Here is a 57,671-nt window from a genome sequence, read left to right as displayed (position 1 = left end):
GCTGCCGGCTGGCAGTACAACGAGCAAGGCCAGCCCGTTTCTGTTCGCGATGGTCAACCGACCCTCCAGTTGGATGACCTGGTGACAGTGCTGCGGACCTTCGCACGCGGAAACGCGGACTTTGGCTGCTCCATCAACACTCGCGATGAAGGGGTGAAAGCCCTCAAGGAATTCGTCGAGAAATCGCAGGCCAAAGGACCCATCAACAAGGGAGGCGTCGGCGCCTGGGTCAATCAGATCCAGCAGAAACTGGGACGTCAGGACGTCTTGGTTTGGGGTGTCCCCGCTGAAAGTCGTGTGGCTCGCGTGATCGTGGAAGCGGACTACCGGATGAAGCTGATTGGCATCAACAAGTTGCCAGCCGGTAAGGAGATTCCCGGTTACTTCGATCTGCTGCCTGTGGCCGAACAGAAGGCTCAACCCAACATGGACGCCCTGCGATGGTGGCTCACCATTCAGTGCGATGCTGTGATGCACAGCGAAGATCGTAACACATTCGAAATTCAGGGCTCGTCGGTCCTGTGCCTTTCGGAAAACCAGTTGGTGACCGCCGAAGGGAAGCATGTCCCCACCGGCAAGTCCGAACCAACGAATCGTCTGTTCGCCCAGAACTTCACGTCCCACTATGCGACGCTGGCAAAGAAAGACCTGGTCTTTGCAGACGCTCAGAACATCTTCAACATGGCGTTGTGCTCGGCCCTGATTCAGTCTGAAGACCTGCGAGGCAAAACCGGCTGGAACATGGGAGTCTTCGCTCCCAATGGCGGCTACGCACCAGCCAGCTATCCTGCCCCGACGGAAGTGGAATCGGTTGTCAACCACCGGGTTTACCGAGGCCGCGATATCGTGGTCCAGGCAGCTGGTGGGGTCCGATGCGACGTGATGGCCCTTGCGAAAGACCCTGTTCGTAACAAGCTCGCTCCGCAACTGGAAGAAACCGCCAAAGTGCAGCAGGTCCAGTCGGTCGCTGCCGGACGCTGGTGGTGGGACGCGACGAAATAAGCCCTCCGGCCCATGCGAGGTGGTCTCCGACAAGAGCGGTCTTGATCGAATTGCCACTCTCAGGCAACAATCATCGCCTCGATTGGGCTTGATGAATTCAACAGTCATGTCGAACGGCTCTTCGGGGCCGTTCGATTTTTTATTGGGGTAGAAACAACCGCCATGCAAGTCGTGATCACTGCAGTGGGGCCGGATAACCGAGGACTGGCCGACCCGATTGTTCATCTTGTCTCGGCGGCGGGGGCCAACATCTACGAAATCCAGATGTACGATCACGATTCCGAACGACTGTTCGCAATGCTGCTCCGCATTGACTGGCCTCTGGGGCCCGAGAGCGTTGCTGAACTTCGCGAAAAGATGGACGAAATCGGCCGCCTGAAAGGCCTGTCGATTCGAACCTGGTCGCGGGATGAGCATCAGTCCCGTTCGCGACTTCCTCGACTGGCCATTTGCACGACCTACCGCCCGGAACCCGCCCTCGCACTCCTTCGTTCGATGCGCGACAAGCGTCTGCTCGCTACCCCGGCCGTGATGATCGGCAACCGTGACAGTTGTCGAGGGGTCGCCGAACAATTCGGTGTTGAGTGGCACCAGATCGGTGATGCGAAGGGAGAACCCGACAATCAACGGATGGTGGAACTTTTCGACCAGTACGAGGTCGACTACATCATCCTGGCCCGCTACATGCGCGTCCTGCCGGCGAGCACCTGCTGGCGGTTTGCCGGGCGCATCATCAACCTTCACCACGGCCTGCTCCCCCCCTTCCCCGGCTTTCGCCCCTATGAAGATGCCTTCCAGCATCGCATGCTGACCTACGGAGCAACGATTCATTTCATTGTGCCCGAACTGGATGCGGGAAATCAGATTATTCATCAGAGTACATTCACCGTCTTTCCCGGAACGCCTCTGGAACAGATTAAACGCCAGGGGGAAACCGATCACGAACCGAGTTGCCTGGTGGAAGGAGTTCGCCGAGTGGTCGACCGGGAAGTCGAACTTCATTTCCATCGCGTGGTCCGGCACGTGTCTCACAGTTGATTCATGTCCACTGATCCGACAGAATTCGTTCTTTAAACGGGAAGGGATGCCGTATGATTGAAGTAAAGAAGGCGCTTGCAATTCGCTTGATGGATGCCACCGATCTGGATCGGGGATTCCTCGATGCATTACGAGCCCTGAAGCCAATCGAGTTGACGGATCAACAAGCGATCGATGTCTACCGTGACCGCCTGAAGTCCAGGATCCGGACTTATGTGGCACTGATCGATGGAAACATCGCCGGAACCGCCTCCGTCTTCATCGAACCCAAGTTCATCCATTCAGGCGGAGTGGTCGGTCACATCGAAGATGTCGCCGTCCATCCGAATTACCAGAAGCACGGCGTCGGCCGAGCTCTCGTGGAACACCTGCTCGAAGTCTGCCGGGACTTCAAGTGCTACAAGGTGATCCTGGATTGCGCCGAAGGGGTGATTCCTTTCTACGAACGCCTCGGCTTCCATCGTTGGGAACGAGCCATGCGAATCGACTTGTGATCCCGTCGAATCGCCAAATCGAAATCCGCTAAACATATCTCCGAAGCGGCGATGTTCCGTCACCGCAGCGCACCCACTCCAACTTCTTTCCGGCTGGCTGACTGTTCGCCCGGTAACAAATGGCCAGAGACCGACCATTACAAGGCCCGCCTGTTCGCGTGCAAAACAACGCGAGCCCGGCTGGAGCCGTCGGGTAGGAGGTCGCAAATTGTGCTCGGGAATCACCGCAGCACTGGGGTCCGCGTCTCGGGTTTTGTGTCATCGAATCAAATCTCCTATTGGCCCCCCTATCAGTCCTCCCAGTGTTGCTGTCGGTGGCCACGAAGTCCCTCTCTTGCCCCTCCCCTTCATCTGTTCCAAATTTGTCGTATCCAATTCGATAATGCGCGCTGCACATTGTTGAGCACCTTGAGCACCTAATCGTCGAAACCCCTGTTTTACAAGTGTTTGAATTAGATGCTCAAGATGCTCAACACATGAGCATCTTGAGCATCTAATCATCGATCATAATCTCCCCAAGATCGTCGAATGAATCCAAGCATCTGGAAACGCTCGTCCCCCCGAAGCGACTCCCACTGCGACCTCCAGTACATGCACTACCGCAACGGACGCCAGCTTCATTCCCACAACTCTGCCAGTGATGGCCTCTCAAAACCCAAGAGCGCTGAAGCAGGAGAAGCCTCTCTTCAAGTAGCCCTGGCGGTCCCTCGCCAGGAAAGCCGAATCGCCAATCCCCTAGCCAATCACGCTGATCCAACTCCACGCGAAACCCGTAGCCCCCCTCCCCCGGATTCATCCTCAGCAGCCCGTTCATGTCGAGACCTCGATAGCAGGCACTCCCTTCCAACAGTCTCCCCAATCGATCGCGAAAATTATCGAGGGACCCGCGCACCAAAAACCGGCGTAGCCGCCGCATCTCGCCGCTTACGTCTTAAGGAATCCACTGCAACCATCGCACCCCTCCATAGCCTCTCCGGCCCTCTGAAAAAATGCGGCGTTTCCACACCACCCTTGGCCAGCCGGGCCAGTCCCCCCGAAACGCTTTAACCTTCAATCTCCGCAGCACATGGGACTGGCCACCGGCTGGCCAAGGGCTGGCCAGTTGGCCAGTCCCCTCCAGCGTCACGGTCATTCGCTTCACTTCGAACTGGACTCTCATTCGCGACCAATCGCAAGCGGTCCCGAATTTCTCACCACCACTCCCACAATTACGAGCAGTGTGGTCATCCGACCAAATCACGGCGAGTCCAAGTATCCAGACATTTGGAAAGGGACTCTGACTCGAAGACCCAGCGAATAAGCTGTCCGTGGCGAACCAGGAATCAAGGTGGCTATGAGTCAACGAAGAACCGAGCAGCAAATCGGGAAATCAGGGTCGCGGTGGCGGCAGTGCACTCCTGAGCATCAGGGTACGGGGACCCATCAGCGCTGCAGCAGGAGAAGCCTCTCTTCAAGTAGCCCTGGCGGTCCCTCGCCAGGAAAGCCGAATCGCAACGCCGCCGACCTATCAAGTCCATCCAGGCCCAACGCGAAACCCGTAGCCCCTTCCCCCGAATTCATCATGATCAGCCCCGTCGTATCGAGACATCGATAACCGGAACTGCTTTTCCACGTGCATCGCGTTTGGGGCAGTGAATTCCTGCAAAACTTCACCCGCTATGTTTCGGTGTCGGTTTGTCCGTGTTGACGTCTCCCAGATCAACCGCGCCAGAGTGTTCCGTGGCAACGCCCCGGAACCGCTTGAGCAGAACAGTCTCCGCTGCGGGGGCAGATCCCAGGTTCATCGTATGCAAGAGGCTCCGCATCGAGCCGGGGAAGTTCGTGGCAATGCTCCAGCCGATCAGTGAGCCATGCTTGTCCTCACCGATTGCAACTTGACGATGTTTGAGACAGACCTTGACAAAACGGCATTCATGTAACAATGTAAGTTACATGAAACGCGACGGCAAACTTTCCGGTGTCCTCCACGTCCTGCTCCATATGGCAGAACAACAGGGACCCGTCACATCTGAAGATCTCGCCAGGATGATGGCGACCAATCCAGTTGTCGTCCGGCGGGTCATGGCTGGCCTGCGGCAGAGGGGATATGTGCAATCGGAAAAGGGACACGGCGGCGGGTGGACGCTGGCCTGTGATCTCACGAAGGTAACGTTGGGAGACATCTATGTCGCGCTCGGGAGCCCTACGCTCCTGGCTGTCGGCATTCGTTCCAGCTCCCCTGAATGCCTCGTAGAACAGGCTGTGAATGCCGCACTGGGACAGGCATTTAATGACGCTGAGGAATTGCTGCTGGCTCGCTTCGGAGAGGTGACGCTCGCGGAACTCAGTAAAGACATTCACGAGCGGATCGCGGCCCGTGGGATATCTCAGCCTCATGAAGGACACAGCCATGGTCCCTGAAAAAATCACTCCGCACGACGCGTTTTCCGATGCTCGACTGGTGGCACGGTACGTAGACGGTCCGCCGCGAATAGTGCCCGGGTTTGCAGATATGCAGCGAATGTCGACTTTGCTCCTGGCCGAGCGAGTACCCGACGGGGGGCGTGTTCTCGTCGTCGGGGCGGGAGGTGGATTGGAGCTGAAGACCTTTGCACAGGCTTATCCCACCTGGACGTTTGATGGCGTTGATCCGTCGTCAAAGATGATCGAACTGGCTGTGCAGACTTTGGGGACTCTTGCTTCGCGGGTTCAATTGCACGAGGGGACCATTGATGCCGCACCGGCTGGACCATTCGACGCGGCGACCTGTCTACTGACCATGCACTTCTTGAGTCTCCCTGAGCGTCTGCGAACGGCAGTTGAGGTTCGTCGCCGACTGAAGCCGGGTTCCCCTTTCGTGGTGGTTCACATGAGTATTCCCGCAGAGCAAGACGAGAGAACGAGCTGGATGTCACGGTACGCTGCATTCGCCATCTCTTCCGGGATAGACGCCCACGACGCCCAGAAGTCGAGTCAGGCCATCAAGGCGCATTTGAATATCCTCTCTCCGCAGCAGGACGAAAGCATCTTGCGCGAGGCGGGGTTCTCCCGAATCAGCTTGTTCTACGTGGGATTTACGTTTCGTGGCTGGGTCGCCTACGCCTGATCATTTCCAGCGCGCCCATCTTCGTCGAATGGACTGACTTCACCCGTTCTGAGCAGCATCAAAGTTTGATGTCCTCGGGAAAAAAGGAGTCGCAGGAACGGCTCGAAAGAGTCAACCCAACACAAACTCAGCCAACCTCATGCAACATGGAAAATCAGTATGCAGTCACGTATGAGAAACCCAATGCTGGTGATTCCCGATGTCATGCCAGCCGTGATGAGTATGGCGCAGGCCTTAAATACGCCCTGCGTGTCGCAGACGATAGTCAATCTCGTCAGTCTGCGGGCGAGTCAGGTCAACGGAAGCAGTGTGTGCGTCGACCTGTTTACTCGAAATGCCAGGAATGCCGTGGAAACAGATGGGCGATTGTTCTCGCTGGCAGCGTGGTGGGATGCAGCATGCTTCGATGATGCAGAACGAGCCGCAATCGCGCTATGCGAAGAGGTCACCCGGATGAGCGATCGCTCTAAACCCGTGTCGGACGAAACCTGGAACGAAGCGGCTCAGCACTTCAGCGAAGAAGCCCTTGCCGTGCTGATCCTGACGATTGGAATGGTCAATTCTGGGAATCGAGTCAACGCCGCGACGAGGCAGAACGTGAATGAATGTGAATGTCCCCCGACGAAGTAATGATTCGCATGTCAAAGAGAACGTGGCCATGAAACGATTTGCTCTCCTTTCATTTCTGCTCTCGATCACATACGGCCTGTGCGGGTGTGGCAGTCCAGAGAATAACTCGGTGCCGCAAGTTAACAACGACATGAGCTTGGATCAGGCAACCCTCCAGAAAGAACGGCCCCGCCATGGCGATCACAAACATGCGTTCCAAGATCCCGCCGAGTGTGCGAAGAAGTGGAATGCCTCGGACCGAGACGAGTGGCAACACCCTGAGGCAATCATTGCGGCACTTGAACTGAAGCCTGGAGCAATGGTCGCGGAGATCGGTGCGGGAACAGGATATATGGTGAGCCACTTAAGTAAGTCTGTGGGCGAGTCTGGAACGGTCATCGCTATCGATGCATCGAGCGCAATGATTGCGTTTTTGGAGAAGCACAGCGCCGAGATGCCGCCCGCCAAGGTCGTGGCGCGAAAAGTCCCCAGGGGTGACCCCGAGTTAGCAGGTGCCTGTCTGGATGGAGTCCTCATGCTGGACACGTGGCACCACGTCGAAGATCGAGAATCTTATGCAGAAAAGGTCTATGAGGGATTAAAGCCCGGTGGGCGGTTCGTCGTGGTGGACTTTGAAGTCGATGCGGCAGCGGGGCCGCCAAAGTCGATGCGGCTCACTCCGGAACAAGTGGGCTCACAGCTGAAAGCGGCTGGGTTTCGGACGGAGATCTTGCCGAATTCGATGCCGCGGCACTATCTGGTCGTCGGACACAGAGATTAGACCTCACCGTTCGCCAATGGTCTTCGACTGGCGACTGGAAGGCTAAGTTCGTGTGCGGGAATAGTGTGCCCATCACCTTCCCCCGGACAGTATTACAGGAGTTGAACATTCGTGGCCGAGATCTTCGGCGCAGGATCGTCACTCGGATCGGAAGCTTGCTTTTTTCGCATCTGGCCACGCTGGCACGGCAGATAAGCTGATCAGGTAACAAACAAAAAATGCCATTCTGTCACCTCACTGTCAGAGAGTGGCCATTCGCCAGTGCTGTCCAAACGGGGACGGTGCATCATTGGCTGGTATGACGTAGGCATTAATTCGACCTGGTACACGCGTTCGGCGTCTGAACAGACGAAAGATGCCCTTCTGCCTGAAGGGCAGCAACAGGTCAGCCCGGGGCAAAGCGCCGCGGCGAACGCCGCAGTGCGACGCCCCGGGTTCATTGCTAATTGCTGCAAGCCCTGTCAGGGCGACACAATCCTTCGCGGCGCAGACGCATGGAGGCTCGAAAGGAACTCAATAAGCACAGGGTTTGAGTGAAGTTGATTCCTCGCAGAATCCTTTGCAGCACGATTTACTTTGAGCCTACCGGAGACAACCGCCTCCCGTCGAGGAACGGGCCGGACAAAACTTCTATGCATCGGGATGGGGACCGTGCATTGGTGAATGAAGGTCATCGCTTCAAAGTCGGGATCAAGACGCTGACAATGCCACAGGCAGTTCAAAATGCTCGAATAGCCTGTCAGTTATGTCGAAACAACAAGTTACGTTGCGTCATCGGTACGGTGTATACACCTTCATGGTTTTCGCTGTCTGACTAAGATAGTCTTCCCCAATTGGGAACATGCATAGATGCCTCTGCAATTGCCAGAGCATTGTTCTGCGGCTGCGCATAGCGAACCACAAAATTTCGGTTCAGGACTGAATAATGAGAATGATCGACCTGAGTTTGTCGTTGGAGGATTCTGTCAGCGAGCCGCTGAGGGTGACGATCGAGTATCAGACTCACTCGTCAACGGCAGCGGTGATGGCCAGTTTCTTTAGTGCCACTCCGGACGACCTGCCCGACCGACTCGGTTGGGCGAATGAGGTCATTACCGCCTGTTCCCACAATGGCACTCGTGTGGATGCGCCGTATCATTATTTTCCGACAAGCGGCGGGGAACGAGCCAGGACAATCGACGAACTGCCGCTGGAATGGTTCTTCGCCGACGGAGTCGTACTCGACTTTTCGAGGAAGCCCAAGGGCTCACTCATCGAACCGCATGAACTTGAACACGAGCTGCAGCGGATTGGATATCAACTCAAGCCATTCGATATTGTGCTGATTCGGACGGACGCGGATCGCTTTTGGGGAACGGCCGACTACTTTCAAGCCGGGGCCGGGATGTCAGCTGCTTCGACAAGATGGCTGATCGAAGCGGGAATCAAGGTAATGGGAATCGATGCCTGGGGCTGGGATCAGCCTTTCTGGGCCATGAGAGAACGCTTTCTCGCAACCCAAGATCCGGCCGTCATCTGGGAAGCTCATCGCGTCGGTCGAGACCTTGAGTACTGCCAGATCGAAAAGCTTGCCAATCTGGCGTCCCTGCCAAACCCCTATGGCTTCAAAGTCAGTTGTCTACCCGTGAAGCTGAAGGGAGGAAGCGCCGGCTGGAGCCGCGTCGTCGCGATCCTCGAATGAGGTATAAGCACGGTTGAACCAAACCGGGACAATGCATTTCTGGCTGGAACGGCGTTGGCGTTCATCGCTCCTGGTCCCCTCGTTCGGGTTCATGAGCACTGTAAGTCCTCCCTGACTGGCTGAAGGGAAGCAGTTGGTCAGCCCAGGGAAAAACGCCGGGGGGAACGCTGCACGTCTCGCGTTACCAAGTGTGTTTGTCTGGGGGTGCAATCCCGTTTTGCGGTCGAGTACGGAGAAGTGATTATTTGCTGAGTGATCTCTGAGTCTGTGTTATTCTTCCCTGCTGTTGTCCAATCGAGGATTGGATGGATTCGGCACCGAGATCGCAATGGAGGGCGGTCGAATGGGAGGGATTTCCTTGGACGGTCGGGATGGTGAGTTTATTAAATCCGTTTCGGAGATGCTCTTCCGATTCAGTGGCGAGGTGTTTCCGAAGCTGGGGGAGTGGGAACGTCGTCTGAAAGGAGACCCGCTGAGTCTGGAAGCCCTTGAGTTGGAAGTCCAGCGGGAGTTCGCGCGGGGTGCGGGGATGGTCGTGGCGGGCTTGGCATCAGTCGTGATGCAGACACCGGAATTTGCCGCTGCCGCCGAGCAGACGCGACAAGACTATTCGATTCCGCTATCCAAGGGGCGTGATCGAAAGATGTCGGTTCGGCTTCTGGGGGGCGTGGTCATGTGGATCACGTCGCTTTACTGTGAAGCGAGTCGTCGTCGCGGGAATGGTCTGCAGAAGGAAGAATCAGTCTCGGGCCTACAGATTGAACAGGTGCAATTCGGGCTGGGAAAGAAAGTCTCTCCCGGGCTGGAGAGTACGGTCTCTCGGCAGTCGGCTCTGTGTCCCTCGTTTGAACTGGCTTGTGAGGAACTGGAGCGTCAGGGACTGTCGCTCAATCTCAAAACGGTGCGGCGGATTTCTCAGCAGTGCGGTGAGAAACTGCTGAAGCTACGAACGGCAGAATTGGCCTCCTGGCGTGCTGGAACTTTGGCATCGACAAACGAACTGTCGGGGAAGCGTGTGTCGATCCAGATCGACGGCGGCCGGACGAAACTCCGTGGAAAACTGCGAGCGGCAACGCCTCATGCAGAACAACTCAACGAAGACGGTTTGATTATCAGTGATGCGCCGGGACGCTCTAAGCGCCTCGCAAAACGGACGTTCGATGGCGAATGGCGCGAACCCAAGTTGATGACGATCTTCATTCATGATGAGCAGGGGCGCCTGGAGAAGAAGTCACGCATGACAATGGATGGGACGTTTGCGGGACCTGACGCTATGGCGGAACTGGTTGCCATGCACTTGCATCGCCTGGGAGCAGCCAAGGCACTGAGCCTGACCTTTGTCAGTGATGGAGCGGTCTGGATCTGGGACCGCGTCGATCAAATCGTGGCTCAAGCGCGGATTCCGAAGGAGGTCGTGATTCATCAGGTTCTGGATACCTGCCATGCCGTGCATCATATCTCACGAGCGTTAGCCACGCTCGGCGTGACCACGGAACAGCGGATGCCCCTGTATCGGGATCTTCGCACGCGACTACGTAACGGAGAATGGGAATACGTCGTCCAGGAACTACGAGTGTTTGCTGAAGACGAACCCACCAACGCGGAACTTCAAACCGAATTGAACTACCTCCAGCGACACGGGGATGCGGGACGATTGAACTATGCCGAATTTCGTCGCTGCGGTCTCCCCCTGGGAAGCGGTGCCATTGAAAGCAGTATCCGCCGAGTCATCAACCTGCGGCTGAAAGGAAACGGCGTCTTCTGGCGAGAACATCACGCGGAAGAAATGTTGCAACTGCGCGCCTTGGTGATCAGTCGCCGTTGGGATGAACAGGTCAAACGAATGCGAGCTTGGACCAAGAAACATCACCTCGCCACCTGGCAATGGACACCCCAACTGATGTCCTGCAAAGTTGAACCCCAAACCGCGAGTCCACAAAACACCCTGTAATCAAGAGTTTCACCGAACGCAAAACGGGGTTGCACCCTTTGTCTGGTTGGCCGCTGCGTTCTACGCATATGCTGGCGGACCTATGACATTGCTTGTCATGGGTATTATGTACATTCGGACAAGGTTCGGCCGCAATTAAGATGCGCACCATTTCGTGGGATGGCCTGTCTTGCCACGTGCTCGCGACGGTGCGGGACAAAAGGGGATACTTTTGCAGTGGCACTTTTCGGAGAAGGAGACGGAGACACGGCAAATCCTCTTCAGCACGCGATTTGATGTGGCGTGTCTGGTCTGCGGGTGTCTTTTTTCTGCGGTCGTCCTCGTCCGATGAATCCGGTAATGCAGGGGAGATCGATGCGATGGAAGACACACAGGATCTGCTCTTTGACGCGTGCGTCCGCGTGCTGTAATGCCTGCGACTTTAACCCAACAGTTCGCGAACGATGGTGCCACCAGAAACGAGCGGTACGGTGCGACTGGGTGACATAAGCAACTCACGCCGAGCGTCGATTCCTAACAGGTGGTACGCCGTGCAAAGTATGTCTTTGGGGTCAATTGGGCGGTCAGTCACTTCCGCCGCGGTCGCATCCGTCGCACCAATCGTGCGGCCTCCCGGTATTCCGGCGCCGGCGAAAATCTGGCTGTAAGCCCGGGACCAATGACCCCGTCCCGGTGCTCCGGAGCTGGTGATATCAAAATGAGGTGTCCGACCATGTTCGCTCAGGCAAAGAACGAGCGTGTCATCCAGCAGTCCGCGGGTGTCGAGGTCTGTTAAAAGAGTTGAAAACGCTTTATCGAATGACGGCAACAGATAGCCTTTCATCCGTGAGTGGTGGTCATAATGCGTATCCCAACTCTCGTCGGTTTGCCCGTACTCGTCCCAGACGACGGTGACAAATTTCACATCTGCCTCGAGGAGTCGGCGTGCTGATAGACAAGCCTGGCCGAAGAGTGTCATTCCGTAGTCCTCGCGTAAAGATAGTGCCTCACGGTCGATGCGCAGGGCGTCTCTGACCTTCGAGGTCGCGAGAAAATCGAGTGCGAATTCTCGTTGCCGCGTATAGCTAGTGACCGACGAGGCCCGTTGCAGGTGGGCGCGCTGCGCTTCTAGCTGGGTGAGCAATGATCTTCTGGTGTCGAGCGTATCGAGCGTGATTCCGTCTGCATCGCCCGCTCCAAATTGGAATCTCCCTTCGGGGGTGATTGCGCGGAATGGGTCTCCCAGCGGGGCCTCACCGTGAAACTCGGTCCACAATGGATCGAAGGAAGTGCCGAGAAAGCCGCCAAACGTCCCGGAACGCTTATTCGGCCGCGCGAACAGGCTCTGACGCCACGGAAGCATGACATTTGTCGGCGTCCCCCGGATCGGCGGTCGAAGGTCCCCCTGAGCGGTCAGATAATCAACGACACTCCCCAGATAGGGCCATTGGTCGGGATGTCGCTGACGACCTTCGATCAGTTCGGTGTTCGGGTTACCGGTGAGGGTGTATGACGCCGAATGGATGTTCCAGGGATGAGACATCGATCGAACGAGTGTGCAGCGATCGAGAACTCTCGCTGACAACGGTAGATGTTCGCAGACCCGGACGCCCGATATGCACGATTCGATTGCGTCGAATTCGCCGCGAATCTCAGCCGGGGCGTCGGGTTTAGGATCGAATGTATCCAACTGGCTCCAGGCACCATAAACGTAGAGCACGAGGCAGCGTTTCGCTCTTCCAAAGCCAGGCAGATTCGCCGTGTTAGAATCCTCGTTGGCCAGACCATTTCGAGGCCACTTGGCTCCAGCAACGCCGCAGAGTCCAAGAGCCCCGGTCTGCAACAATGCTCGTCGACTCAGTCCCTTTGAACATCTTCGCGCGGACCCGAGAACTCGCAACATCGCTGGATTCCTTGAGACGGCAATTTCGACTGAGAAAGATGACCTGTCCCGCGTCCGGCTCGGATTACGGAGGATGAATGTTGAAAGGTGCCGACGCAGTTTTGATGGCAGCAACGCGATTATCATCTCGAATTTTGAGGCGAGCAATAGAAGGTCCTACTGAAAACGCCCCTCTGCGAAAGTCCTGTAGCGCCATCGGAAGCTAAAGTGTCATTGTGATCTCCATCATGGCCGTGCTGGGTGGTTGCAGTGGCCCTACGGGAATCGCGGAATGGGCGGAACTGAAGAAGGACTTCCTGCTGGGTCTGCTCGACTTGCCTTAGAAAGATGCCACGGGGGCACAGTGCGCCGGCGCAAGCCGGAGGAAGGTAGCGAATGCAAGTTTCGTACAGGGTAAGATTTAGCCAATCGCCTTGGCCCCGAGTGATGCGTTGTGTCGGGAAACCGGCAGAGCGAAGCGTTCACAGGGGAAAGTCCAGGCTGTGTATTGAGCTCCGAGATCACAACTTTGCGAAGGCCGACCCTGTTGTGTCAAGGGGAAGGCAATAGTGGTGTCGAACGCTAATGGCGAGTCCGATTCCACCAGCACGGAGTCCCAGACCACACGCATGGACGGAAACTTTCCTTACGGAAGCCGGGAGATCCCGGGTACATCCATTTCCTCGGAAACGGATCGGTCGGAAAAGGCGCGATGCCACAATGCCGACATGCACGTGCCCGGGAAGTCAGACAGTTTCGTAGTACCAAAGAAGCAGGTGCACAACGCAGGACAGCCCACTGCAGCGGAACCTGTGGAGGAAAGGAGACTGACCGAGGAGAACGCCTCTCAGCCGCTACTGGTCCGGACACAGAGCCGGGAAGCTAGGCCGCGTGGGCTGCTGGGCGTACGAGAGATGGCAGGAAAAGACAAGAAGGTGCGGTTCAACAATCTGCTGAACCACGTGACTCCTGAGTTGCTACAAGCGAGTCTCTTTGACTTGAAGAAACAAGCGGCACCGGGCATCGACGGAGAGACGTGGGTCGAGTACGCCGAAAACTTCCAAGCGAGGATCGTTGATCTTCACGCACGGATTCATCGGGGAACGTATCGTGCCAAACCATCGAAACGAGCTTGGATTCCCAAGCTTGACGGCAAGCTGCGGCCCTTAGAGATCGCAGCCCTGGAAGACAAGATCGTCCAACAGGCCGTGCGGGTGGTCTTGGAGTGTATCTACGAAGAGGACTTCCTGGGTTTCAGTTACGGCTTTCGTCCTGGACGAGGCTGTCACCGGGCTCTGGATGCACTCAGCGTAGGTATCGAACATCAGAAAGTGAACTGGATACTTGATGCGGATATCCGTGGCTACTTTGACAACATCAGCCATGAATGGCTGCTGAAGTTTCTGGAGCACCGGATTGCCGACCGCCGACTACTACGGCTGCTCAAGAAATGGCTTCGAGCTGGCGTTTCGGAGGACGGCGAATGGTCCCCAAACACAGTAGGAACGCCCCAAGGCGCGGTGATCTCACCGTTGTTCTCGAATGTGTTCCTGCATTATGTGCTGGACCTATGGGTGGTTGCGTGGCGGAAACGGCACGCGAAAGGCGAGGTGATCATCGTTCGCTATGCCGATGATTTTGATCTTGGATTCCGTGAGGAGATCGATGCAAAGCGCTGCCTCGCAGCACTCACGGACCGGTTTACCAAGTTTGGCTTGGAGCTGCATCCCGAGAAAACGCGGTTGATCGAGTTTGGCCGCTATGCGGCCGAGCGGCGCTCAAAGCGCGGTGAGGGCCCCCCTGAAAACTTCGACTTTCTCGGCTTCACGCATGTTTGCGGGACGACGCGGAAGGGCGGCTTCACCATCCGCCGCATCTCGGCGATGAAGAAAGTTCGAGCGAAGCTGCAAGACTTGAAAGACAAGCTGAAACGAATGATGCACAACGATCTGGCGACAGTCGGATCTTGGCTCTCCCGTGTCTATCAGGGGTGGTGTCATTACCACGCCGTCCCTGGCAACTGGAAACGCCTGAATCAATTCCGGACAGCCCTCCAAGACCTCTGGTACCGTGTGTTGCGACGTCGGTCACAACGTGCCTGCCGGTTGACCTGGGTCAAGTCTACGCGGCTAAGCCGACGCTGGCTTACTAAACCGAAAATCATGCACCCTTATCCTGAAGTGCGTTTCGCTCGTCTTTATCAACGGTAAGAGCCGTATGCGGTAGTGCCGCACGTACGGATCTGTGCGGGGGGCGGTCAGCAATGGCCGTCCCTACCGCGATGCATGTGTTCACCGCCGAAGCTGAGTGAGACACCACAATGGAGCGTCCTTCAAGTAAGCTCGTCTCCCTCTGGGTAGCGGGGATCGAAGGCCTCTGCGGGTTCTACGGTTTCTTCGATCACACTTGAGCCATATTTTTCGGCGAGAAATCGTTCGCGATAGAGGAAGTACGCGGCACTGCACACATTTGACGTAAAGTATGCATTAAAGCCTCCCCCGATTGCAGCGCCAGTTACAGGAATCACCTGTGCTAACTTATCTTTCGTAAGGCGAATTCCGAGGGCTTTTGAAATTTGCTGGACGACTTGCACAAACGCATGTTGGTTCAAGTGTTCCCAAGTCCTCTTACTTGCTACATCCTTAGCGATCTTGACGAGTTGAGCCATTGCCATCTGTTTGGCTGCTGCATTCGACGACGACGCCAGTCCCAAAATATTCATGGCAAAAAGTCGCTCTTGCGGTAGCGTCAAGTCGAACCCGTAGTAGGTTGCATACTCGCCAATCGCCCGAAGATTCAGCATCAAAAGTGCAACGATATCCGCAGGAATTCCGGGTAGCCCCACGGCACCGGCCCCAGCTCCCTCAACCGCGGCAAGGGCCCTGTACTTTGCATCCAGCCAACCAACAAGCTTATCGATTTCTTCCAGTTCCAATTTTAAAACGTCCCTTGCATCACGGACTTCGTGTCCTTGCTTTCGGAATTCGTTATAAATCCAATCTTTCGGAACGCTCCAGTGGGCCAGGTCGTTGCAAACGCCAACGGCTCCTTGGACTGCATGTTTGATGGCGTCACCAAGCCCGGGCGTGGACAGGAGCATATCTCCAGCTTTGCTTAGCGGCCAATTTAAGGTCGTCAGGGCTCGGCTAAACCATCCAACATCTGGATTCTTCCATTTGTGGATAGCCGTGATTGCCTGTTTGTCATAGCCCGATGAAATCATGGAACGATTTTCAATTGAAAACAGGATGGGTTGTGAATGACGAGTGTCAGCAGAGTGTATCGAGAAGAATCAGACTTCGCATGAGTTCAGCGGTTGTGAGGGACAAAGCATCTGTGGCTGCAATGGCGTAGGCATTCATCCGACCTGACGCATGCGTTCGGGGTCTGAACAGACGAAAGATGCCCTGCTGCCTGAAAGGCAGCAACAGGTCAGCCCGGGGCAAGGCGCCGCGGCGAATGCCGCAGAGCGACGCCCCGGGTTCATTGCTAATAGCCGCAAGCCCTGTCAGGGCGACACAATCCTGCGCGGCGTAGACGCATTGAGGCTCGAAAGGAACTCAATGAACACAGGGTTTGGGTGGGGCTGATTCGTCGCAGAACCCTTTGCGGCACAGTTCATTCTGAGTCCACCGGTGACAACGACCTCCCGTCGAGGAATGGGACGGACAGGACTTCTGAGTCAGGAGAAGACTTCGCGGGTTTCACGGCGAACGTAGTGCCGGTGCTGGCCGATGCGACTGCGCGTCAGCTCAATCGTCTGCGGTCGACCGGCGACATTGTAGAATAGTCTGCCGAACTTTCTGACCAGGGCCAACCAGGCGTTGGCGTTCAGATCCAGCTTGCTGAGAACCTCTTTAAGCTCAGGCGATGTCCGACCGCGCTGTTCACGCGGTAGCTGCTTCGCCGTCCAGTGGAGCAATCGAAGATAGCTTTCCTGGGTCATCGGCAGAAAGCCTTTGTCGCTGCAGCGGGCTCCCGTACAGCTTGCGACTGGCCCCGTCTTGCCATTCCGCTCGTCCAGCGGCAATGGTGCCAGAAATTGATCGGCGGTTGACAGTTGCTTTGTTCTCGCGTCGTCGGTCTTTTTGACCGAACGGCGGGATGGTTTGCTCTCTGTCGGTGAACTATCGCTGGGACTAACGGTGTTGCGGAACTCTGATTGGTTCTGCTGAGTCTGAAGCCGGCGCTGCACGGAAGTGTAGTCACTGGTCTCCAGTCGATCGGTGATGGCCGCGCGAATCGGGTTTAAATCGACATAGGCAGCACAAGCGACGAGGGCCGCTTCATCAAGAAGACGTACCGCCCGAAATCGGCTTTGCCAGAATCGGCCGATCTCGTGGTCCTCGTGGTTAGCGCGCATCGCCACAGTCTGACACAACAGCCGCATCCACCAGCCGATATCGGACAACCGCAAGCGGATAATTTCCAGCTTACGAGGATCGTTCTGGATGAAGTCCAATTCGGCCTGATTCGGCTCCAGGGGATTTCCGTGATCATCCTTCCGGAGAGGGCACAGGTGCAACCATCGTCGAGCGACCTCCGCATTATCCCAAGTCGCCACCACGTCCGGACGAGACCGCAGGATCAGATGAAAGTGGTTCGAGAGAATCGCGAAGCCGAGCAGATCGATCCCGAAGCAGGCGGCATAGCGTTTGAGCAGATCTTCAATCCACTCTTTCCGGTGGTCATAATTCTTGCCGGTCAGGGAATCAGTTCCGAGAAGAAAGCACCGGCGAACAACCCGGTTCATCACATGCACAACCGCCACCTCGTCAGGCGCAAAGACCTCTGCACGAGCTAACCGAGCCATACTGTCCCCCTCCGTTTAATGACAACTACCACGATTCGTCGTCGTAAGATCCAAGCGTACCGACCTTGTGGACGCGCTGTCAACAGGATATGCTGTGTCCCCATCTGTCCCTCCAAAGCAGGCGGCATAGCATTTCAGTAGATCTTCAATCCACCCCTTCCGGTGGTCATAGTTCTTGCCGGTGAGGGAATCAGTCCCCAAGAGAAAGCACCGCCGGACAACCCGGTTCATCACATGCACAATCGCCACCTCATCCGGCGAAAAGACTTCTGCACGCGCTAACCGAGCCATCCCCTCATCCTCCATCCCCGAAACTCACATCGCGAAATGCTAGTTCGCGAGTTCAAAATACCGAACTTGTGGATGCGCTGTCAATCAGAGATGCTGTGTCCCTGTCATTTCCCTTATAATATTACCTCTCGCTATAGAGAAAGGTGGTGGACACGATATAATGGAACTGATTTCTGGGAAGCTTGGCGAGTAAATGAAGGGCAAATAGTCACTGAATTTGCGGAAGAAGGGTTGGTTGAAGACGACACTTACCAATGGCCAAATGACGACGATTGTACAATTGGCGTAATACAAGTCGATGGCACGTACGGATACGTCGAAGGAGCGATCCCTTCTCCTCCTATGATTTTCAGAAACCCAGAAACTTATGCTGGTGATACTTATTCGAGTAAAACTAATCCTGGTGTTGATATGGGTCACACACGGCACCATGATATTGTCGTTGGATGGGATTGCTGCGACTGAACTATAAAGGGTTGTGGGCAGCATGACTATAAATCGTCGTACACGTTTCGGTGGACTCTTGGTTACCGGCACAGCCCTAGGCGCTGTGTGTCTCTTGATTTCGATAAAAGTGTGGTGCACGAGGGAGTCTTTGCATGATAGCACTCGTACGACGACTTCTGTAGAGGAAGAGACGACGACTTCTGTAGAGGAAGAGACGACGACTTCTGTAGAGGAAGAGACGACGACTTCTGTAGAGGAAGAGACGACGACTTCTGTAGAGGAAGAGACGACGACTTCTGTAGAGGAAAGCATTCTTAGAAAGGTGAAGGCGGAACGGATGTGCGGAAAAAGGTTTGGGGACGCTAAAGAAGCTCTTGAGGATCTAATTCCGATCAGAATAGTTTGGAGCAATCAGACTTCCGCATCAAGACTTTCGTCTAAGATTGATCGGAGCAAGCGCAATTCGGTCATGATGATGACGTTTGAAGACACTAAGAACATAGCCTTCTTATTTGAGGTGGAGGGACTCGATGTGCGTGCCGGTAATGGAGTTATTCAATGTATTATTGTGTATCAGTCGGGAACATTGAACAAACGAGAGGAGCTAGATGGACGAGTAATACAACGCATTGAGTAAAAATATCGACTACGTAGTTGGCTTCTGACTTAGAAGAAGTCTTCAAACCCGATTTTGGTTAGCAAGCCTTCGGGTCATGAGTCCGATCATGGAGATCTGAATCATGGCTTCGCTGGTCTCGGGGTTATGCTCATAGTCCTTGCTATGCCGTCGGTGCCGAGCCAGCCAGGCAAAGGTTCGCTCCACAATCCATCGCTTTGGCAAGACGACGAATCCGCTGGTGTTCGGCGGCCGTAAGATCGTCTGCAAGATCCATCCGAATGACTCTTTGACCCACTTCGGTAGTCCATCTCGTCCATAGGCGCTGTCCGCAAAGATGCGGCGCAATCGACCGAACGGCTCGAGTTTGTGCAGAAGGTAGCAAGCGCCGTCCTGATCCTGCCAGGAGGCGGCATGAACGACGACTCCCCAAATGAGACCCAGCGAATCAACGGCGATGTGTCGCTTACGGCCAGTCACCTTTTTCCCTGCATCATAGCCTCTTTCCGCCCCTCCTTCCGCGGTACGAGTAGTTTGGATGTCTATGATGGCCACACTCGGCGTCGGCTTCTTGCCAGCCGCCTGACGAACCTTTCGACAAAGGGCTTCGTGGATCGAATTCCAGACTCCATCTCGACGCCAGCGCCAGAAAACGGTGTAAACCGTCTTCCAGTGAGGGAATTCGAGAGGCGAGTAACGCCACTGACAACCGGTTCGATTCAGGTACAGGATCGCATCCAAGATGACTCTGCGGTCCACAGGCGGTCGCCCCACTTTGGCCCGCTTGGGTAACAGTTTTTCAATCACCTTCCATTGCTCATCCGTGAGGCTGCTGGGACAATCCTTCATGATCGCTGTGGCTCCGTCTTCCTTGACCTGAGAATCCATGGATGCGGAGTCGTAGCGATTTTTTACGTTTCAGGCAATTTGAAGACTTCGTCTTAGTACAATCTCTTGCTCAGTCGTATGTTACGGCAATTGCATATTACGCTGTGAGACGGCGTAGAGATAGGTGGGAGCTGAGCAGGCTGTATCCCCAGCAACTCTCCTCGGAGATAGCCGGAGAAAGATTAGATGACCTTGAACCTTTTTCAATTGTCGCAAATCGCACGCGAATGCTTACATCAGTCCGGCTGGAGTGAAGACTCGCGTTTCGATGCTGATGTTTTTGCCAAGAGCAGAATCGACGTTAATATGCATGTGTCATCACATGCCATAGAGGTATGGCAGCGATTCGGACCATTGTGTTTATCTTATCCAAACAGAAGATCGCGAAACTCGTTTTACGAGTGGCAGTTTTTTGAGAGCCCGACGCGTGTCAGTCCAATTGACTGTGAAATGTACGAAAATGTACTTGGTGTCCCATTTACTTTTCTTGGGGTTGCTGGCGAGGATGGCCGCATGATCTATATTGATGCGATGGGCGCAGTTTACTCTGCAGATTTACTCAATGGTGGTGTGCTTCTGCGATACGGCGATAATATGATTGAAGCGTTAAATAATCTCTGTGAGTTTGATGCGCCCGCGGAGATTCTGGTTCCAGAGATAGTGATCAACGAACAGAGAAAGTTGCGTATGGAAAAGGGTCTGAGAGAACAGATGGAGCAGATTCGGGCGAAGGTTTTTTGGAAATTTTACGAAAACGATCGTAAGGGAGGCTCAGAAGAATGAATAGATGCAGGATGCGGGGAGACTGCATATCTGGGGCCCGTAAAGTCTGAGGTGGGTTGAGACGGCATTGAATATCAATTTTATGCCGCGCGGTAGCAATGAATGTTTGGCGAGGAACTGAGCGGGCTGTGTCAATAATAGATGCTGTGTCCCTGGCATTTCTGTCCTGCTATCACCTTTTCGAAAGCGTTGGCAGAATTACAGACGCGGCAAATCACGGCCCTGATGTCGGACGTTTCTTTCGAATACGCCCGACATCAGGGCTTAAGCCAACTTTTTGCCATCGGCAGTACCGGCTCGTACGCTGCGACATCAATCGATGAGTCGCAAGACGGGACCTGGATGCTGTGAATCAGCCCATCAGTTCAGGAATGGCTTTTCCATGATCAACGATGGGTGTTGGGCGTCCATTGAAGTCTCGGATCATGGTGCTCGGTGCGTCGATTCCCAGGTGATGATAAATTGTCGCCAGGAAGTCGCCGGGACCGCAAATTCTTTCAACGACATCTTCCCCACGCTTATCCGTGGCACCAATGACTCGGCCAGTCTGAATACCACCACCCGCCCAGATATTCGAGAATGCTCGCGGCCAGTGATCCCGCCCGGGTTGTATAGTGCCCGCAGGTGCGCTGGCATCACCGGCACCGGTGCTTGGCGAATATTCAATCTTCGGCGTACGACCAAATTCACCCGTCACTACGACGAGAACTTGCTTATCAAGGCCTCGATCATAGATATCCTCGATCAAAGCAGAGACAGCCTGATCATAGGCGGCCGAACGAAATCGCAGTGCATCGAATACGTGATGGTTTACCGCATGGTCGTCCCAGTTATGGACGCGACCACAAAGTGCACCGCTTAAGCTGGTCGTCATGATTTCGACACCTGCTTCGACGAGTCGTCGCGCGAGCAGTAGTTGTTGCCCCCACGAGTTACGGCCGTAGCGATCGCGCGTTCGTGGGTCTTCTCGACTCAAATCAAACGCTTCCTTCGTGCGGGGGTTGGTCAACAGCGTCATGGCTTGAATTTCGAATTCGTCGAGAGCGGCGAGTTCGGCGCGTTGGTCAAACGCTCGCTCGAGCGTGTCGAGATTCCGTCGCAAGTTGGAACGTCGGCCGAGTCGTGTCACTTCGCTCGTGTCAGCCAAACCAATATTGGGAACAGAAAATGACGGTGAATTGGGATCGCCCATCACGGTAAAGGGAGAGTACGCATCACCTAGATAGGCGGGGCCGTTATATTCCAGCGGTGGGTTAATACCGACATAAGCTGGCAAGGGATTCTGGCGGGGCTCGGCTTGCGAACGCAGGTAATTCGCGACCGTCATCCAGTCGGGATAGCGTGGTTTGGGCTTATCGCGCGTATCGGGATCCCCTGAAAGCAACTGCATCGACCCCGCAGGATGTCCGCCCGCCGTCTGCTGCATCGATCGTAAAACCGTGAATTTGTCGGCGATCGCCGCTTGCCGCGGAAGCAGTTCCGTAAACTGAAGGCCCGAAACTTTTGTCGAGATCGTGCTGAACGGACCACGATATTCGCTGCCGCTATCTTGCTTGGGGTCGTACGTATCGATGTGCGAACACCCGCCGGGCTGCCAAACCATGATCACAGCTGTCTTCTTCCGCTGCGCCGCTGTCGTTTCGCTTGCACTAAGAGTTCGCTGTGAACGGAGCTTTAAAACCTGAGGCAAACTCAGTGAGGCGAACCCCGCGATACCTGTCTGAAGAAAATGACGGCGACCCGTTGTCCGCCAAGCACCTGGTCCAGGGCAGCAGGAGGCCATTCTCGCAGATTGAGATTCAGTCATAAATCACCATGCATTCTGTTCAGAGACTTATTGGGCCGACGCTTCCTTGGGCTTCACGCGGATGGCGATTGGCTCGGATACGACGATATCGACAAGATCCACGGGACTCGCAATCTCGGTTACTTTCTTGAGTCGATCGGCTGCTGCGGCCACGGCAGCAACCGCGGATTTGTGTCGCGATACAGCGGCTTCAGCTGCCTGATCCGCTGCTGCCTTGAGATCTGCCGGAGCGGCCTTGGCATCTTCTGCCAGTTTTGCGGCAGTTGCGGCCAGTGCGAGCTGTTCTTGTTCCGCCTGTTGATGGGCATTCTGAGCGGCGATGACCATTTCCGCCTGCCGTCGATATTTCGCCACAGCACTTCCGTAAAAGCCGATGAGATAATCGCCTGGCGGAGTTTTCATTGCTGCCAGATCGATTGTTGCTTGCGAGAAGTCGGCTGTCAGTGGGACATCGAATGGAGGAAGATGTTCAAAACCCGCGCCAAACGCCTTCAACTGCATCGTGGCTCCCGAGAATTCGCAACGACGGATTTGAACGAGAGGAATTGTCAGCTTTTCACCGGCTGTCGTTTCCACGACATTCTTTTGACTGGGGGCGATCGTGAGCGGAGCGTATTCGATACCACTGACCGAAACGTGAACATCGGCTAACAGTCGCGGGCTGGGAATTTCGCTCCAAGAATCTGGAATCGGCCATGCCATGGATGCCAGTCGACAGGTTCGAGTGACCGTTGTCCCGTTGATCTGGGCGCTTCCCACAAAATTGGTTGTGGCGCGCGATCGAGGTGCGTCCTGATGAGTTGAAATCAGCATGACTCCCCGAGTTTTGCCCGCAGGAATTTTCAATCCCTTAGCGGTCACTCCTTCAGGAAGTCCTGTCATTTGCAGGTCAATTTCGCCGTCGAATCCATCGCGTCGAATGACGACGACCTCCATCGCCATCGTGCTACCGCCACGTAAGGCAATCGGCTTAGACAGGGCATTGCGGTCTCCATTCCGCAGTTCCATGTGTAACGCCCACGAGACAAGTGCAAAGTCGGGAGCTGCTTTGCGAATGATCAGGCGATAGATGTTTCTGGGGTCATTTCGAGTTCCGCCAAACAAATCCGAAAGCTGCAGTCGATGAATCCCGTCTTCTTTGATCTCGAGCTTCCCCAGGACGTCTGCGGATCCCGCATCGTAAGGAGGGCCATCATAGGCATAACCGTTACTGGAGACTCGTACAGGGCTCGGGATATCACTGAGCTCGGCGACATCCGTTAACATTTCGTTGGCTCCAGACCTTGCGACGTGCTGGACGAGAATGGCAGGATCTGTGGGCAATCCGAGGCGTTCCGACGCCACTTCGATCCACCAGATTTCACCCCTCTTCGCCTCAAATTCAAAAACGTCGACATCGGCTGCGGGAAAGAATCGTCCTGAAATATCGCACGGCAACGAGATCTTCTGAGCTTTTGAATGGTCGTTATTCGGTTCAACCTCAGTCAAAGTGGCCTGGTCAGGAAGATCTGTGGGAGGCCACGAGAATGAACTGACAGAACGAGTCGATGGATGCCGCACAACTGGCTCCCCAATTGCCAATTCTCGCAAAACGAGCCGATAGAAGAATGCAGGTCCGCCACCAAATGTCATCTCGTGAACCTTGATGACATATTCGCCGTCATGGGGAGCAATGAAGTCCAGCAGCCCACTGCGGCGCTCAACCAGCAGATCGTTACCGGAGGCGTCGGCGATAATCAGTACTGCGTCCAGTTTCGAATCGATGCCGCGCGATGCGCATTCTGCAACGATGCGCTGGCCTTGTTTTGCTTCGAACACAAAATAGTCGACGGCTCGGAGACTCATGACCGCGTTGCAAACCGAATTCAGTGGCAGTTTCATCGCGGTCGAAAGCGACGTGCACGGCTTTGTCTGGACGAATTCGGGCAATCGTCCTACGGAGAAGACTCGTGAGGATGAAATTCCCAAACGAGTCATCACTCGCGCTTCGTAGACATCCGTTGGACAGTCGCCTGCGATAGAGACAAGATATTTGTTTGGCTCTCTCTGTCCGTCGGCGTTGATCTTATGAACCGCAGTGATGCGTGAATCTGAGAAGATCAGCTCATCAGCTTCTTCGAGATTTTCACCACTGATCGTGATTTCGACCGTAGATCCCGACGTACCACCCATTGGCATCGTGGTCAATAACCGCGGAGCAGGCAGGCATACCGACTGGGCAACGAGGGTTGTGTTTAGCCCTACCAAGGCCAGACACAGCGATGATGCAAACGCCAGTTTGCATACGCAAATGGCCACCGGGCCTCGTGATGAAAGTGCGAAGAGCATCTTCGTTTGCCTAATGATTGAACAAGAATTCTTTGGTATTGATCAAAGCCCAGATCAAATCTTGAAAATTTTCTCTCGCAGCCTTTTGTGCATCGACGGGTTGACCGTCGGCACCGACCTGCGGTTCGGTCAAAAAATCGATCGCCGTCTTCAGTTCATCGGGCCGAGGTTCACGTGAGAATGCAGACAGATAGAGTTCCCTAATTTTCTCATCGACTGGTTTCTCTTCTTTGGCGAGTCGCTCGGCTCGACCGTTTGGATTGGCCAGTTTTGACTTCATCTCGCCCGAATTGATCAGGTGCAAGCTTTGGGCGAGGCTAGAGGATTGAACACGTTCGCATTCACAGACACTTTCCCCTTCGGGTCGTCCAAAAACCCGCAGAAACATGGACGATCGATTGTAACTATTGTCAGGTAAGGCCACCGCTCGTGTTCCTGGCGGCAGGTTTGGAAAGTCCGTGGGGCTGTCTGTCAGTTGATCGATGGCGTCAAGCAGAACCTCTGCCTGCAACCGTCGCGGGTAGTACCGCGAATAATCTTGACGGTCTGCGATGTTGTGGGCATTCGGAATCTCGCTGAGCTGATATGTTTGGGAACGCGTCAGTGTGCGGACCAAATCTTTCAAATCGAATCCGCTGGAAATGAAGTGTTTTTCCAGCGCCGCAAGCAGCACGGGATTCGTCGGTGGATTGGTATCGCGGATGTCGTCTTCGGGCTCGATCAATCCTCGTTGGAAAAAGTGCTTCCAATATCGGTTGACCAATGATTTTGCGAAATACGGATTCTGCGGGGAACTCATCCAATCAGCCAGTCGCAGCCGAGGATCTTCATCGGGCATGATCTCAGGAGCAGGGTCCCCTAGTGCCGCGGGTTTTAGCCGGACTCCCGTTTTCACATTGGTCGCCATCGCGATTCCGCGCTTGTGAAAAATCAGATCTTCGCCACGGGTTGACGACGGTTTTCTACCAACTTGAGTGAAAAAAGCGGCCAGCGAGTAGTAGTCGTCCTGACTCCATCGCTCAAAGGGATGATGGTGGCATTGGGCACACTGCATCCGAACGCCCAGAAACAGCTGAGCCACGTCTTCGATCTGTTGTTTCGGGTCTTTGACGCGCTTGTACCAGGCGACCGGCGGATTGCCGATCACGCTCCCTGTAGCCCCCAACAGCTCTCGCACGAATTGATCATACGGCTTGTTCGCCAGCAGACTATCACGGACCCAGGAATGAAAGGCAAAATTGGAGACGATGTCACTGGTATCGTCGCGTCGATTTTTGAGCAGGGCGGTCCACTTACTCGCGAAAAAATCTGCATAGTCAGAACTTTGCAATAAGGCATCGATGATTCGATCTCGCTTATTGACATCTTCGTCTGCCAGAAATCTCTTCACTTCCTCTGCGGTTGGTAAGCGCCCCCCAATATCAAGTGAAACTCTTCGGAGAAACGTGGCGTCATCGCAGACGGCTGACGGAGGAACGCCGATCTCTTTGAGGTTAGAGAAAACCAATTCATCGACGAAATTTTTGGCTGGGGGGACGTATTCGACCGGGGCACCTAATGGGACCGAAGCGCTATACACCGCCACATGCCCCTGGTAGCGGACCATAATCGCGACATTTCCGGAAATGTCCTGGATTTTCACCAACCCCTGAGGCGTCACCTCCGCCATCGCACTGTCGCTGGATTCATACAGCGCCGATTCGGTGACATCGCGACTCGTGCCATCGGAATATCGAGCGATCGCACACAACTGTTGCTGGTCATTAGGTTTGAGTGAACCACGACTCGGTTGAAGTTCGAATGAAACGAACTTAGGGTCACTGTCATTGTCGTAAACAGCCCCCTGCCGAATCCAATCCCGCAGTAATGCATAGCCGGGCGACGAGTATTCGAGTCGTATGCCACCGCCGTGCGGAAGCTGACCTGAGGCCTTCTTTAACAGCAAACTTTGTTCGGGCGCTAACGTAAACAACCGTCGGCCACGCCCTTCTTTCACGAGGTGTTCAAAATCTTCTCGGGGTTCGAAACCGAGCAAAGACAATTGAAAGCCGTTCTGACCGTTGCCTGCTTTCGCATGGCAAGCCCCCGAGTTGCACCCTGACTTTGTCAGTACTTGAACGACATCGTTCACAAAACTGACAGGTTGCTCACCTGCTGCTCCCACGGAAACTGCACACAGAACGCAAGCGAGTCCCGCAATGGAAAGGACTCGAAATCGAAGACCCACAGGAGAACAGGACATTTCATTTCCACTCGAGGTCGAAATCGCACCACGATCGATTGTAGCTCATCCATCGGGTCAGCTGAATGCAACGCATCAAAAAATATCGACGTGAATGAGAATATGCTCGTAAACCATGGACTCCGTTTGTGAACGCCAGGGTCATGGGGGACAGGGCATATCCTGTTGTGCCGCAGGCAGAGCGGGACCGGCTGGGATTTGCCGTCAGCAGCGTTCTGAACCATAGCCACAAGTCCGGAGGTTTGGATGTCCAAGCTCAAGGTGCTGCGGATTGTTTCGGGCGCTGCTTGCTGCGGTGCATCTGCTGTCGGTTAGGGGAGAAACGTGGAGCGAGGTAGCCAGATCAGATTGCGGGACTAGACGTTCGTAGAGCTTTGCAGGATGCGGGGGCACTGCATATCTGCGTGCTTGTCAAGTTTGAGGTGGGTCGAGTCGGCATTGAATAGGGGTTTTGGGACGCGCGAAATCAAAGGAACTTTGGCGAGGAACTGTGCGGGCCGTGTCCCCAGCACCTCCCATTCTGTGCTCGGGCTATCTACTGGCCCTTCGAGGTCGGAGTAGGTTTGGGTGACCCGCATCCGTTCGTGCCGACGGGGACGTCGGCGGTCCCGGGATCGCCGACGTCCTCGTCGGCTTTTTTTAATCTCCACCCAAGGCGAGGAACAGAACGGGCTGTGTCCCAGCACCTACCTGCTCATGAGAAGACTTCGCGGGTTTCGCTGCGGTCGTAGTGACGGTGCTGGCCCGAGGCGGTGGTCGATGCCTTTCTTGATGCAGCAACCTCTCGTGCAGTTTGCGACCGGTCTGGTCATGTCGGCCCGCGCGTCGAGCAGCAACGATGCAGGAAATTGATCCGTTTCATCATTTCTGTCGTGTCGCGCGGGAGTGTCGCGACGGATGCCGTTGCGATTGGATTTTGCGTTACTCGGGGTAGTCGGCGTAGATCAGGGGTGGGGCGTGGTCTGGTTCTCGTTCGGCGAGGATGCGGATGGTGTAGCCGCCGTAGCATTTTCCGTTTTCGTGGATCATCCAGTCGGACACCGCGGACCGATCGACTTTGACCGTGTCTCCGAACTTGAGGCGTGAGATTTCGACGGGGTCATTTGCGCAGGTCGCGGTAATCTGGTTGGCGTCAATCTTGGTGGGAGTAAACCAAATGTGTTCCAGTCCATCGTGATCTGTTTTGAGGCCCAGTTTGATGCTGTAACCTTCAATATCCAGCCGCTGCCAATTCTTTTCGAACTGGTGGAATGTCTCCTTGGCTTTCTGCATCGCCGCGTTCATTTCCTCGTCGGAGTCTTCGATCCGTGTCACCCGATGCGGAACGTCGGGAAGCTGGTTCCGCGTGTCGCATCCAGTGGTGAGTACCACGGACACGGACACGGACAGGGACATGGACAGGAACATTGCGGTTGTGACGTATCTCAATGGAATCTCCTCGATCAATAAGTCATTTGGCCGACACTTCCACCCCAAGGGGCCGGACTCCTTCGGCGTCCCCTTCCCTCCTGGGTGTTGTACCATCGATTCTGGACCTTACCGTCGACTCCGCCGAGTCAGTCGATTCTGCTACGGAGGATTCTGCTACTAGCGACGCTGCCACCGTCTCCTCTGCTACCGGCTCGTCTGCACCGGTGGGGAACAGCTTGTCGTGTCCTTGGGCTTGGGGAAGGCTGCCACTCCGAATTGACGACCGGCGACGTGCTAACTCTGTGGCGAGGCAGATACCTGAATCGGTTCGAAGCGGAACGGGCGTGTTCATTCAGCTTCGACCTGATCTGAGACTCGATCCGGCACTGAGCCAGGTTGAGAGGACGATTCCCCAGACGGAATATCGGAACCACTGTGATGATTTTGCCCCCGCAGCTCTGATGTGCTGTTCCAGTTCCTGAGGGAGTGTTGGCTCACGCAGGACCGGGTTGATTCTGTTTGCGAAATCCCAGGTCGTGTAGGTCGCCATCAGAATGCAGATCGCGACGCCCAATGTGTAGACGGCGAACAGCGTTCGATGTTCAGGACTCTGCCGAAAGGTGGCGGACAGCGGTAGCATCAGCCCCAGATACAACAGTCCCGTTTTCCAGAAGACCGGGGCGATTGCGAGGTCGTAAAGGAAAGAGACTGAAGCGACCAGCAGGCCCATGACCAGGCAGGCGCCGATCAGCATTGATTCCAGGCGTTCGCTCGGACTGAGAATCAGCCGGCCGAAGGAGTCGGTTTGCAGGACCAGATTGAACAACGACGGAGCGGTCCAGGTCATCCAGACGAACAGGACGTAGACGAGGCTGATGGGCCCCGCCAGTGGCTCAAGCATTGGAGCCATTCGCATGAGGCTTGTGAGGGCAAACTGGCCGAAAACCATTCCCAGGACCAGGGCGAATCGGACATTGGGAGGGAAGCGGGTCATCCAGAGAAAGAATTTCAGTAACCAGCCGTAAAGGAAGAATCGCCCCTTCATGGCTTCTACCATGCCCAGCCGCGCCCACTCCAGATTCGGTTCCAGCCGTAATGCTTCGCGAAAATGCGTCGCGGCGTCAGCAGGAAGTCCCTGGTGCAGTTTCGTCCAACCCTGATTGGCGTGAGTGACGGCGTCCTCGGGATTCCGGCTCAGCGTGGCGTCGATGGACTGGCCGGCCTCGTCTTTACGACCGAGATTGACGAGTGCAACCGCTCGCATGTTATTGCAGTTGACGTGATCCGGGTCACATTCCAGTCCTTGTTCGGCCGCCTCCAGCGCTTGCGTCCAGCGATATTGTCCCGCTTCGATGCTCGCCAGAATACCGAAGTGATCTGCGTCCCAGGGTTCGAGATGAATGGCTTCTTCAATTGCTGTCCGGGCTTCTTTCCAGCGCCGCCGATGTCGCTGGATTGCTGCGAGTGCATAGAAGCCTAAGGCCTCTTGCGGTGCCTCCCCGATCGCGGCTTCCGCTTCCGTGATCGCTTCGTCCAGCTTGTCCTGCATGTACAGGCACAGGGCGAGCAACGCGTGCGCGGTGGGCGCATCGGTCCCTTCCGCCAGGGCCAACCGCAGCTCGTCCTCGGCCAGGCTGTAGCGATGCTGCTGGTACAGAAGTTGCGCACGACTGATGTGGATGCTCATTTGAGTTTCAAGTACTTGAGGATATCGTCGTACAGACCACCCTGGTTGGAATACAGTGCATAATTGCGGGCTGACGTGAACCATTCTTTTGTCGAGGGTCGCAGGCTGGCAGCTGCGGAAACCAGATCCCCGGTTGTGATGGGAATCGGCCGCATTGTCTTCATTGCTTCCCGCAGCTTTGCTTCGACCGTCTGATCGACGATGGCCTTCATATCAGCCCCGGAGAAGTCCTTTGTTTTTCGAGCCACCTGTCCGTGGTCAATGGTCTCGACCGGCTTGCCCGTCAGGTGCAATCGCAGGATGTCTGCGCGAGCCGGTTCATCGGGTGGTGGAACGAACAGGATACGGTCGAATCGGCCGGGACGCCGAAATGCCGGATCCAGGTGCCAGGGTGCGTTGGTCGCTGCCAGAATCAACACCCCTTCATTCGACGATTTGGCGCCGTCGAGTTCCGCCAGGAACTGATTCACCAGATGCCGAGAGGCACTCGTCTTCATATCCGTACGACTGGCACCCAGGGCATCCACTTCGTCGAAGAACAGGACACACGGTTGATGCGACCGGGCATAGTCGAAGAGCTCGTGCAGTTTCTTCTCGCTGTTTCCAATCCACATATCCAGGACATCGTTGATCCCGATGCAGATGAATTCGGCATTGATTTCGCCCGCCGTGGCCCGTGCAAGGTGCGTCTTGCCGCAGCCCGGGGGGCCGTACATCAGGATTCCGCCGCCGATTGTCTTCCCGTAGGCCGCGAACATCTCGCGATGCTGCAGCGGGTAAATAATCTTCATGCGAATTTCTTCTTTGAGGGCGTCCATGCCGCCGACCGACCCAAAGTTGATCTTCGGACGCTCGACGGAACTGAGGGACGGCGACGAGGAGTCGTCATCACCATTCCAGGCCGCTCGAACTTTCCCCTCAACGACGTCTGACGTTTCATCGGCGTCTACTCCCAGTTCTGCAGCGAAGACAGGGTCGCGCAGCGATTCGTCCTCGCTGACGGCGCGACGATACTCGGTCACCGCGAACTCGATATCCCCCTGCTGAAACAGTAATCGCGAATGGAGCAGATAGGCGGCTGCGGGGGTATCCCGGTCTTTAATCAGTTGTTCGACGATCACAATCGCGTGGGACGATTTTCCCTGTTGCTCAAACGCGCGCGCCAGTCCCAGCTTCAGTTCCGCATTGTTCCGATCGCGAGAGAGGGCTTCGCGGAATTCCTGTTCGGCTTCATCCGCGCGCCCGAAACCCAGCAGCGTCTCTGCCAGCAGTTTTCGCAGAGGGACGTTGTCGGGTGTCTGAGCAAGGGCCTCTCGCAAACCGCGAATGCTGTCATCTCCAGCCAAGATGGATTCTTTCCTTAAGAAGGTCGCCAATCTTATTTTGAACAGGTCTGCAGCAATGTATCAATTTCTAACAGATCTGGTAGCATGTCTCACAATAGAACCCTCTATTTTAGTGAATAGAGGATACGGAGAGCGGAACAGATTGACACCACCGGCTGCCTTTGGAAAACGTGGGACGGGCACCTTGTGCAATGTAGATTGCTCATTGATTTCGAGCGGACTTCGGAGCCAGTCCCCATTTTTTCAACAGACTGCTGGGTGGCAGGGTCCGTTATTGCTGCAGACGCTGATTCGCCGACCGTGGGGACGTGTTCCGTCGACCCGTTGTCATCGCTCGACGAATGGGGCCTGGGCCGGCGTCCGGAGGGGTGTAACACCTGAGACTGGCTATGGGGTTTTCGCTCGTGGCTTTTGCGTCAGGGTTTCGAAGCCTGCGACGATGTCCAGCAGTTCTTCAGTAATGCCTTGCTGTCTTCGCTGGTGATATTCTTTGGTCAGTTCGTTCAGGTGGGTCTCGATGTTTTTCTCAGCGGCCTGCATCGACGCCAGCCGACTCGAATTCTCGCTCGCCATGGACTCCGCGAATGCGCGATAGAGCGTTACGAACAGGTGCTGACGAACGAGCGATGAAAAGAGCTGTTCCCATTCGAGTGTGTAGGTGGGAAGGGAATGGGACTTCCACTTTTTGTGGGACAGATCGTGAAGCCATTTCCGGTCGATGGGCAACAACTGTCGTTTGTCGGGTTGGAATGATGACCCGGCGGGGCGATGGTGGATGAGCAGGAATTGGTTGATTCCCTTTTGGAAACGGAGCTGCTCAATCTTCAGCAGCAGGTCATTCACACGCGGTGTGATGTTGTCGATCGTGCTGGGGACCATCAAATCCTCAGCGATGGGATAGCCTGCATCTTCCAGTCGTCCGACGATGCGGAGACCGACGGCGAGCAGAGTCAGATCTTCGGGACTACTCGTGAGCGTGCGGAATTCCTCCAGGGCGTACTGAGTGATCTGTTCGTTGAATGAACCGCACATTCCCTGGTCCGACCCAAAGACGACGACGCACCAGCGTTTGCCGGGAACAGGATCGTTCCCCAGCATCCCGGCCCGATGTCGAACGGCGATCTGGAGACCGTCTTCGACCGTCCGGGCATAGTCGTGGAGCGATTCGACCGCTTTTTCGCACTGCCGGATATTGGCGGCGGCGAGGGCTTTCATCACGCGCACGACCGAGTACAGGTCACTGGCGCTCTCTTTTCGCCGTCGCATTGCCTCGAGGGTCTGTGCCATGACGGTTCTTACTCCTTGAGGCTCTCGATCGCAGCGGCGGCGACTTTCAGCAGCTCTTCTCGATCTTCCTTCGTCAGTTTTTCGGCGGAGGTCATCCGGGCGAGCAGTTCGGAAAGGTTTGCGTTGACGGCCTCGCAGATGGCTTGTTCTGCTTTGTGAACGTTGGCCAGAGGAACCTGATTGAGCACTCCTTCAATGGCCGCCAGCAGGACGGCCACCTGTTCGGCCGGAGGCATGGTTTCGTACTGCATCTGCTTAAAGACTTCGCGGACGCGTCGACCCCGTTCCAGCAACTTGCGGGTCTCGTCATCGATGCGGGTGCCGAAGCGGGCGAAGACTTCGAGCTCTTCAAACTGCGAGTAGGAAAGTCGCAGTTCCCCGGCAACGGACCGATAGCAGGGGAGTTGTGCTTTGCCCCCGACTCGGGAGACGGACTTTCCGACATCGATGGCGGGCAGGTTTCCTTTGCGGAACAGATCCGGCGAGAGCACGATTTGTCCGTCGGTGATGGAAATCAGGTTTGTGGGAATGTAAGCCGAAATGTTCTGGGACTGGGTTTCTGCAATCGGCAGTGCCGTCAGCGAACCGCCCCCATATTCTTCGCGCAGGTGCGTCGAGCGTTCGAGCAACCGGGAATGAAGATAAAAAATATCGCCGGGGTAAGCTTCGCGGCCGGGCGGTCGACGGAGCAGCAGAGAGAGTTCGCGGTAGGCACGGGCATGTCGCGTCAGGTCATCATAAACGATGAGCACATCCCGCCCCTGCTCCATGAAGTACTCGGCCATGGTGGTCGCAGCATACGGTGCGATGAACTGGACGCCTGGTGAATCGTCCCCCGAGGCGACGACGACCAATGTGTATTTCAGGGCGTCATAATGCTGAAGTTGAGCGAGGAACTTGGCGACGGCTGAGTTGCGTTGTCCGATCGCACAGTACACACACAGGACATTCGTATTCCGCTGGTTGAGAATGGTATCGAGGGCAATTGCGGTTTTGCCGGTCTGGCGGTCGCCGACAATCAATTCCCGCTGGCCGCGACCAATCGGAAGAAGTGAATCGATGGCTTTGATCCCCGTCTGCAGCGGCTTCGTGACCGGGGCACGATGCATGATCGGTGGTGCGGGCCGTTCGATCGTCCGTCGCTGCGGCATGCGTAAGGGGCCCTGATCATCGAGGGGTTGCCCGAGTGCGCTGACGACCCGGCCGATCAATTGATCGCCGACGGGAACATCCAGGATGCGTCCCGTTCGATAGGCAGGGATTCCTGCGATCAACTTGTTGCTCGACCCGAGCAGCACCACGCCAACTTCATCGGGATCGAGGTTATAAGCCATCCCCAGAGTACCGCCTTGAAAGCGGATCAGTTCCTCGGCCTGTACTCCAGGAATCCCGCGGACTTGTGCGACCCCCTGGCCGACAGAGATGACTCGTCCGACTTCCTGAGTGGCGAGTTCTGACTGCGACCGGGAAAGGCTGTGATCGATGAGCGCGAACGTCTCAGCCAAAGTCGAAGTCAGATTAGGCTGCACGGTGGGCATCGTGGGCACAGGGGGTTGTTCAGGCTTTATCGCTTTGGGGCTTACCATGCTCGATCACTTTTTCTTCAATGGATTGAAAGATCACGTTCTCGAGGTCTGTCAGGTAGGAATCGAGACTCCAGACCAGGCGTTGGGACTGGATTCGGAGCTCGATTCCGCAGATCAACTCGGGAATCGTCGTGAATTCGATCTCCAGGTCCTGCTTGAGTGACTCGGCGAGATGCGTACGGAGTTGCTCGCGCAGATCTTCCGCGACAGGAAATGATGTTCTTACCTCGGCGTGTCCTGACGCTTCTCGGGCGGCACTCACCATCGCCTGATGTTCGCGTTCATCGAGTGCATCCCAATGGTTCAGAAAGGCGTTCAGAACTTGCGATTCGAGATCGGTGTTGGCGATCTGATTCATCGCGTGGCGCGTGATCGAGACGACCTGCTGAGCGACTTTTTCTTGTACGTCGTCGAGGATTTCCGTCCGTTCCCGCTCAAGGGCTTCATACCACTGCGAGCGGACCTCTTCGGAATTCGCTTCCGTTTTTTTAATCAACTGCTGTCGATAGGCCTCGGCTTCCTGTTTGGCCACAGCCAGCATCGCCTGCTTTTGTTGATCTGCTTCGTGAATCCTGGCGCGGTATGTCTCTTTCTCGGCCGCTGCCGCCTTACGTTCTTCGGCGGCGGATTCCAACTGGCTGACGATCTTTTTCTCTCGCTCGTCCATTGCCCGGACGATTCGATCGTACAGCAGGTAATGCAGCAGCCAGACCAGGATGGCAAAGTTAATGATCTGTGCGATCAGGGTAAACCAGTCGATTTGCACTACTGGCCTCCTGCAGCTTGAACCACGTGATTCCAGAATGGGTTTGCGAAGATGAGGATCATCGACACCACGAAGCAGTAGATGGCAGAGGATTCGATCATGGCGATCGCGATGAACAGCGTTCGCGTGATCGTAGGTGAAGCATCCGGCTGCTGTGCCAGTGCCGTCATGGCTTTGGCAATCGCATACCCTTCACCAATTGCAGTCAGCGGCGCACCAAATCCAATCGTTGCGCCCGCCGTGATGATCGAAACCATGCCGATCAAATCGACACTATTCATGAAAGATCTCCGTTTTCTGAGGTGAGGTCCTGCGTTGCATGTAATTCATCGTGGCTGCGGCTTGCTGAGGCAATAAAGACCAGAGCCAGGATTGAGAAGATGTAGGCTTGAATGACACCGAGCAGCAGTCCCAGGGCATTCATCACAATCGGGAACAGCAGCGGCGCAATCGCCAGCACGGTTGCTGCGATCATCGAACCGCTCATCATGTTGCCGAAAAGGCGGATGGCCAGAGATAAGGTCCGGGTCAGTTCGCCCATGATATTGAAGGGGAGCATCATGGGAGTCGGCTTGAGATAATCACCCAGGTAGGCTTTCCAGCCTCGGGAGGTAATGCCGAAATAAGGGACAGCGACGAACACACATAATGCCAGAGCCCCGGTGGTTGAGAGGGACCCGGTCGGGGGATGAAAGCCGGGAACGATCGAGAGGGTGTTACAGGTCAGAATGAACAGGAACAAGGTGCCGATAAAGGGGAGGAAGCGACCAGGGTCTTGCTCGGTCACTTCGCGCAACTGGCTCTGGATCATGTTGACAATGATTTCGAGCAGATTTTGCCCTCGGCTGAGATTTGTGCCGCTCGAGAGATTTCGAGTGATCAGCCATGATCCTGCTGCCAGCAGGAACATCACCAGCCAGGTGAAGACCAGGGTCGCATTGATTTTCACGAACCCTGCCTGGAAGTAGATGATCGTGTCGGGAGTAATATTCATTGCGGCATTTCTTCTTTACGAATGGATGACTCACTTGCCTGGAGAGATCGAACTGAGGCAACCCAGAACAGCCGCATCGTGATAAAGCCAACGAGACAGGCGATTGCCCGTTCCCAGCGGTCCCCCATGACGAGATAGAACACACCGATCGTCACCAGCGTGCGGATAATCGCACTGGTCATGACGAGTAGTACGGGCATGCGTGTTCGGGGAAGCTGCTGGATGGTAAGCCACAGGCCGCCGAAGTAGAGCAACCCGACGGCCAGTCCAGCCCCGAAGGCCAGTACCAGGTAGATAAAGTCCAGGGTCGTCAATGAGAATCATTCCTCCGATTGTCGATAGACTGCTGTTCTTTACTGACCCAAAGCCAGGCACTCAGGCAGCCTAATGTGACGCCGGCTAATAGCATCGCCAACGACCATGAGAAGTGGCCGGGGAATCTTCGATCAAGCCAGAGTCCAAGTATCACACCAAGCAGTGTCGGGACGGCGATGGACCATCCGACTGCTCCAAAGGCACTGAATCCCACCAGCAGCGTATGGTCCTTGTGCTGACGTGCAGAGACTTTCTGCTTTTCGCGGGCTTCAATTTGTTTACGGAAGCGGTCGAGGTTGCGAGATACGAATTGCGGATCATCCAGCGGCGCGTTGTGGTCATGTGGTTGCTCAGACATAGCCCCCTCCTTCCCGCCCCAGGACCTGGCGGACGAGGCTGGCCTCGAGGTGTTCGAGCGCCAGTCGTGCCTGTTGTTCCTTTTCTCCCAGGGCGGCAAACTGAGCCTGTATGGCTTTGTTGAGCTCTCCCAGCGGACCTTGTACCGCATTCCACGTCGACACGAGGACGTCGGCGCCCCGTTTGACAAGAATCCCTTCATCGATGGCGATGTAGAGATCACTGGCATCGTCTTGAGTTGTTTGTGGGTCCGTTTCTGCAGAAAGATCTGGTGTCAGAGAAAGAATTCCGGACGTCAGTGCCGTGACAAAATCGACATGGCGAGGGAGCAGACAGAAGGATCCATTCTTGGCTTCCGCGACGACTTTGAGCGCGCGCTGCTCCAGAAAAATGCCGGACGGGACCACAATTTTGACGCGCATGCTCATGATTTGCGGGCCTCGTCAATGGTACCGATCATGTACAACGCTCGTTCGGGGTAATCAGAGAACTCGTCATTCAGAATCCGCTCACAACCGGTCAGCGTATCTTCCAGATCGACCATCTTTCCTTCGCGGCCTGTGAACTGGCCCGTTGTGAAGAAGGGCTGAGTGAGGAATCGTTCGAGCCGTCGCGCACGGTGGACGAGTTTCTGATCGTCGCGGGAAAGCTCTTCCAGTCCCAGCATGGCGATCACGTCTTTGAGATCTTCGTAGCCAGCCAGTGTCTCTCGAACGCGTCGGGCGACGTTGTAGTGACGTTCTCCCACGAGGGGAGGCGTCAACATTTTGGATTCTGAGCGCAGAGGATCGATCGCGGGATAAAAGCCCTGACTCGCCCGATCGCGAGAGAGGACGATCAGCGATGAGAGGTGTCCGAAGGTGTGTGTGACCGCCGGGTCTGTGAAGTCATCTGCGGGAACATAGACCGCCTGAACCGAGGTAATCGCGGCCTCGTTGGTGGTGCAGATCCGTTCTTCCAGTTCCGCCAGCTCAGTCCCCAGCGTCGGCTGATATCCCATGCGAGAGGGGAGTCTCCCTAAGAGCCCGGAGACCTCGGATCCGGCTTGAATAAACCGGAAGATGTTATCCATCAACAGGAGGACGTCCTGCTTGTGATCGTCGCGGAAGTATTCCGCCATCGTCAACGCGGCATGACCGACGCGGAATCTCGCACCTGGAGGCTCGTTCATCTGACCGAAGACCAGGACGGTACTCTTGAGCACACCCGCTTCATCGACGTCGCGGTAGAGCTCTTCTGCTTCGCGGGATCGTTCGCCAATACCGCAGAAGATGGTGACACCATCATGACGGCCGACCACATTGTTGATCAATTCGGTAATGAGCACGGTCTTACCGACACCGGCTCCTCCGAACAGCCCTGCCTTGCCACCCCGCTCCAGCGGTGACAGCAGATCGATTGCCTTGATCCCTGTGACGAAAATCTCTGTTGTGGTTCCCTGGCGAGCCAACGAGATCGGAGGATTGTGCAGTGGCCGTCGAATGCCATCGGTCAGTTCCTCCTTTTCGTCGAGAGCCTTTCCGAACACGTTCACGGCGCGCCCGAGTAAGCGTTGTCCCACGGGAACCAACAGCGGGTGGCCGGTATCGACAACGGTGGAACCCCGTGCCAATCCGGCTGTCGGAGTCAGGGCGATGCCACGCACGATCTGGGGCGTCAAATGCGTGACGACCTCGATGATGATGGAATCGTCCGGTCCTGCACGCAATTCGGAATTGAGCTCGGGAAGTTGAGCAGGAAAATGCACATCCACAACGCTGCTTCGTACCGAAATGACGGTACCGTGCACTCGATGAGTTTCACTCATTCCGATCTCCTGCGTTTTCTGTCCCGGTTGTGGCGAGCACCGACAGACTCGGAGCCGTCGGAATAGTGGATCTTCTAAAAATCATCCAACCTCAGTTCATATCACCTGCGCTTAAAGCCAGGTGTGTTGCGGGGACGTGACTTTTGCATCGTTTGTCGTTCTGGACTCTACCCATTCAGCGGGCCTGAGTTTCTCTTCAATTCTCGAAAATTAAAAATCAATTGACTTCTGGCCAATTCCTGGTAGGGAGAAGCCTTCCCTTCAGAGCTCGACCTGCAACAATACGCTCGGACGGTGTCGGCGGATGACGATAATCTCGTTTCATAATCCACATTTCACGATTTGGCTACCCGCATTCAGCAACAATTGAACGTGGGCAGAAAACTCCTGTCGCAAGCGCGGAACTGGCTTCCCGTTTTGCAGGAACGGATTGTGTTTTTCTCCGTGGTCCGCTTTCTACTTTTGACTTGAATTCGACTTCCATTAAAGAGGTTTGTGATGAGAATTCTACTGGCAGTTGATGGCTCTCGGTGCAGTGATGCTGCGATCGATGAGACAAGTCGCATGCCGTGGCCATCAGAAACGATTGTCAAAGTGGTGATCGTCGATGCGCCTCTCGGGCGGGGCCGTATGCCAGGCAGTTCCACCGCCTACGATGAATTGGTTCAGCAACAGCGGCAGGAAGTCACTGGGGTTTTGCAGGCAGCCACAGCGCGACTGAGAAAAGCTGCGCCGCACCTGACAGTTCAGTCGAAATTGCTGGAGGGAAATCCCAAGGATGGGATTGTCCGTGAAGCCGAAGACTGGCAGGCCGATCTGATCGTTGTCGGCTCGCACGGGTATGGCCCCATCCGCCGATTCTTCATGGGGTCCGTATCCATGTTTGTCGCGCATAATGCTCCCTGTTCTGTTTATATATCCAGAAGCAAAGACGCGCCGACCCCAGAGGACTGAGCTCGTCTCTCTCAATTCATGTGAGTCTGTCATCAGCCATCTCCGGGTTCACGCAGGGCCCGGAATGCGCAGCATTGGCGACTGACTGTCGAATGAGGGACCTCATTCGATCCAAATCGGAGTGACTCGATTCTGAACCGAGTCACGATCCTGTGCGTAATCTGTTTGCTCCGTCCGAATACCGAAGCGGGCGAAAGCCACTCTCCCATCGTTTACGTAATCTCGCGAGACACACCATCTAGTCAATTAAGGAGTTCATCAATGACGCCTGCCGCAGTACGACAGCTTGATCCTCCTGTCGATCCCCTACACGATCACATCCTGGGACCTCCAGACGCGGAAATGACCCTCGTGCAGTACGGCAGTTATGCGGACTACCGCTGTCGTGCCGTTCACGTGGTGGTCGAAGCGCTCCGCAATCGATTCGGTGATCGCATGCGGTATGTTTTCAGGCATCTGCCCGTTGAGGGGAAGCCGGATGCACAGCGTGCCGCAGAGGTCGCCGAACGCGTCTTTGACACTACGGGGAATTTCTGGGACCTGCATGAGTCGTTCATGGAGCGAGGTCCGACGTTAAATAACGCGGGAATCGAAGAGGCTGCGCGGGAGTACGGTGTCACCGACGATGCTCTGGCCGGTACCCCACGAGCCGAAGCGGCCAGAATCGCGGTGCAGGAAGACGTTGACAGCGCGCATCGCAGCGGTGTCATTGAGACGCCTGCGTTCTTTATTAACGGACGTCGATATACAGACACGTGGGATGAGAGCTCACTTGCCGACGCGATGCTTGCGCCACTTGGGCATCGGATCCAGGCTGCGGCCTTCAACTTTGTTCATTGGGGACCCTCATCAGGCCTTTTGCTCGGGTTGGCCACGCTCCTGGCGATCGTGCTGAGCAACTCTCCCCTCAGCTCTGCGTTTGAAGCCTTCTGGCAGAAGCAGTTGGGCTTCATCTGGGGCAGTATGACGTTTTCTCATTCGCTGCTGCACTGGGTCAACCACGGGTTGCTGACCGTGTTCTTCTTTGTTGTCGGTCTGGAAATCAAACGGGAATTTACGGTCGGTCACCTGGCGACATTTCGTTCGGGGGCGTTGCCGGTGATCGCCGCGATTGGCGGGATCGCGCTTCCGGCAATCATTTACGCTTCGATCGTGCCGGCAGACTTGCGACAGGGGTGGGGAATTCCGATTGGAACCGACACTGCCTTTGCCGTGGCTCTGATCGTACTGCTCGGTTCCCGCGTTCCGATTGCGCTGCGAGTATTTCTGACGGCTGCCGTAATCATCGATGACGTCGTTGCGATTCTGATTATCGCGTTCTTCTATACAGAGTCGATCAACACCCTCTATCTGATCGCGGGGGGGGCTGTGACTGCCGTTGTTGTGGCACTCAATCGGATCGGTGTGTATCGCTCACTCCCCTACGCCGTGTGCGCCGTGGCCCTGTGGTTTGTCCTTCACGAAGCGGGGCTGCATGCGACATTGGCAGCAGTGATTATGGCCATCCTGATTCCCGCGCGACCTCCCGCGAATCTCAAGGCGCTGCTCACTCAGGCTTCGGCAGTGATCAACCGCGAGGAGAGTCACGCCGGGGAGGCAATGCGAAATGGTCCCTCTGAAGGAACGCTTCGCACGCTGGACGCCATTTATAATCGCATGGAGTCACCAAACGACCGGCTGCTTCGTTCGGTTGAACCCTGGTCGAGTTACGTGGCCTTGCCGATTTTCGCATTAGCAAATGCGGGAGTCACCTGGACACCCGGCGTCCTTGAAGGGCGGGGTCGATTGATTGCAGCGATCGCACTGGGGCTGATTATTGGTAAACCGGTCGGAATTATTACCGCGTCGTGGCTGGCCGTTCGTAGCGGTATCGCGGACAAGCCGGATGCCTACACATGGAGACAACTGTGTGGTGCGGGGGCACTGGGGGGTATTGGTTTCACGATGTCCTTGTTCATCGCCGGAATTGCCTTCCCGGATCAGGCGACGTACGCGGCTGCCAAGATCGCGATCTTTGTCGCTTCGTTGATCGCCGGCGCCATTGGATTTCTGATACTGTGGCCCAAGTCCGCTACTGCGGAATGATTGCGGGAACGATAGCGACCGCCGAAATTCCGGGGCTGCAGTAACAAGAGCTATTGAGGAGCCGCAGGTTTGCGGCTTCTCGGTTTGCTTTGCAGGACGGATGTGGAAACGTCGACCGCGTTGTTGCCGTCACCGTTTGCAGCGGCTCAACGAAGATGTGAGACAGAGCATACCCCGTGTCTGCTCTGTCTCTTCTGCTTTCCGGCGGGAACGCTTTGCTGCCCCGACGCACCTTGTGACCGTAGGAACATTCCTGTCTGGATGTCATCTCGGCAGACGCTTCAAATGGGCCTTGGGCGCCGGATTCCCTGCTGGCGAGGGCATTGAGCCCATGGGCAGTCGGTAATTTCCTGGAGTGTACGTGCCGTCGGTCGTACTTGAGACTCAACGTGACAGATTGGGCCTGATCTCGCAAAGTCTTTCCCGCGTGGCTAACGTGATTGTCAGTGCGGTACCGATGGAGTGCTCGCGCTGTGCTTTTCCTGTCACCGAGGTGATCGTATGGCGAACGAGCGTATGTATCCGATACTTCCGTGTCGCGATATTGACGAGGCCGTCGAGTTCTATGCAGTCCTTGGATTCGTGAAGACGTATCGTCAGGTAAGGCCCAACCCGTACGCCGTCGTGGCCAGAGGCGGTATGCACATTCACTTGTTTGGGATGGCGGGATTTGATCCTGAACAGTCCTATGGGAGTGTTATTATCTGTGTTCCCGACCCCGATGAACTGTACCGATCGTTCGCTGAAGGTTTGCGCTCGGCGTACAAGAAGCTACCCATCTCAGGAATTCCGCGAATCATGCGTCCTCGCAAACGGTTCGGAACCGTCTATGGTTTCAGCGTGGTTGACGTTGGGGGGAACTGGTTGCGTATTTCCCGACTTGGCGAGACGGAAGAGGATGCCGAGATCGACGAGAAATCGGTCAAAGATCTCTCGCACTTCCTTGATTTGGCGGCCAGACTGGCAGATGCGCACGGCGATGATCGCAAGGCCTACCGGACTCTGGAGACGGGATTAAAACGGTTCCCCGATGCACCCCCTTTCGCACGAGCCCGAGCGCTGATCTATCACGCGGAACTGGCCGCACGTCTTAAGAAATTCGCGGCTGCCAGCCGGTCTCTGGCAACAGTCCAAAGCCTCGTCCTTTCTGACAAGGAGCGGACGGAGCTGGCGGATGAGATTGCCGAGACCTCAGCACTCGTCAATGACATGTGACACTGTCGGCGCGGCTGTTCACTCTTGGTGGCATCCCGATGAGCCGCTCCTCCCAGCGAGGTTGCGTAACCGGGGTCTCTTTTCCGAGAAACTTGGCGGTGTACGTAAAAAAAGCGGCGTTCTGTCGTTTCCAACAAAACGCCGCTTTAAAAGCAACCCGATATTAAGGTAACTCAGCGTCGATTCAGACTAGATACCCGGAACGTCGAGATGCTCGTCTTCGGCGATCTTGCGCAGCTTCTGGAGTGCCCGAGATTCCAGTTGACGAATTCTCTCTTTTGTGACGCCCAGCTTCTGTCCGACCTGTTCGAGTGTTTGAGCGGGCTTTCCTTCTTTCAGGCCATACCGCGAAACGATGATGTCACGTTCTCGCGGATCAAGCTGTGAAAGAATCTGCATCAGAGCTTCGTGCTGGCGTTTGTTGACGACTTCTTCGTTCAAACGTTCGCTGCGAGGATCGGATGCCTGGTGGAAAACTTCCTCATTCCCCGTTCGGAAACGTTCCAATTGGGTGTACTCGGCAGGAATCGACCGAGCGAAGTTCTTCATGATGGCCCAACTTGCGTAGGTCGAGAATTTGAACCCACGCGTGTAGTCGAACTTTTCGATGGCACGAATCAACGAAATGTTACCATCGCTGACCATCTCGAAGAAATTCGAGTTCGGCTTCATGTGCTTCTTGGCGATCGACACCACCAGACGCAAGTTACTGCGAATCAAGAAATTCTTGACTTCATTGGCTTGCCCGATCAGACGCTCGATGGCGTCCATATCTTTGGTTTTCGGCTGAGTGAGATCGATCTGTCCCTGAAGCTTTGAAGCTTGATACAGCAGAAAGTTCATCTTACGGAAGTAGTAAACTTCCTCGTCCTTCGTCAGAAGTGGCACCGCGTAAAGGCTGTTCAGGTACGGCGGCAGCCCAGGCGGCGTTTTCACTGGAGCCGATTTCTTTTCCGCCACAGGAGCTGGCTGAAGGATTTTGGCTGCAGCGTCCGCTTCTTCGAACATCGGCGAACTCATGAAGTCGATCGGTTTTTCGAGCAGCTGTTCGGCTCGCACTTCTGCGACCATCCGATAGATGCTGGCTCGAGTCCGCCCGAACTTCTGGGCAATCTCGTCCACAGGAACACCCTTGCGGAAGCTGCGATAGATCTCCAGCTTGTGCTCTTCAGTAATGGTATTGAGAGCATTGGGGAACACCGCGGCTTCGGGATGATCCTTGTCATAGTTCTTGAGTGTGTACCGCACCGTTTCCGGCGATCGGCGGAACTTGCGGGCCAGCCGATGACTGATTTCGGTGGGGCAGCCCCCGGCCTTGGCGAGCCGGCGAGCACGTTGAATCAGCTTTTCTCGTTCCTCTACACTCAGTTGGCTGAACTGAGAGCCACGATCGACATCTTCGGCATGTTTGGTGACGAAGCGTTCGACTGAGGAGCGCAAAAAACCGACGCGTTTTCGCCCACCGAAGCGAAATCGCCGACTGACGAGACCTCGATCTCGCCAACGGGAAACGGTCTTGGACGAAACGTTAAATCGTTTGCTGACGTCTTCAACGGTCCAGACTTCTTCCCCGGCGCTATCCGCGGAAATATCGGCGTTTTCAGACAGATCTTCCACGAAACAGCGAAGATCATGGACCGCTTCAGCGCCACTGACGACGAGATCCGGATACATTTCTCCACGATACGTGGTGATCTTTTCGCAAATCTCGGGATATCGATAGGTTCCTGCTGGATTCAGTTCGTCCATCAGGCGTTCAGCACGGGAAATCTGCGTCAGTTGAACATCGCGAGGAGCATACTTGATCTGCTGGTCGCGAAGTTGTTTCAGAGCAGGGTTACGATAGCGTTGCATGATTTACCTCCCGTCGTTGAGGACAGGTTTCAAACATAATTGTCAGTCTGACAGAGCGAACTTGACGGAGAGGCTGTATGCAAAGCAGATGCCGGTCCGATCACGTGCGACTGACAGCACTCGTCGCCACGACTTATACTACGTACAAAAGAGACACTTAGATCAAAAAAAAGTTCAAAGGGGACTTGTTTTTACGTAACTCACTTTCTAGGCGATGGTTATGTGCCGCATCTCCGGCCTTTCGAGTGTGTGAAAAAATTGCAAGCGGTTACTGAGTGTTTTCCTCGATCAATTCTCCAGTTGGATTTCAGGTTCGGGCGGAGCAGCCGCTCCCATCCCCTACATTCGGACCCATCGCCATAGAGCGTTCTTTGTGCGATTGATCTGCTGAATCGGGCACCTCTGCTTCGACAAGATTGAAGGCTCATCGGCACGAAACCGAATTCATGAGATGAAATCTGTCAGTGCATTCAGTTGATTTTCACGGAGGTCCGCATGTTCAATCTCCTGCAGTCCGCGAATGACGATCAAACCGCAATTGGTTTATGCGTTCTCGTGCTTGCGACATCTGCCTTTTTCGTCTTTGTCAGTTTTCACTTGGGTCCCGCAGGCAAAAAACGCCGGACTCTGGAACTGCAAGGGGGCGATTGGTCTCGGAACACTCCAATCACGGAAGGCCTTCAGGCACGTGACCGGGCCGCCTGAGGGGGGGCGTCAGCGTCTGGTTGCCATGAAGTTAATAGGATTCGTTTCAACCCCACTCACGCGGCGAACGAAGTTCGAATTTGTGCAAGTGGTTCCTGAAAATCCTGTGGAAAGCAGTCGTCGCCGGCGATATTTTCGAGAAATGCAATCGACACCAAACAGGAGCGACTTGATGCGAAGCGCAGCGTGGGTTTTGACGGCCACCAGTCTGGTCGCATTCGGATATGTTTTGGGCTCAACCCAGGTTTTCCCGCTCGCACATGCTCAGCCGGACGACGTTTCTGTGTCAGAAGAATCGACGAAAAAGATTGTCGAAGCCCATGATGCACTCAAGAAGGCGATGGAGCAGTTGAAGCTCGAATCCCGTTACGAATCGGTAACAAAAGGGGTCAACTCGTACGCTGTCCTCGTAGGTGGCATCAACGCCAAGGAGGATTTGGAAAGCGGTCAGGGCGTCGATCCGGAAACATTCGCCGCACTCAGTACGGCGGCCTACCAACTGAAGAAGTACAGCATTAAAGACGACTCCCTGGCAGACTGGGTGGATACAAACCTCCTGGGGTACGATAACAATGGCCATTTGACGTATCGGAACAAGGTCGTCCGTATCTACTCGATCTCTCGTTTGCGAAGGCTGGACGCGCAGCGAATGGTCATCCTTGGTGAAACAACAGACAATAAAAAAGCCCGATAGTGAGTTTTGATGCTTCGCTGCCGCCCTTCGACGGTACGGATGTGATCAACAAATTGCGTGAGATGAAGGGATTTTCTTTCCCTCCGCCTCGCGAGACCCGTTAGGATTGAACTGCATTTCCCACGCGCCGCACTAACCTGGAAATAATCGTTTCAGGTGCTGGACTCTCACCAGAAGCGAGGAACTTTGTCATGAACCGATCAATTTTCAAAAGACTGCTCTGGGCTCCGGTGTTAGCCGCCAGTTTTGGCGTGATGGACTTGAGTGCATTCGAAGTTTCTTCGCCCGCACCAGTGCTGAAGCATGTCCAGGGTAATGGCGATGTCGTCCAGGCCCTGCTCTTCCGATTGCAGCAGCCACAACTGGGCGTGACCGCTCACGACCACATGGTCTTCATCGATACGTCCGCCAGTCAGATCGGGGCCCATCGGGTCCATGCTCTGAGTGTGCTGGAATCGATGATCAAGTCGTTGCCCCAGCAGGATCGTGTCCGAATTTTCGCCGTTGATGTTCAAGCCGAACCGTTGATGGCCAGCATGTCCTCTCCGAGCAGCTCATCGGTGATGGATGCCATCGCCGCGCTGAAGAGCCGAGTCCCTCTCGGCGCGACGAACTTGGAAGAACTGGTCAGCACGGCTCTTGCTTCCGCCGAAGAAGGTCGGAACGCTTCGATCACTTACATCGGTGATGGTCTGAGCACTGCTGATCTGCTGGAATCAAAAGAACTGCTCAGCATGGTTCAGTACCTGTGTGAAGAGAAGATTCCGTTCCACAGCTACGGCGTGGGACCGCAGATGAATCTCCAGTTGCTGGGAATCCTGGCGCATCAGACTGGTGGGTATGTCAACTTCGATAATCGAAAAGATGTGCCGCGGAAATCTGATGAGGCGACCGAAAAGAATCGCTCCGACGCCGAATCACAGTTTGCCGTCAGTGCGGGTGAGAAACTCGCCCTGGCCGTGCAGCAGCCGGTCTACTTCCCCAATCAGGTCGAGCTGACGGGTGACATCGAATCTAGCCTTCCAGCATTGCCACTCCGCAGTGATCGTGAAACAATCCACGTGATTCGCGGCGAGCTGACTGCGAATTCCCGGGTTGTCTTCACCGGATTCGACGCTGCAGAAACGTTGGAATGGAAGCTGTCCGCTCCCGTGCAACGACCAGGGAGCGCGTTTCTGGTGGCAGTTGCCGAGCAGGCCGATCAGGACCAGGGTCTGAGCAACTCGCTTGCGGGCGCCGACCTGATGAATGTTTACCAGGATGGGTTCCTGAACTCGATGGACGCGGCGCTGCAGTTTGGTGCTCAACAGCTCGAACGGGGCCAGGCGAAGCAGGCTGCCGAACTCGCTCAGCGAATCGCGCAAGTTGACCCTTCCAATGTGGCCGCGAAGACGCTGGCCAGCACTTCCGCGCGGCTTCAGGTGATGCAGGTTTCACAGGTTCCTGCAGCACCGGCTCCCGGCATTCTCGACTCACGCAGCGATGCTGCGGATGATTCGAGTTTGACTCGCGATCAGGAACAAGTCATCCGCGTTCGAACAGAGAAGCTGCGGAATCAGGTGGGGAACGCAATTGAAGCGGCCCGACGAACTAACGATCCGGAATCCAGCCTCGCATTGCTCAAGCAGGTAGAGAACTCAGTAAGGTCATCGCTGGATATCGCTCCAGAAGACCGTCTGCAGATGCAGAAGCGTCTTGAAAGCGAAATCAACCAGATGCGAAACTTGTCCGATAAGCGAGCACAGGATCTCGTTCACCTCGCCGAACGGATGTCACAGATCGAGGCCGAGCGGAGACTGACTGAGCAGTTGCTGCTTGAAGAAGAGAAACTGGAAGGCTTGATCGATCGGGTCCGGTCGTTGATGTCGGAAGGTTTCCACGGTCGTGAAGACGCGTTCGGGGAAGCCCAAAATGTGGCTGACGTTGCTATTATGCTGCGACCCGGTGAAGGAACCTCGGCCGTCGCTCGATTCAGTGCGGAAGCGGCACACCAGATTGCTCGTGCAAATCGCCTGCGTGCTCGACGCGCAGACCAGTTTCTCGAAGCTCTGTACCAGGTTGAATTGGCACACATCCCATTCCCGGATGAGCCCCCCATTCGATTCCCGAATGCCGAAGTCTGGAAAGCTCTGACGGAACGTCGACGGAAATGGGCTCAGGTTGACTTGAAGAAAGACAGCCCACGGGAACAGCGAATCCAGGAAGCATTGAAAGAGCCCACGGAAGTCTCGTTCACTGACCAGCCGCTGAAAGATGCACTGGACTACCTTGAAGAATTGCATGGAATCGAAATCATCATCGATGAGGCCGCTCTCGCGGATGCGGCAATCAGTACCGATCAGCCTGTGAACCTCAATCTCACGGGGATCACGCTGCGAAGTGCACTTCGTCTGATGCTCGAACGATTGCAATTGACGTATATCATCGAAGATGAAGTCATGCAGATCACGACCCAGGAAAAAGCGGAAGAGAAAACCTCGACCCGCGTCTACCCGGTTGCAGACCTTGCCGTGCCCATTCGACCTGCCACGGGGGGGGGAATGATGGGTGGTATGGGCGGCGGCATGGGGGGAATGGGCGGTGGCATGGGCGGTGGTATGGGTGGCATGGGCGGCGGTATGGGTGGTATGGGCGGTGGGTTTGGGGGTGGTGGTTTCTTCAACATCGCTCCCGAACAGGTCGTCCAGCAGGATGACGCACAGCGTGCTGACGCTGCACCTGCCGGTGCACCCAAGTTGGACAATAAGTCCATTCAGAACCGGAAAAAAAAACGAACTCTGTAGGCCCCGCACGTAAGAGTGCCCAGTCGGGTACCTTTGCCCCGAGTTTACGATTGCGAAGTCAGCGAGATTTGTCCATTCGGACGAGTCTCGCTGATCGCACTTACCGACTGACTCGGCAGCAACGAAGTCCGCAGGTACCCGCTGCGTCGACTGCAAAGGAGAGAGCTGATTTCTGGGCCGGATTCTTCCAGGATGAGGTGTCGCCTGAGACCGTCCGGGATGTCGTTGCGGAACTTGTCGAGAGCCGCAAGCACGAAGATGTGATCAGCTGTATCGAACAGGCAATTCTGCAGGGGCAGATCCAGCCGTGGATGTATCAGGTTCTGGCCATGTCGATGCAGGCAGCGGGCCGCCCGAATTCTCAGATTGAGCGAGTCCTGCTCTCAAGCCAGGACGTGGTGCTCAATGATCCCCGATCGATGATGCATCTGGCCGCCTATCTGGCCCGATTCGAACGTTATGACCGGGCGCAGGAGCTCTATCGGCAGGCCGCGGCTCTGGATCCTTCCCGGCCCGAAGCCTACGTACTTGCCTTGGAATTGGCTGTGCGAGCCAAGAACTATGACACAATTGCCTGGTCTGCTCCTGAGGTACTTTCATTCTCGTGGGCCAAAGGGCGCGAAAAACTGAATCAACTTGCCGAAGCATCAGCAGCGGATGCGTCCACCGAGCTGCTGAAGGCGGGCGACCATGCCAAAGCGCTCAAGCTCGATCTGGACATGCGCAAGGCACGTCGGCTGGATCTGGTCGTAAGACTGGAATGGAGCGGTCAGGGGGATCTCGATCTCGAGATTCATGAGCCCGGGGGAACCGTTTGCTCGACCATTAACCCCGCAACCACCGCGGGAGGCATCTTCACTCACGATGGCTTCGGACCAATCCAGGCGCGCTGCTATGAAGAGTACCTCTGCCCTCAAGGGCTAAAGGGTGAGTACCGTGCTGTCATCAAGCATTCCTCGGGAGACATCGTCGGTAAGCGGGCTCAACTGAGCGTGACCCGAAATCGGGGAACCCCGTACGAGGAGACACTGGTCGAGACGATCCTGCTTGGGCCGGTCGATCAATCCGTGCGGTTTTCCTTGGCCGGGGGTCGACGTGTAGAGGGGCAACTCGCCGAGCGTGAGCTCAAGGTCGGGACACAGCAACCTGCCAAAGGATCGGTTCTGGCCCAACTGGGGCAAGGTGGCGGAGTTGGTCAAATTGCCCAGCGAGGATCCGCAGTGGGATTTACTCCGATCATTACGCAGATCAATGAAGGTGTCCGACTCGGTGCTCTGGCCACCGTGTCGGGTGATCGACGGTATGTTCGGATTAATGCAACGCCTGTGTTCTCAGCGATCACGGACGTTTTCACGTTTACTTTCCAGCAGTAGCCTTTTCGGCGATGACCAGGTCGAGTTCTTCCTTGAGGCGGGGCAGGATGGCGTCGTAGGGGAATGCACCCAGTTCCTTTGCCCCTTTCTTCAGGTTGACAAAGTTAGGACCACACCAAAGTCCCAGGTCGGCATCGTCCGTTTCCCCTGGGCCGTTCACGCGGCAGCCCATGACGGCAATCGTGACGGCATGGTCTTCCGCGTAGGAGGTCATTTCCTTGACCTGTTGAGCGAGTTCGATGAATGCTTCGTTCTCAACGCGTGAGCAACTTGGGCAACTGATGATATTGAGTGTTTTCAGTCCGAAGTCGACGAACGAACGAACTCGTCCGGCGGCGATGTCTGCAAGAATCTTCTTGCCAGCGACAATTTCTTCGGACTTGCGGGAGTTGGGAACCGTCAGAGACACACGAATCGTGTCACCAATTCCCTGGCTGATCAGTTGCTCGAAGGCGATACGCGTTTTAATGATTCCGTCAGGGGGCATACCTGCCTCGGTGACGCCCAGGTGCAATGGAATGTCGGATCGTTTTTCCGCGAATCGACGATTCCCTTCGATCACCTTCTGGGGATCTGAATCTTTCAGGGACACGCAGTAACGCGTAAAGCCGATCTCGTCGAGAAAGTCACAGTGTTCCCAGGCACTTTCGAGCATCGGAGTCAGGCTGTCTTCGGGGTCGTATTTTTCTTTCTTGGCGGGGTCAACCGATCCGCAATTCACTCCCACACGCAGAGCGCAGTCATTGTCCTGGGCAATCGATGCCAGATATTGCACCTTTTCTTGCCAGGGCTTGGACCGTTCGTGGTGGTAGAGATGCCCCGGGTTGTAGCGGATCTTGTTCACAGACGGAGCGACAATTTCAGCGAGTCGGTAGTTTTCCTGCAGGTCGACGACCAGGTTTGCCTTGGTTTGTTTGCGGATCTCTGCCAGCGCTGCGGCGTCCTTCTGGTTGTCGACCGCCACACGAATGACGTCCGCGCCAGCGGCGAACAAGTCTTCAATCTGCTGTACCGTGGCGTCGATGTTCTGAGTGTGAGTGGCGGTCATGCTCTGGACAGCGATCGGGTGATTGCCTCCGATGGTGATCGAACCGATTTTCACATCTCGCGTCGGGTTACGCCGAAGTTCCACTCTCGCATCTCCGAAGTGCCGTTAATCTCTAGGACCTCGGGGGATTCTAGTGGCCCATTGTCACATGAGCGAGTCTGGGTGACGCCGCAAGCAAGAAAATGCACGCGCGTCGGAAGGGAGACCAATTGTCGCTGCTCCAATACGATGCAAAGAAGCAGCGGGGACGCAAAGAAGCAACGAGCAGACGGTGGTCTGGCATGCTCGCTGTTCTTCGAGGTTCCTGTTCCATTGGCTGCCGATGAAACACGACTGGCTGGATTGCCGGAGAACGAGGTGACAACGCCGGGTGATCAGGCGCTGCGTTCCGTCCATGTCCCGAGGGTGTCTGGCTGGTTCCGCGACACGTGTAACGCGGCTTCTACGCAACCCGGCGGTGGGAGCGGAGCGAGTCGTCGAATTCCAGACGCTCTGCTTTCAGGCTGGATCGGAGGTATTCGGATCGCTGTCGTTCCGCGAGTCGTTCCAGGCTTTTGACCGATTGGTCGACGGCGATTAATTCTTTCAGGCCGAGATCCCATCTCCGTTTGGCGAGTCGGATGGTCGCCTGCAGTTGCAGAAGTTCGCGTCCAAGTTGTTCGCAGTACCGATGGCGTGTGGCGATCTGTTCGGGTGACAACGCCTCTGCGTCGTTCAGGTTGCGAAGTTCTTCGAGAACCTTGTCCCGTGTGGCGTGGAGTGATTCGCCCGCCTGAACCGCTGCGGCATGGTCGCGTTCCAGCAGAGACACTGCCTGACGCAGCTCGTTTCTTTCGGACTGACGGACTTTCAACACGGATTGCAGTGAAAATTGAAAAGACATGGATCATCCTTGCGGAGCGAGCCGAGCGGCAAGTGTGAAATGATTTCTGGCGGGTGGGAGTGTGCGGTTGTTCGCTGCTTCGTGGCCTCGATGCTGTATCTACTGCATCTCGATGTGCGGTCATAGAGCAATTTATTTCTCCCTTTGCACAGGAAGGGGGCCTTCCTTCCGCAAGGGCGACGCCCACAGGAGCTTTTGGTCCACCTCACCGTGATCTCAGTGTGGCAGCCAAGCGAATGACCTCGTATGTCGCCAGGCCGTCTGCAGAAGCGCTGATGCTGCCAACATGGCAGCGTGGAGTTGTTGATGTTCTGCTGTAATGTCTGTAACCTATTATAAATTCGATACTTGTGTCTCTCGTGAAATTACCGGCACGCAGCTTGCTGAGTCGGTGCGTGTGTCGAATTGTCGGCCGTGTTGGCGGAACTGACACGCATCGATCTACTTCACCTGAGACCGCCTCGGGTGTCATCTGTGAGTTATGAGTCGTCCCATCAAGTCTGTCTTGTTGGTTGAGGAGTCGCTGTGGCCAAACTGATCAGTTTTGATGAAGAAGCCCGGAAAAGCCTGTTGGAGGGCGTTTCAAAGTTGTCGCGAGCGGTGAAAAGCACGCTCGGACCTCGAGGCCGCAACGCGGTGCTTGATAAGGGTTGGGGTTCACCAAAAGTCACAAAGGACGGCGTGACTGTCGCTCAGGACATCGATCTCGAAGACAAGTTTCAGAACATGGGCGTGCAGCTCGTGAAAGAAGCTGCTTCTAAGACGGGCGATGTTGCTGGGGACGGGACCACGACCGCCACCGTACTGGCTGAGGCGATCTACAAGAATGGCCTCCGATACATCGCCAGCGGTTGCGATCCGATGGCTCTGAGCCGTGGTGTTCAGAAGGCCGTTGACGCGGTGACCGAAGAGCTGCGAAAGCTCTCGAAAGAAGTGAAGGCAAATGACAGAAAGGCCGTTGCAGAAGTTGCCAGCATCGCGGGAAACAATGACCCCGAAGTCGGCAAGATTCTGTCTGACGCCCTGATGAAGGTGGGTAAAGACGGCGTCATCACTGTTGAAGAAGGACGCCAGATTTCGACGGAAGTTGAACTGGTTGAGGGGATGCAGTTCGAGCGAGGCTATTTGTCTCCTCACTTCGTCACCGATCAGGACAGCCAGACTGTCGAACTCGATTCTTGCCGCGTTCTGATTTACGAAGAAAAAATCAGCAGTGCCAAGTCGCTGGTTCCACTGCTCGAAAAGACCTCCAAGGCTGGCGTTCCGCTGCTGATTATTGCAGAAGACGTCGATGGCGAAGCTCTGGCGACGCTGGTCGTCAACAAGATGCGCGGCATCCTCAAGGTCTGTGCGGTCAAGGCTCCTGGTTATGGCGATCGCCGCAAAGCCATGCTTGAAGATATCGCCGTCCTCACCGGCGGAAAGGCGATCTTCAAGGATTTGGGCCTGAAGCTCGAGAACGTCGAGCTTTCGGACCTGGGCGTTGCCAAGAAGATCCGAATCGACGCTGAGAACACCACCGTCGTTCAAGGGGCTGGTAAAAAGGCAGAAATCGAAGGGCGTGCAGCTCAGATTCGTTCCGAAATTACCAAGACCGACAGCGAATACGATCGCGAAAAGCTGCAGGAACGCCTGGCCAAGCTGGCCGGTGGCGTCGCTCAGATCAGTGTCGGTGCCCACACCGAAACGGAAATGAAGGAACGCAAGGACCTGATCGACGATGCTCTTGCTGCAACGCGAGCCGCGATTGAGGAAGGGATTGTTCCTGGTGGTGGTGTCGCCCTGCTCCGCTGCCTTCCCGCAGTCGAGAAGCTCAAGTTGAATGGTGACGAGCAACACGGCGTGTCGCTGATCAAGACAGTTCTCGAAATGCCACTGCGCACAATTGCCGAGAACGCAGGCCTGGATGGGGCTGTCGTCGCCAACAACGTGAAGAAGTCGAAGGACAAATCCTACGGCTACGACGCCTTGAACGAGCGTTATGGCGATATGTTCGACTTCGGCGTCGTTGATCCTGCCAAGGTTGTCCGTTCGGCGCTGCAGAACGCGTCGAGCGTGGCCTGCCTGTTGCTGACGACCGATTCGATCGTCGTCGATGCACCAAAGCCAAAGTCCGACGATCACCACCATGACGACCACCACGACGGCGGCATGGGAGGAATGGGTGGAATGGGCGGCATGGGAATGGGTGGCATGGGAGGAATGGGGATGGGCGGCATGGGAGGCTTCTAGGCCGAGCCGTTCAGAACTGACTTCCGACTGTCTGATTCCAAATTAGATTTTCAATTGAAAATACAATCAAAATTCTTTCGCAGGAGATTGAAGCGATGAAATTGACGCCACTTGACGATCGAGTTGTTGTTGAGCCATTGACCGCCGAAGAGAAGACCGCAGGCGGTATCGTTCTGCCCGATACGGCCAAAGAAAAGCCCCAGCGCGGCAAGGTCATCGCAGTTGGCCCTGGCCGGTTGCTTGATAGTGGCGAACGCTCACCCATCGCGGTCGTAGTTGGCGATGAAGTTCTGTTCTCCAAATACGGCGGGACCGAAATCGAAGTCGACAAGAAGGAAATCAAGATTCTGCGTGAATCGGATATCCTCGCGAAGGTTTTGGCATAAAGCGTTGACGGAGTCAGCTGATTGTCACGAGACCAGGGGGGAGAGCGAAACTCGCCCCCCCTGTTGATCACGGAGAAGTCAGTGAAGTCGCATTCTCGAAATTTCATTTTCCCACTGGAGTCCCGTTGTGGCTAAGCAACTTTTGTTTGAAGATCGGGCCCGCATCAAGCTGCTTCACGGCGTGGAAACGCTGGCGAAGGCGGTCGCAGTGACGATGGGTCCGACCGGCCGGAATGTCATCATTGACAAGTCGTTCGGTAACCCCGTTGTGACCAAAGACGGTGTGACGGTATCGAAGGAAGTCGAACTCGACGACCCGTACGAGAATATGGGGGCCAAACTCGTTAACGAAGTTGCCTCCAAGACCAGCGACGTGGCTGGTGACGGGACGACGACGGCGACGGTTCTCGCTCGCGCCATTTACAGCGAAGGGCTTCGCGGACTGACCCTCGGTGCCAATCCGACCGTCGTTCGTAAGGGAATCGAAAAGGCTGTGAACGCAGCGATCGAGTTCATCGAAAAGATGGCGAAGCCGGTCGAAAAGAAGGAAGAAATCGCCCAGGTTGGGGCGATCTCTGCCAACAACGACCGCGTGGTGGGTGACCTGATCGCCGACGCGATGGAGAAAGTCGGTCGAGACGGCGTGATCACTGTGGAAGAAGGAAAAGGGAACACGACCACTCTCGAACTGGCCGAAGGTCTGCAGTTCGATAAGGGCTATGTCTCTCCCTACTTCGTCAATCACCCTGAATCGATGCAGTGCATTCTCGAAGATTGCTACATCCTGCTCTTCGAAAAGAAGATCTCGAATCTGCGAGAGTTTGTGCCTCTGCTCGAAAAGGTTGCCCAGCGCAGCAAGCCGCTGCTGGTCGTTGCCGAAGACGTCGACAGCGAAGCTTTGACTGCTCTGGTGGTCAACAAGCTGCGTGGCGTGCTGAATATCTGCGCCGTTAAGGCTCCAGGGTTCGGTGACCGTCGCAAAGCCATGATGGGCGACATGGCAGTCCAGACCGGTGGAACGTTGATTTCGGAAGATCTCGGCATCAAGCTGGAATCTGTCGAGATTGCTCACCTCGGCCGGGCGAAGAAAGTTGAAGTCACCAAGGACACCTGCACGATCATCGACGGTGCGGGCGACAAAGAGCAGATCAAGGCTCGCGTCGATCAGATTCGTCGCCAGATCGAAGCCACGGAAAGCGAATACGATCGCGAGAAGTTCCAGGAACGACTTGCGAAGATGACGGGTGGAGTTGCCATCATTTCCGTCGGTGCTGCGACCGAAGCGGAAATGAAGCAGACCAAGGCACGAATGGAAGACGCACTGCACGCAACCCGTGCTGCCGTCGAAGAAGGCATTTTGCCAGGGGGCGGTGTCGCACTGCTTCGTTCCATCCAGGCCATCAGTGAATTGAAGGTCAAGGGCGACGAAAAGATCGGCGTCCAGATCGTCATCAAGGCCCTGGAAGGTCCAATCCGGCAGATCGTGGGCAACAGTGGACTCGACGGCAGCGTTGTCGCTGACGAAGTTCGCAGCATGCCAACCAACACTGGCTACGACGCCAACGCCGGAAAGTACGTCGACATGTTCAAGGCGGGGGTTATCGATCCTGCCAAGGTCGTCAAGAGTGCTTTGCGTAACGCGGCTTCGATTGCCGGCCTGATGCTGACCACCCAAGTGCTTGTCACGCGAAGTGACGACACCGACGGGAAGGCCAAGAGCAAGGTTGAAGGAGCGATTCGATAGCCTTGGGGTTGTCGAATCACTGTTAACCATGACAATGATCGAGCCGCTGGAGCTATCTCCGGCGGTTCGTTGTGTATCTGGACAAAGACGAGTGCCGTTGTTGTCTAGCGCAGATTGGGAGTGTAGCCGTGATGGCGACGAAGCGCGATTACTATGAAGTGTTAGGTGTAGCCAAATCGGCCAGCGTTGAAGAAATCAAACGAGCCTACCGGAAACTCGCTGCGAAGCACCATCCGGACCGCAATCCTGGCGACGCAACGGCCGTCCAGACATTCAAGGAAGCGGCAGAGGCATTCGATGTTCTCAGCGACCCCGACAAGAAGGTGCGGTACGACCGCTATGGACACGCAGGTGTCGATGCGGGTGCCGGTGGCTTCCAGGACGTAGGGGACATTTTTGACGCCTTCGGGGATATGTTCAGTGATCTTTTCGGGGCGGGTGGCGGCGGACGTCGTGGTTCTGCAGGCCCGCGCGGTCGGAAAGGCGAGAGCCTTCAGACATCCTTGACGATCGAACTGCTGGATGCGGCCGTTGGATGCACTCGGGAAATTGAGATTGAAAAGCATGTGTCGTGTGTCACCTGCAACGGTTCGGGGGCCAAGCCAGGTACCCAGCCGCAGAAATGCGATTACTGTGACGGTCGTGGTCAGGTGATCCAGTCGCAAGGCTTCTTCCGAGTCCAGACGACGTGCCCCTCGTGCCGTGGTCGTGGGACGACCATCCGAGAAAAATGCACCGAATGCCATGGGCAGCGAGTCGTTGGACGTTCCAGCATGCTGGAAGTCAAGGTCCCCGCCGGGATCGACAACGGCATGCAGTTGTGTCTCCGAGGGGAAGGCGAAGCGGGAGAAAACGGAGGGCCCGCTGGCGACCTGTACATTGATATTCGTGTGAAAACCCATCCGCTGTTCAAGCGTGACGGACGCAATCTGATGTGTGAAGTGCCGATCACCTTCGCACAGGCGGCACTTGGTACTTCACTTGATATTCCGATTCTGACAGGGAAACATCATATCACCGTCCCTGCAGGGACCCAGCCAGGTGAAGTGTTTCGTCTGAAGAATCAGGGGATGCCCGATCCCCATGGAGGGATGCGGGGCGATTTGCTCGTAGAATTTCACGTGGAAGTTCCGAAAAAGCTCACTAAGAAACAGGAAGAACTGCTGCGGCAGCTTTCCGAACTCGACGATAAGCAGGTCTCTGCAAAGCGGAAAACCTTCTTCGATTCCGTGAAAGCTTTCTTCACCGTAAACGAGGATACTGAATAATGGCGGATGAGAAGCCTGAACTCGATCCAGTACAAACTCCTCCCGAAAGTGGTGCACCAACAGTGGCAGAACAACTTCAAGCAGCACTTGCGGAACGAGATCAATACAAAGAGAAGTGGACCCGCACTTTGGCGGATCTCGAAAACTTTCGTAAGCGGATCTATCGCGAGATGGA

45 protein-coding genes (2 of these 45 running past the window's edge) are annotated in these 57,671 nt (G+C 55.6%); 23 read left to right on the top strand and 22 right to left on the bottom strand.

Going from position 1 to position 57,671, the window contains the following annotated elements:
* The 9 genes from ACGY09_RS07720 to ACGY09_RS07680 all read left to right on the top strand — a co-directional run.
* Positions 1-1,002: the 3' portion of a DUF1598 domain-containing protein gene (locus ACGY09_RS07720; RefSeq protein ID WP_397571092.1), read on the top strand. The gene continues 744 nt to the left of window position 1, outside the view; only the last 1,002 of its 1,746 coding nucleotides appear in the window; its start codon lies off the left edge, out of view; it ends in the stop codon at positions 1,000-1,002.
* 162 nt (positions 1,003-1,164) lie between these two features.
* Positions 1,165-2,040: a formyltransferase family protein gene (locus ACGY09_RS07715; RefSeq protein ID WP_397571091.1), complete on the top strand. Its 876-nt coding sequence runs from the start codon at positions 1,165-1,167 to the stop codon at positions 2,038-2,040.
* A gap of 53 nt (positions 2,041-2,093) precedes the next feature.
* On the top strand, positions 2,094-2,534 hold the full coding sequence (locus ACGY09_RS07710; protein WP_373650862.1) for a GNAT family N-acetyltransferase: 441 nt from the start codon (positions 2,094-2,096) through the stop codon (positions 2,532-2,534).
* 1,932 nt (positions 2,535-4,466) lie between these two features.
* Complete coding sequence (locus ACGY09_RS07705) at positions 4,467-4,934, top strand: Rrf2 family transcriptional regulator (protein WP_397571090.1); 468 nt, start codon at positions 4,467-4,469, stop codon at positions 4,932-4,934.
* The gene (locus ACGY09_RS07700) at positions 4,924-5,619 is read left to right on the top strand and encodes a class I SAM-dependent methyltransferase (protein ID WP_397571089.1); all 696 of its coding nucleotides are present in this window, start codon (positions 4,924-4,926) and stop codon (positions 5,617-5,619) included. The genes ACGY09_RS07705 and ACGY09_RS07700 overlap by 11 nt, the downstream gene beginning before the upstream one ends.
* A gap of 159 nt (positions 5,620-5,778) precedes the next feature.
* Positions 5,779-6,249, top strand: a complete 471-nt coding sequence (locus tag ACGY09_RS07695; RefSeq protein WP_397571088.1) for a carboxymuconolactone decarboxylase family protein — start codon at positions 5,779-5,781, stop codon at positions 6,247-6,249.
* Between the two features lie 28 nt (positions 6,250-6,277).
* A complete protein-coding gene (locus tag ACGY09_RS07690) occupies positions 6,278-7,009 on the top strand; it encodes a class I SAM-dependent methyltransferase (protein WP_397571087.1) in 732 nt (243 codons plus the stop codon).
* Between the two features lie 925 nt (positions 7,010-7,934).
* On the top strand, positions 7,935-8,690 hold the full coding sequence (locus ACGY09_RS07685) for a cyclase family protein (protein ID WP_397571086.1): 756 nt from the start codon (positions 7,935-7,937) through the stop codon (positions 8,688-8,690).
* 328 nt (positions 8,691-9,018) lie between these two features.
* Positions 9,019-10,641, top strand: a complete 1,623-nt coding sequence (locus ACGY09_RS07680) for a hypothetical protein (protein ID WP_397569182.1) — start codon at positions 9,019-9,021, stop codon at positions 10,639-10,641.
* 421 nt (positions 10,642-11,062) lie between these two features.
* Here the strand turns inward: ACGY09_RS07680 and ACGY09_RS07675 are convergent, their stop codons facing one another.
* On the bottom strand, positions 11,063-12,523 hold the full coding sequence (locus tag ACGY09_RS07675; RefSeq protein WP_397571085.1) for a DUF1501 domain-containing protein: 1,461 nt from the start codon (positions 12,521-12,523) through the stop codon (positions 11,063-11,065).
* 551 nt (positions 12,524-13,074) lie between these two features.
* Here ACGY09_RS07675 and ltrA point away from each other — a divergent pair.
* A complete protein-coding gene (ltrA, locus tag ACGY09_RS07670; protein WP_397571084.1) occupies positions 13,075-14,712 on the top strand; it encodes a group II intron reverse transcriptase/maturase in 1,638 nt (545 codons plus the stop codon).
* Positions 14,713-14,834: 122 nt separating this feature from the next.
* Here ltrA and ACGY09_RS07665 read toward each other — a convergent pair whose 3' ends face one another.
* Positions 14,835-15,725, bottom strand: coding sequence for an EcsC family protein (locus ACGY09_RS07665; protein ID WP_397571083.1), 891 nt, complete (start codon positions 15,723-15,725; stop codon positions 14,835-14,837).
* 459 nt (positions 15,726-16,184) lie between these two features.
* Positions 16,185-17,315 carry a transposase gene (locus ACGY09_RS07660; protein WP_397571082.1) on the bottom strand — a complete coding sequence of 377 codons (1,131 nt, stop codon included), beginning with the start codon at positions 17,313-17,315 and terminating at the stop codon, positions 16,185-16,187.
* Positions 17,316-18,201: 886 nt separating this feature from the next.
* Between ACGY09_RS07660 and ACGY09_RS07655 the strand changes: the two genes are divergently transcribed.
* Positions 18,202-18,690 carry a hypothetical protein gene (locus ACGY09_RS07655; RefSeq protein WP_397571081.1) on the top strand — a complete coding sequence of 163 codons (489 nt, stop codon included), beginning with the start codon at positions 18,202-18,204 and terminating at the stop codon, positions 18,688-18,690.
* Positions 18,691-18,732: 42 nt separating this feature from the next.
* Here the strand turns inward: ACGY09_RS07655 and ACGY09_RS07650 are convergent, their stop codons facing one another.
* On the bottom strand, positions 18,733-19,518 hold the full coding sequence (locus ACGY09_RS07650) for an IS5 family transposase (protein ID WP_397571860.1): 786 nt from the start codon (positions 19,516-19,518) through the stop codon (positions 18,733-18,735).
* Positions 19,519-19,743: 225 nt separating this feature from the next.
* Here ACGY09_RS07650 and ACGY09_RS07645 point away from each other — a divergent pair, with 225 nt between their 5' ends.
* Positions 19,744-20,340: an SUKH-3 domain-containing protein gene (locus tag ACGY09_RS07645; protein ID WP_397571080.1), complete on the top strand. Its 597-nt coding sequence runs from the start codon at positions 19,744-19,746 to the stop codon at positions 20,338-20,340.
* A 352-nt stretch (positions 20,341-20,692) separates the two neighbouring features.
* Here the strand turns inward: ACGY09_RS07645 and ACGY09_RS07640 are convergent, their stop codons facing one another.
* From ACGY09_RS07640 to atpD, 15 genes are all read right to left on the bottom strand, one after another.
* Positions 20,693-22,147 carry a DUF1501 domain-containing protein gene (locus ACGY09_RS07640; protein WP_397571079.1) on the bottom strand — a complete coding sequence of 485 codons (1,455 nt, stop codon included), beginning with the start codon at positions 22,145-22,147 and terminating at the stop codon, positions 20,693-20,695.
* A 27-nt stretch (positions 22,148-22,174) separates the two neighbouring features.
* The gene (locus ACGY09_RS07635) at positions 22,175-24,319 is read right to left on the bottom strand and encodes a serine protease (protein ID WP_397571078.1); all 2,145 of its coding nucleotides are present in this window, start codon (positions 24,317-24,319) and stop codon (positions 22,175-22,177) included.
* Positions 24,320-24,485: 166 nt separating this feature from the next.
* Positions 24,486-26,717: a DUF1549 domain-containing protein gene (locus ACGY09_RS07630; RefSeq protein ID WP_397571077.1), complete on the bottom strand. Its 2,232-nt coding sequence runs from the start codon at positions 26,715-26,717 to the stop codon at positions 24,486-24,488.
* A 921-nt stretch (positions 26,718-27,638) separates the two neighbouring features.
* Entirely contained in the window at positions 27,639-28,145 is a 507-nt protein-coding gene (locus tag ACGY09_RS07625) for a DUF2314 domain-containing protein (RefSeq protein ID WP_373650875.1), read from the bottom strand.
* A 334-nt stretch (positions 28,146-28,479) separates the two neighbouring features.
* Positions 28,480-29,814: a tetratricopeptide repeat protein gene (locus ACGY09_RS07620; RefSeq protein ID WP_373650876.1), complete on the bottom strand. Its 1,335-nt coding sequence runs from the start codon at positions 29,812-29,814 to the stop codon at positions 28,480-28,482.
* Entirely contained in the window at positions 29,811-31,160 is a 1,350-nt protein-coding gene (locus ACGY09_RS07615) for an AAA family ATPase (protein WP_373650877.1), read from the bottom strand. The genes ACGY09_RS07620 and ACGY09_RS07615 overlap by 4 nt, the downstream gene beginning before the upstream one ends.
* A gap of 387 nt (positions 31,161-31,547) precedes the next feature.
* Complete coding sequence (locus ACGY09_RS07610) at positions 31,548-32,447, bottom strand: F0F1 ATP synthase subunit gamma (RefSeq protein ID WP_397571076.1); 900 nt, start codon at positions 32,445-32,447, stop codon at positions 31,548-31,550.
* Between the two features lie 8 nt (positions 32,448-32,455).
* On the bottom strand, positions 32,456-33,985 hold the full coding sequence (locus ACGY09_RS07605) for an alternate F1F0 ATPase, F1 subunit alpha (RefSeq protein ID WP_397571859.1): 1,530 nt from the start codon (positions 33,983-33,985) through the stop codon (positions 32,456-32,458).
* 19 nt (positions 33,986-34,004) lie between these two features.
* The gene (locus ACGY09_RS07600; protein ID WP_397571075.1) at positions 34,005-34,799 is read right to left on the bottom strand and encodes a F0F1 ATP synthase subunit delta; all 795 of its coding nucleotides are present in this window, start codon (positions 34,797-34,799) and stop codon (positions 34,005-34,007) included.
* Complete coding sequence (locus ACGY09_RS07595; protein ID WP_373650880.1) at positions 34,799-35,080, bottom strand: F0F1 ATP synthase subunit C; 282 nt, start codon at positions 35,078-35,080, stop codon at positions 34,799-34,801. Before ACGY09_RS07595 ends, ACGY09_RS07600 begins: the two co-directional genes overlap by 1 nt.
* Positions 35,077-35,793, bottom strand: a complete 717-nt coding sequence (locus tag ACGY09_RS07590) for a F0F1 ATP synthase subunit A (RefSeq protein WP_397571074.1) — start codon at positions 35,791-35,793, stop codon at positions 35,077-35,079. The genes ACGY09_RS07595 and ACGY09_RS07590 overlap by 4 nt, the downstream gene beginning before the upstream one ends.
* On the bottom strand, positions 35,790-36,107 hold the full coding sequence (locus ACGY09_RS07585) for an ATP synthase subunit I (protein ID WP_397571073.1): 318 nt from the start codon (positions 36,105-36,107) through the stop codon (positions 35,790-35,792). Before ACGY09_RS07585 ends, ACGY09_RS07590 begins: the two co-directional genes overlap by 4 nt.
* Positions 36,104-36,466: an AtpZ/AtpI family protein gene (locus tag ACGY09_RS07580; protein ID WP_397571072.1), complete on the bottom strand. Its 363-nt coding sequence runs from the start codon at positions 36,464-36,466 to the stop codon at positions 36,104-36,106. Before ACGY09_RS07580 ends, ACGY09_RS07585 begins: the two co-directional genes overlap by 4 nt.
* On the bottom strand, positions 36,459-36,893 hold the full coding sequence (locus ACGY09_RS07575; protein ID WP_373650884.1) for a F0F1 ATP synthase subunit epsilon: 435 nt from the start codon (positions 36,891-36,893) through the stop codon (positions 36,459-36,461). The genes ACGY09_RS07580 and ACGY09_RS07575 overlap by 8 nt, the downstream gene beginning before the upstream one ends.
* Positions 36,890-38,272, bottom strand: a complete 1,383-nt coding sequence (gene atpD / locus ACGY09_RS07570) for a F0F1 ATP synthase subunit beta (RefSeq protein WP_373650885.1) — start codon at positions 38,270-38,272, stop codon at positions 36,890-36,892. The genes ACGY09_RS07575 and atpD overlap by 4 nt, the downstream gene beginning before the upstream one ends.
* A gap of 498 nt (positions 38,273-38,770) precedes the next feature.
* Between atpD and ACGY09_RS07565 the strand changes: the two genes are divergently transcribed.
* The 3 genes from ACGY09_RS07565 (at position 38,771) to ACGY09_RS07555 (ending at position 42,526) form a co-directional block, all read left to right on the top strand.
* Positions 38,771-39,226 carry a universal stress protein gene (locus ACGY09_RS07565; RefSeq protein ID WP_373650886.1) on the top strand — a complete coding sequence of 152 codons (456 nt, stop codon included), beginning with the start codon at positions 38,771-38,773 and terminating at the stop codon, positions 39,224-39,226.
* A gap of 261 nt (positions 39,227-39,487) precedes the next feature.
* Positions 39,488-41,311, top strand: a complete 1,824-nt coding sequence (gene nhaA / locus ACGY09_RS07560) for a Na+/H+ antiporter NhaA (RefSeq protein WP_397571071.1) — start codon at positions 39,488-39,490, stop codon at positions 41,309-41,311.
* 501 nt (positions 41,312-41,812) lie between these two features.
* Positions 41,813-42,526 (top strand): hypothetical protein, encoded by a 714-nt coding sequence (locus tag ACGY09_RS07555; protein ID WP_397571070.1) that lies wholly within the window; start codon positions 41,813-41,815, stop codon positions 42,524-42,526.
* A 189-nt stretch (positions 42,527-42,715) separates the two neighbouring features.
* On the opposite strand, the gene ACGY09_RS07550 is transcribed toward ACGY09_RS07555, so the two are convergent.
* Entirely contained in the window at positions 42,716-44,380 is a 1,665-nt protein-coding gene (locus tag ACGY09_RS07550; RefSeq protein ID WP_373650889.1) for a sigma-70 family RNA polymerase sigma factor, read from the bottom strand.
* Positions 44,381-45,257: 877 nt separating this feature from the next.
* Between ACGY09_RS07550 and ACGY09_RS07545 the strand changes: the two genes are divergently transcribed.
* The 3 genes from ACGY09_RS07545 to ACGY09_RS07535 all read left to right on the top strand — a co-directional run bounded on the left by ACGY09_RS07545 (position 45,258) and on the right by ACGY09_RS07535 (position 49,935).
* A complete protein-coding gene (locus ACGY09_RS07545; protein WP_373650890.1) occupies positions 45,258-45,779 on the top strand; it encodes a hypothetical protein in 522 nt (173 codons plus the stop codon).
* A gap of 191 nt (positions 45,780-45,970) precedes the next feature.
* Positions 45,971-48,562, top strand: a complete 2,592-nt coding sequence (locus ACGY09_RS07540; RefSeq protein WP_397571069.1) for a hypothetical protein — start codon at positions 45,971-45,973, stop codon at positions 48,560-48,562.
* Positions 48,563-48,759: 197 nt separating this feature from the next.
* Positions 48,760-49,935 carry a hypothetical protein gene (locus tag ACGY09_RS07535; RefSeq protein WP_397571068.1) on the top strand — a complete coding sequence of 392 codons (1,176 nt, stop codon included), beginning with the start codon at positions 48,760-48,762 and terminating at the stop codon, positions 49,933-49,935.
* On the opposite strand, the gene ispG is transcribed toward ACGY09_RS07535, so the two are convergent.
* Both ispG and ACGY09_RS07525 read right to left on the bottom strand, forming a co-directional pair.
* Positions 49,919-51,067: a (E)-4-hydroxy-3-methylbut-2-enyl-diphosphate synthase gene (ispG, locus tag ACGY09_RS07530; RefSeq protein WP_373650893.1), complete on the bottom strand. Its 1,149-nt coding sequence runs from the start codon at positions 51,065-51,067 to the stop codon at positions 49,919-49,921. The genes ACGY09_RS07535 and ispG overlap by 17 nt on opposite strands.
* A 358-nt stretch (positions 51,068-51,425) precedes the next feature.
* Positions 51,426-51,866 carry a flagellar export protein FliJ gene (locus tag ACGY09_RS07525; protein WP_397571067.1) on the bottom strand — a complete coding sequence of 147 codons (441 nt, stop codon included), beginning with the start codon at positions 51,864-51,866 and terminating at the stop codon, positions 51,426-51,428.
* Positions 51,867-52,391: 525 nt separating this feature from the next.
* Between ACGY09_RS07525 and groL (ACGY09_RS07520) the strand changes: the two genes are divergently transcribed.
* The 5 genes from groL (ACGY09_RS07520) to ACGY09_RS07500 form a co-directional block, all read left to right on the top strand.
* Complete coding sequence (gene groL, locus ACGY09_RS07520) at positions 52,392-54,098, top strand: chaperonin GroEL (protein ID WP_397571066.1); 1,707 nt, start codon at positions 52,392-52,394, stop codon at positions 54,096-54,098.
* Positions 54,099-54,193: 95 nt separating this feature from the next.
* Entirely contained in the window at positions 54,194-54,484 is a 291-nt protein-coding gene (gene groES / locus ACGY09_RS07515) for a co-chaperone GroES (RefSeq protein WP_397571065.1), read from the top strand.
* Positions 54,485-54,611: 127 nt separating this feature from the next.
* Positions 54,612-56,228, top strand: coding sequence for a chaperonin GroEL (gene groL, locus ACGY09_RS07510; RefSeq protein WP_373650897.1), 1,617 nt, complete (start codon positions 54,612-54,614; stop codon positions 56,226-56,228).
* A 131-nt stretch (positions 56,229-56,359) separates the two neighbouring features.
* Complete coding sequence (dnaJ, locus tag ACGY09_RS07505) at positions 56,360-57,496, top strand: molecular chaperone DnaJ (RefSeq protein ID WP_397571064.1); 1,137 nt, start codon at positions 56,360-56,362, stop codon at positions 57,494-57,496.
* On the top strand, positions 57,496-57,671 hold the beginning of the coding sequence (locus ACGY09_RS07500) for a nucleotide exchange factor GrpE (RefSeq protein WP_397571063.1). It continues 352 nt past the right edge of the window; the window shows 176 of its 528 coding nt (coding positions 1-176); the start codon lies at positions 57,496-57,498; its stop codon lies off the right edge, out of view. The genes dnaJ and ACGY09_RS07500 overlap by 1 nt, the downstream gene beginning before the upstream one ends.

The sequence above is a fragment of the Schlesneria sphaerica genome, assembly GCF_044336245.1.
Taxonomy (GTDB): Bacteria; Planctomycetota; Planctomycetia; order Planctomycetales; family Planctomycetaceae; genus Schlesneria; species Schlesneria sphaerica.
This window is presented reverse-complemented; position numbering and strand designations above follow the sequence as displayed.

What these genes read in the sequence shown, in the direction of transcription:
- ACGY09_RS07715 (WP_397571091.1), top strand. Translation starts at nt 1,165, where the DNA reads ATGCAAGTCGTGATCACTGCAGTGGGGCCGGATAACCGAGGACTGGCC.
- ACGY09_RS07710 (WP_373650862.1), top strand. Translation starts at nt 2,094, where the DNA reads ATGATTGAAGTAAAGAAGGCGCTTGCAATTCGCTTGATGGATGCCACC.
- ACGY09_RS07705 (WP_397571090.1), top strand. Translation starts at nt 4,467, where the DNA reads ATGAAACGCGACGGCAAACTTTCCGGTGTCCTCCACGTCCTGCTCCAT.
- ACGY09_RS07700 (WP_397571089.1), top strand. Translation starts at nt 4,924, where the DNA reads ATGGTCCCTGAAAAAATCACTCCGCACGACGCGTTTTCCGATGCTCGA.
- ACGY09_RS07695 (WP_397571088.1), top strand. Translation starts at nt 5,779, where the DNA reads ATGCAGTCACGTATGAGAAACCCAATGCTGGTGATTCCCGATGTCATG.
- ACGY09_RS07690 (WP_397571087.1), top strand. Translation starts at nt 6,278, where the DNA reads ATGAAACGATTTGCTCTCCTTTCATTTCTGCTCTCGATCACATACGGC.
- ACGY09_RS07685 (WP_397571086.1), top strand. Translation starts at nt 7,935, where the DNA reads ATGAGAATGATCGACCTGAGTTTGTCGTTGGAGGATTCTGTCAGCGAG.
- ACGY09_RS07680 (WP_397569182.1), top strand. Translation starts at nt 9,019, where the DNA reads ATGGAGGGCGGTCGAATGGGAGGGATTTCCTTGGACGGTCGGGATGGT.
- ACGY09_RS07675 (WP_397571085.1), bottom strand. Translation starts at nt 12,523, where the DNA reads ATGTTGCGAGTTCTCGGGTCCGCGCGAAGATGTTCAAAGGGACTGAGT.
- ACGY09_RS07665 (WP_397571083.1), bottom strand. Translation starts at nt 15,725, where the DNA reads ATGATTTCATCGGGCTATGACAAACAGGCAATCACGGCTATCCACAAA.
- ACGY09_RS07660 (WP_397571082.1), bottom strand. Translation starts at nt 17,315, where the DNA reads ATGGCTCGGTTAGCTCGTGCAGAGGTCTTTGCGCCTGACGAGGTGGCG.
- ACGY09_RS07650 (WP_397571860.1), bottom strand. Translation starts at nt 19,518, where the DNA reads ATGAAGGATTGTCCCAGCAGCCTCACGGATGAGCAATGGAAGGTGATT.
- ACGY09_RS07645 (WP_397571080.1), top strand. Translation starts at nt 19,744, where the DNA reads ATGACCTTGAACCTTTTTCAATTGTCGCAAATCGCACGCGAATGCTTA.
- ACGY09_RS07640 (WP_397571079.1), bottom strand. Translation starts at nt 22,147, where the DNA reads ATGACTGAATCTCAATCTGCGAGAATGGCCTCCTGCTGCCCTGGACCA.
- ACGY09_RS07635 (WP_397571078.1), bottom strand. Translation starts at nt 24,319, where the DNA reads ATGGGTGGTACGTCGGGATCTACGGTCGAAATCACGATCAGTGGTGAA.
- ACGY09_RS07630 (WP_397571077.1), bottom strand. Translation starts at nt 26,717, where the DNA reads ATGTCCTGTTCTCCTGTGGGTCTTCGATTTCGAGTCCTTTCCATTGCG.
- ACGY09_RS07620 (WP_373650876.1), bottom strand. Translation starts at nt 29,814, where the DNA reads ATGAGCATCCACATCAGTCGTGCGCAACTTCTGTACCAGCAGCATCGC.
- ACGY09_RS07610 (WP_397571076.1), bottom strand. Translation starts at nt 32,447, where the DNA reads ATGGCACAGACCCTCGAGGCAATGCGACGGCGAAAAGAGAGCGCCAGT.
- ACGY09_RS07605 (WP_397571859.1), bottom strand. Translation starts at nt 33,985, where the DNA reads ATGCCCACCGTGCAGCCTAATCTGACTTCGACTTTGGCTGAGACGTTC.
- ACGY09_RS07595 (WP_373650880.1), bottom strand. Translation starts at nt 35,080, where the DNA reads ATGAATAGTGTCGATTTGATCGGCATGGTTTCGATCATCACGGCGGGC.
- ACGY09_RS07590 (WP_397571074.1), bottom strand. Translation starts at nt 35,793, where the DNA reads ATGAATATTACTCCCGACACGATCATCTACTTCCAGGCAGGGTTCGTG.
- ACGY09_RS07580 (WP_397571072.1), bottom strand. Translation starts at nt 36,466, where the DNA reads ATGTCTGAGCAACCACATGACCACAACGCGCCGCTGGATGATCCGCAA.
- ACGY09_RS07575 (WP_373650884.1), bottom strand. Translation starts at nt 36,893, where the DNA reads ATGAGCATGCGCGTCAAAATTGTGGTCCCGTCCGGCATTTTTCTGGAG.
- atpD (WP_373650885.1), bottom strand. Translation starts at nt 38,272, where the DNA reads ATGAGTGAAACTCATCGAGTGCACGGTACCGTCATTTCGGTACGAAGC.
- ACGY09_RS07565 (WP_373650886.1), top strand. Translation starts at nt 38,771, where the DNA reads ATGAGAATTCTACTGGCAGTTGATGGCTCTCGGTGCAGTGATGCTGCG.
- nhaA (WP_397571071.1), top strand. Translation starts at nt 39,488, where the DNA reads ATGACGCCTGCCGCAGTACGACAGCTTGATCCTCCTGTCGATCCCCTA.
- ACGY09_RS07555 (WP_397571070.1), top strand. Translation starts at nt 41,813, where the DNA reads ATGGCGAACGAGCGTATGTATCCGATACTTCCGTGTCGCGATATTGAC.
- ACGY09_RS07550 (WP_373650889.1), bottom strand. Translation starts at nt 44,380, where the DNA reads ATGCAACGCTATCGTAACCCTGCTCTGAAACAACTTCGCGACCAGCAG.
- ACGY09_RS07545 (WP_373650890.1), top strand. Translation starts at nt 45,258, where the DNA reads ATGCGAAGCGCAGCGTGGGTTTTGACGGCCACCAGTCTGGTCGCATTC.
- ACGY09_RS07540 (WP_397571069.1), top strand. Translation starts at nt 45,971, where the DNA reads ATGAACCGATCAATTTTCAAAAGACTGCTCTGGGCTCCGGTGTTAGCC.
- ACGY09_RS07525 (WP_397571067.1), bottom strand. Translation starts at nt 51,866, where the DNA reads ATGTCTTTTCAATTTTCACTGCAATCCGTGTTGAAAGTCCGTCAGTCC.
- groES (WP_397571065.1), top strand. Translation starts at nt 54,194, where the DNA reads ATGAAATTGACGCCACTTGACGATCGAGTTGTTGTTGAGCCATTGACC.
- dnaJ (WP_397571064.1), top strand. Translation starts at nt 56,360, where the DNA reads ATGGCGACGAAGCGCGATTACTATGAAGTGTTAGGTGTAGCCAAATCG.